This window comes from Inquilinus sp. CA228 (assembly GCF_052078665.1).
Lineage (GTDB): Bacteria > Pseudomonadota > Alphaproteobacteria > DSM-16000 > Inquilinaceae > Inquilinus.
The window spans coordinates 1-57,671 of the sequence record NZ_JBQJIK010000029.1 but is presented as its reverse complement, the minus strand read 5'-3'; the positions used below and the strand labels follow the sequence as shown (position 1 = coordinate 57,671).

The window sequence follows — 57,671 nt, the reverse complement described above, 5'->3', positions numbered from 1 at the left end:
TCGTGCTGACCGGCGGCTCGGGCAATGTCGGCCGGGTGCTGCGCCGGGCGCTGACGGGCCGCATCGCGGCGGTGCACATCCTCGATGTCGTCGACCCCAGCCCGCTGGCGGAGCATGAGAGCTGGAGTTCCATCGACATCACCGACCTGGCGGCGCTGACCGCGGCGGTCGAGGGCGCCGACGCCATCGTCCATTTCGCCGGCTATCCGAATGAGCGCGCGGCCGAGGACATGCTGCGGGTCAACGTGCTCGGCACCCACAATGTCTATGAGGCGGCGGCCCGCGCCGGCATCGGCCGCGTGGTGCTGGCGTCGAGCAACCATGTCACCGGCTTCTACCCGCGCGACGCCAGCGTCGGGGTCGAGGACCAGATGCGGCCGGACAGCCTCTACGGCCTCAGCAAATGCTGGGGCGAGCTGGAGGCCGGGGTGTATTTCGAGAAGGCCGGCATCCGCACCCTGGCGATCCGCATCGGCAATGCCGGCGAGCGGCCGTTCGACCCCCGCGGCCTGGCGGTATGGATCAGCCCGCGCGACCTGGCCCAGCTGGTGCTGATCGGCCTGGAGCATCCCGAGATCGACTGCACCACCGTCTACGGCGTCTCGGCCACCGACGCGGCGTGGTGGGACAATTCGGTGGCGACCGCGCTGGGCTACCGGCCGCAGGACCGCACGGTCGACTTCGCCGCGCCGGAGGCCTTCCAGCCCAAGGTCTCGCCCCTGCCCGAGGTGACCGACCACTTCCAGGGCGCCGGGTTCTGCGCGCTGGGTCACGACGGGGCCGTGCGCCGCCGCCGCGTCTGGCGGAACCGGAGCTGACGACCCCAAACCGGATGCCACCATGTGCCTGACGGATGTTCACAAGCCGGACCCGGCGCGGGCAATTTAGGCACCGGCGCCAGGCTGTCCCTGAGGACGCATCCGAGACGCATCTGTTCCCGCGGGAACAGCAGCGGGCGCCGGATTTCATCTGTAACGATTTCGGCCGGTTCTGAAATCCGCAATTAACGCGGCTGACGACACTTGGCTCCTGCAGCCGGTGGTTCCCACCGGCCCGGATCGGGGGCCCTCCCGGTCCGGCGACATCAGCACGAGCCGACCGGCGGGCCACTGCCGGACAGGCATCACCACGACCCGTCTGTTCCGTCACAGGAGCGCCCATCCCCACGGGCCTCTCCTGCGAGAGGGGAGAACCATGTCCGAACTCGCTTTCACCCGGAAGACCTCGATGGAGCGGCCGCAGCCGGCCCTGATCGTCGGCGGCCGCCAGGCCGCACCGCAACGGACGATGCCGAATCTGGCCTCGGTCGACTTGAATCTTCTGGTGGCGCTCGACGCGCTGCTGGAGCACCGCAACGTCACCCACGCCGCCCAGCATGTCGGCCAGAGCCAGCCGGCGATGAGCCGGGCGCTGTCCAGGCTGCGCGGCATGTTCAACGACGAGATCCTGGTCCGCACCTCGACCGGCCTGGCGCCGACGCCGCGCGGCGAGCGCCTTGCCACAGCGCTGCCGTCGGTGCTGGAGGCGATCCGCGAGATGGTGACGACCCGCAGCTTCGCCCCCGGGGAATGGCGGTCGAAGGCGACGATGGCGATGCCCGACCACCAGGCGCTGGTGCTGCTGCCGCGCCTGCTGCCGCGGCTGCGCGAGCGCGCGCCCCTGCTCGACGTCGTCACCGATCCGCTGCTGGCCGGCGCGCTGCGGCGGCTCGAGCTGGGCGAGATCGACCTCGCCGTCGGGCAGATCGGCGACACCCCGCCCGGCTATTTCCGGCGCAGCCTGTACTCCGACCGCTTTGCCTGCCTGCTGCGGCAGGACCATCCGGCCCTGGCGCAGGAATGGACCATCGAAAGCTTCTCGAGACTGCGCCATGCCGTGATCGCCTCGGGCTCCGAGGACGGCTTCGGCCAGGTCTATGACGGGCTCGCCAAGCTGAACCTGCCGGATCGCGACCCGATGCTGGTGCCCAACATGCTGACGGCGCCGGCGATGATCGCCGAGACCGACCTGGTGCTGACCGTGCCCCATCGCGTCGCCACCCGCATCGCCGCCATGATGCCGCTCGCGGTCGTCGAGCCGCCGCTGGAGCTGCCGCCCTACGAGGTGGCGCTGATCTGGCACGAGCGGCGCCATCGCGACCCGGACCACAGCTGGCTGCGCGGCGAGATCGCGGCCGCGGCGCTGGCGGCGGTGCAGGGCAGCCAGGCGATGGGGTCGGGCGACGCGTCGGCGTCCTGATCCTGCGGATCATGCCGGGCCGGGACGACCGGCCCGGCCGCCTCAGACGTGCTCGCTGTCCGCGGGCGCCAGGCACGAGGACAGGCTTTCCGCCAGCAGCCGCGACCGCAGCGGCTTCCGGAGGACCTTGAGGATCCCGGCCGCCTCGATCTCGGCGGCATCGAGGCCGCCGAAATGGCCGGTCATCAGCAGGATCGGCAGGCCGGGACGGAGGCGATGCACCTCGGCGGCCAGCGCGATCCCCGTCACCTCCGGCATCAGCGCGTCGGTCAGGACCAGGTCGAAGCGGTCGGGGTCGGCGCGGAAGGCGGCCAGGGCGGCGGCGCTGCTGTCGAAGCCGACCGGCTCGTAGCGCAGGGCGGCCAGCATCTCCTCCAGCAGCAGCACCAGCGGCGTCTCGTCATCGACCACGAGGATGGTCTCGCCGCGCCCCCACAAGGCCGATGCCTCGGCGATCTCCTCCTCATCCACCACCGGTTCCTCGGTCAGGGGCAGATAGGCCTCGAAGGTGCTGCCGGCGCCGGGCCGGCTCTCCACATTCATGGCGCCGCCCTGCCCGGTGACGATGCCGTACACCGTCGGCAGGCCGAGGCCGGTGCCGCTGCCCACCGCCTTGGTGGTGAAGAAGGGCTCGAAGATCCGCTTCATCACGGCCGCGTCGATGCCGTGGCCGAAATCGGTCACGCTGAGCCGCACATAGTCGCCGGCCCCCAGAGGCCCGTGCGACAGCACCGCGTCCGACGGGATGCGGGCCAGGTCGAGGCCGATCTCGATCCGGCCGTGCCCGGCCATGGCGTGCGAGGCGTTGGTGCAGAGATTCATGACGATCTGCTGCAGCTCGGTGACGTCGCCGAGGATCGCCGCGTCCCCGGCCGCGAATCGCCGATGCAGAGCGATCGACGGGGGCAGGGACGCGCGCAGCAACTCCAGCGCCTCGGCGACCACGGGTTCGGGGTGGATGGCGCGGTAGCGGCGTTCGCAGCGGCGGCTGAAGGCCAGGATCTGGTCGATCACCGACTGCGCCCGCGTCCCCGCGGTCATGATCTGCTTCACATATTGCTGGGTCGAACCGGTGCGCGTCAGCGTCGACAGCGCCAGCTCGCCGTATCCGAGGATGGCGCCCAGGATGTTGTTGAACTCATGGGCGATGCCGCCGGCCAGGGCGCCGAGCGATTCCAGCCGCTGCGACTGGGCCAGCTGGGTTTCCAGCGCCTCGCGCCGGACCTCGCCCCGCTCCCGCTCGATCGCGTTGGCGAAGCTTTCGGCCGCGGTGCGCAGCAGGGTGACGTCGGCCGCCGACCAGCGCTTCTCGGCCGTCACGCCCTCGAACATCAGCACGCCGGAGCGGCTGCCGGCCTTGCCCAGCGGGATCGACAGCCAGGAGCGGAGGCCGAGCAGCGCCAGGCGGTCCTTGATCGGCCCGTCCGGCAGCGCGACGACGGACGGAACATGGATCGTCCCGTCATCGACCGCGGCCGAGATCGGCCAATCAATCGCGAGATCGAGCAGCATCCGCCCGGTGTCGGCCGTGTTCGGGACCTGGGCCTGCGACCACGCGTACTCGCGGTCGCCGGGCGCCGTGTCGCCCCCCCAGACGAAGATATGGGCGCGGTCGAACAGCATATGCTCGGCCAGCCGCGCCAGGCCCTGTTCGATGCCGTCATCGAGGCTGGTCCTGGGCAGGTTGATGAAGTCGGTCGAGATCGTGGCGATCAGGTTTTCCAGGGCGAGGCGCTTCTCCAGCGCCCGCGCATTGGCCCGCAGCCGCAGGAACAGGTAGCAGACATAGGTCCCCAGGCCGACCGCCGCGGCGTAGAGCAGGAGGCGGAAATACAGGGCCCACGTCGCCGCCCTTCCATAGGCGGAGAAATAGGCCTGCTTGATCGTCTGCGCCTGCTCCGCGATCGGCGCGGCCTGCAGGCGGACGACCAGACCGTCGACGGTCGGCAGGGTGGCGAGGATCAGGTGCCCGTGCGTGACCAGGGCGTCGACGCCCGGGGCCGCGGCGGCCGGGACGGCCAGGTTGCGCAGCCGGTCGAGCGCGGCCGACAGCTCGGCCGCCATCTCGCTTCTGGGGTCGGCGGCGAACAGCAGCATGGCGCTGGCCAGGCTGCCGATCTCCGACTCCAGGACGGTCTGCCGCACACCCTCCGCCTGGTCGAGCTGCCGGGCCGTATGGTTGAAGAAGCTGAGCGAGTTCTGCAGCAGCGCGTTGCTGGATTTGAAGTCGTCGACCAGCCCTTCCTGGTCGTCGACCCCCGCGATCAGCTGCGCCGCGTCCTGGTCGATGGCGGTGCGCGCGTCGCCGTCGGCGATGTCGCCGGCGGTTTTCAGGCTGGCCGCCGCCTGCCGCAGCGCCGCCACGGACTGCACCAGGGGGTCGTAGGTGCGCAGCAGCCCGGTGCGGGACCGCAGCACGTCGCGCTGCAGCGCCGCGTTGTTGAGGTCGATCGAGCGCAGCGCGTCCAGCGTGCGCTCATGCTGCGCCGAGTCTGGCGTGGCGCCGTGGACCAGCAGATAGGTCAGCGCCAGCAGCAGGGCCAGCAGCGCGGCGCCCAGCGTCCTCATCGGGCCTCGGCGGCGGTGATCTGAGACAGCGGCCTGCCCTCGTATTCGCCGGTCAGCGTGCCCAGGAACTGGATGATCAGGTCGCGGTCTTCCTGCGGCATGGTGCGGCCGAGCTGGGCCTGGGCCATGATCGCCACCGCCGCGTCGAGCGTGTCGGCGCTGCCGTCGTGGAAATAGGGCGCGGTCAGCGCGACGTTGCGCAGGCTGGGCACGCGGAACACGCGGCGGTCCGCCTCGCGGCCGGTGATGGCGAAGCGGCCCTGATCGGCGACATCGTCATCCGAGCGGCCCGAGAAGGGGTCGGAGAAGATGCCGAACTTCTGGAACAGGTTGCCGCCGACGTTGCGGCCCTGGTGACAGGCGACGCAGCCATAGGCCTTGAACAGCTCGTAGCCGCGCTTCTCCTCCGCGGTGATGGCGGTGGCGTCGCCGCGCAGATAGCGGTCGAAGCGGGCGTTGGGCGTCGACAGCGACCGCTGGAAGGTGGCGAGCGCGTCGAGCACCGAGTCGCGGGTCGGTCCGTCGCCATAGGTCGATTCGAAGGCGCTGCGGGTGCCGGAATCCTTGTTCAGCTTCGCCAGCACGTCGGGCCAGCGGGCATTCATCAGCCGGGGCTCCAGCAGCACCGCCTCGTTATGCGCCTCCAGCACCCGGTGGTTGCCGCGCCAGTTCAGGCGGAAATCGCCGGCGACGTTGAACACGGTCGGCGTGTTGAACGGCTCCAGCTCTCCGTTGGCGCCGGTGGAATGGGCCAGGCCGTCGGCCCCGCCGCGATTGAACTCGTGGCAGGAGGCGCAGGAGCGGACATCGCCGCCGGACAGCCGGACATCCGAGAACAGCGCCTTGCCCAGCGCGACCTTCGCCGGGTCGAGGGTGCGGTCCGGCTCCACCGGCGCGATCGGCTCCTCCCGGGCGGGGTCGATGCCCTGCCCCAGCGCCGCGCCGAACACCAGCACCGCTAGGCCGGCGGCCACGCCCCACGCCAGGCCTCGCGAGACGGCGCGCATCACAGCGACTCCACGGCGGGGGCGAAGACATAGCCGATGCCGCGCTCGGTCCGGATCAGGGCCGGGTCGCTGGGATTGGCCTCGAGCTTGCGGCGCAGGCGCAGGACCAGCACGTCGACGCTGCGGTCGAACACCTCCGCGTCGTGCACCCTGCTGGTGACCAGCAGCTGCTCCCGGGTCATCACCCGCTGCGGCGACCGGACGAAAGCCGTCAGCAGGTTGAACTCGCCGGAGGTCAGGCTGATCTCGGCGCCGGCCGGGGAGGTCAGGCGCCGCCGGGCGACGTCGAGCTCCCACCCGTCGAAGCGGTAGCGGGCCCGGCTCTCCCGCCGGCGCGCCCGTTCCCCCGCCGATTCCAGGCGCCGGAGGACGGTCCGGATCCGGGCCACCAGCTCGCGCAAGGCCAGCGGTTTCGTCAGGTAGTCGTCGGCGCCGAGCTCGAGCCCGATGACCCGATCCATCTCCTCCAGCCGATGGCCGGTGATCAGGATCACGGGCGCGTCCGAATGCGTGCGCAGGCCCCGCATCAGATCCATCCCGTCCTCCTGCCCCAGCTTCAGGTCGAGGATGATCAGGTCGATGTCCTCCGTGCCCAGGATCCGCGTCATCGCCGCGCCGGATGCGGCCGGCCGGGCCTCGAAATCATGGCGATCGAGGTATTCACAGATCACGTCGCGCATCGCCGGATCGTCGTCGACCACGAGAATACGTTTCACCGCGTAACCTCGCCCGCGAGTTCGGTCAGATCTGTCTCCATGCGATTGAACATGGCGGTGAGCGGCAAAAGCATAGGAAATACCACCCCATCCGCCGAAGGCGCCATGCCGCCCGGAGACATACCACCATACCGACTGCGCATGAAGCGAAACTGCCCGGGGCCTGGCTAAGATGGCCCATGGCGAGCGCACAGGCGAAGCAGGAGGAACGGTTGCGGCGAGACCGAGCGGGCCGGACCAGCGGCAGCGCCCCTTCCCCGGAGCCGACGATCGGCAAGGCCCCTCAGGCCTGGTAGCCGCATGGTCGAGCATCGATACGACTGGGCGGCGAAAACCGATGCCGGCGCCGTCCGCCAGCATAATGAGGATGCGTTCCTCCTGCGGCCCGAGCAGGGCCTCTGGGCCATCGCCGACGGCATGGGCGGCCATCTGCGGGGCGATCACGCCAGCCGCACGGTCATGGACGCCCTGGCGCAGGGCCACACCCCGATCGAGGAGATCCGCGCCCGGCTCACCGCGGCCCACCGGGCGCTGCTGGCCGAGGCCGCCAGCCTCGGCGACGGCGCGGTGATCGGCGCGACGGTGGTCGTCCTGGTCGTGCGGGACGGCCGCTTCACCTGCCTGTGGGCGGGGGACAGCCGGCTGTACCGGCTGCGCGACGGGGTGCTGCGGCAGCTCACCCGCGATCATTCCTATGTCCAGCGCCTGATCGACAGCGGCAGCCTGACGCCCGAGCAGGGCCGCCGCCATCCCGGCGCCAATGTGATCACCCGCGCGGTCGGCGCCTCGGGGCCGCTCGAGCTCGACCTGGTGCAGGGCGACAGCCGGCCCGGCGACGTCTATCTGCTGTGCAGCGACGGCCTGAGCAATGTCGTCGCCGATGCCGAGATCGCGGATCGCCTGGCCGCCTTGCCCTGCGCGGAGGCGTCGGCCGCGCTGCTGGAGCTGGCGCTGGCGCGCGGCGCCCCCGACAACGTCACCCTCGTCGTCCTCGCCGATCTTGCGGACGCCTGATACCGGCGACCGTACCGTCCATCGCGCGGCATCTGCCGCTGTTTCGCCGGATCGATCCCGGGCCGGTCTCCGGGTTGCGGAGACCGGCCCGGCGAGGGTCTATGCCCCGGCCGCGGCAGTGGCACCCACCGATGCGATCCGCTCCAGACCGTTGCTGACGCCGGAGAGCCCCTCCCGCAGCGTCTCGCCGACGGCGCCCTGGCCGATGTCGAACGGCGGGTCATCGAGCAGATCGACGATGTTGTTGCCGTCGAGATAGCCGAGATTCGTCCGGACCGTGTCCGCCACCACCTCGATCGCCTTCGCCCTGGCCTCGCCCTCCTGCCCGATGATGGCCCCGAGCTGATCGGAGATCTCGCCGTCGATCTGCAGGAAGATGTCCTCGACATGCGCCCAGGTGCCGCCAAGGGCCTCCACCTTGACGATCTGGCCGACCTTGTGCCTCACCTCGTCCTTCTGCTTGATGGCGGCGTTGCGGTGCGCCTCCCACACCTCCCGGATGCTTACGACCAGGCTGGCGACGAGATCGTCCCCTTGGGCCGTCTCCGTCTTCTTGAAGCCGAGCAGGCCGGCCAGTTGGTCGTCCTTCTCGAACATCTGCTGCGTGACGGCAATCAGGCGCTGCACAGCCTTGCGCTTGCCGTCCGCATCGCCGTCCTCCTTGGGCCAACCCGACGCCACCATGCCCTCGATCCGGGTGCGGCTCGCCCGGTCCAGGTTATAGGGGAGAGGGCGCTGCTGGGCCCGCACCTTGGCCAGCTTGAACAGCTTCTCCGTCACCTCCTCCTGGGTGAGATCGTCGGTCGAGACGCTGTCGAGATCGATGCCGTCCACCAGGAGCTTCTCGCGGCCGGGCTTGTCCTGTTCGCCGTCGTCGGCCGCCGGAGTGTCGTCCACATATTGGAGATTCCGCAGATTCTCGGGGTAGGCCAGCATGATCAGCAACCGGCAGGTGAAGTTGTGCAGGGCCATCTCCCGCTCTTCCGGCGGCAGGGCGGCCAGCATGTCCTCGAGCCAGGCCGTGATCTTCTCGGTCAGCGGGCCTAGCTCGGCCTTCTGCCCCGCCCCGATCTGGCGGCTCAGGCTGATGGCGTGGCCGGCGATCGTCGCCGACGCGGCGGCGACGCCCTGCTTCAGCTCGTCCGAGAGGGGCTTGTCATCCCCTTCCTCGTCCTTGCTGTCCGACTCCTCCACGCCCTCCGTCAGATCCTCTTCGGGGACGTCTTCATCCCCGGCCTCGCTGGCCGTGGGCGTCAGGATCGGTGAGCCTTCCGAGTCCGAGTCCGAGTCCTTGCCGACCGGCGAGATGGGCTGTTCAGCGACGCTCGCCGGCTGATCGGCCTCGGCCTCCTCGGACGAGAACTTCTGTTGGTTCTCCGCCTCTGTCTGAGTAAAGAGGTTCTCCTGATCCTCCGGAAGATTGGTCTCCGTACCGATCGAATCATAGGGGACTTCTAGTCCAAATCCGCCTCTGAAATATTCCCTAAGGCCCTTGTGGAGCGACTGCGCACTGCCTTTCTTCAGCCTCACGTTCAGAATATTGTCCGGGCCCAGCCTCGCCAGACCAATCGCTATGAGTTTGTATTGATCCTTTTCTTTCTTTGTAGTGATCTTTTTCGGCTTTCCTTCATAGTCCATGATCTGCAGCTTTTTCGTCAGCCCGCTGAGTCCCGACGGCATGACAAGCGCAACCGACTGGCCCTCAAACCCGAGATGGGCCAGCGCGATGCAGCACTCGGCACCGTTGCGCTGCGTCTCCTCGATCCAGGCCACAGACTTCTTGGCCCGAGCCTTGTTATGCACATATGTGACCATGGCTCACCTCTCTAGAGCAAAACGGTTGAGAAACTCGGATACGGGACGGGTTGCGGCCCTCACTGGTCCCGGTCCCATTCGTCGTTTTCAGACCCGCCGCGGGCCGGCGGCCGGACGGACCAGCCGTGCCGCGCCCAACGGCCGTCGACCAGGGCCGGGAAACCGTCCGGCGCCACCAGGCCGGCGCTGACCGCCACGCCCGGCGGCACATGCCGGGCGCCGGTGGTCCACCACAGGCCCCCGCGCCCGGCCAGCGCCGCGACCGCGGCCGGCGCCGCCGAGGCGATCGGCAGATCGACCCAGGTGCCGACCCCGTTCTCGCGGATCGGGGACTGAGGGACCGAGGCCCCCCGGACGACCGACCAGGGCGGCAGGCCGCGGCCGAACTCGGCGAGATCGAAGCCCTCGCCCAGGGCATCGAGCGCCAAAGCCTCGGCGGCGGCGAACCAGGGGCCGCTGCCGGCCATCAGGCCGACCGGGTCGACCGGCCGCTCGATCTCCTGCCCCAGCATCAGCGGGAAGCAGCGCCCGACCGCGTCGACGCTCGGCATCAGCACGCCGATCAGCGTGAACCGGCCGCAGGCGCCGGCGGGCAGGATGAAGCGCCACAGCGGCGCGACGAAGAACAGGTCCGCCCAGTCGGCGCCGATCGCGGCCTCGCCGGCGGCGACGGACTGCTGCAGCCAGGCATCCCAGCGGCCGACGGTCTCGGGCCGCAGCCCGGCACCGACGAAATCGGCGCGGGCCGGCAGCTTGCCGTAGAAGCCGCAGGGCCGCTCGGCCGCGATCCCGGCCGGGATCCGGGCGCTCACAGATCCTGCGGGCATCGGAACTGCGACAGCAGCTTGCCGGACAGCGGGTTCATCACGCTGTCGGCCTGGAGGAGAAAGGTCGCCCAATGCGCGCCCGCCGCCAGCCGCAGCTGGAGCCGGTCGGAGCCGCCGAGGCGCCGCGAATCGGCCTGGTCCAGCAGGCGGAACAGGCCCCAGGCGCCGGTCCTGGACAGGGTCGCGTCCTGGTCGCCGGTGAAGGTGATCGAGGCGCCGCCGACGCCGCCGGTCGCCGGCCAGCGGAAATGCATCGCCGTCGACGCGCCGCGCCGGTGCTCCAGCCGCTGGCCGTCGATCTCGACCACCATCGTGTCGGTCGACGGGTCGGTCTCGGCGACGGTGAGCACGAAGCCGACCGAGGGCTGTGGCCCGGCGTCCTGGAACATGCTGTCGCGGATCGCCGCCGCGCGCTGGAACTGGGCCAGGGTGCCGCGGTCGAGCCGGAAGTCGACATTCCCGGTCGGCCGCACCTTCCACGACCCTTCGGACATGTCGACGAAGGGGGCCAGGTTCGCCGCGAAGAAGCTGTCGATCGCGCCGTTGCGGCCGAACAGCCGGGCGAAGTCGTTGAGCGGGACGTCCTGGGCGGAGCCGGGGCTGAACGGGTAGCGCCCCTCGGTCGCCCGCTGGCACAGCGCGCCGGGGCCGCTGGACCAGACGCTGGTCAGCTGGCGCTTGGCGCCGGTGATCGACAGGTCCGAGCTGGTCCGGCTGACGCCGAGGATCCATTGCCGGATCGGCTCCGGCAGGTTGGACGCGCCGGCCTCGATCTGGCGGATCGCGACCGCCGCCTGGTCGCCCTTCTGCAGCGAGCCCGCGCCGCCCAGCCCCTGCATCTCGCTGAGCGAGCGATACAGGCCGCCGAGGTCGCGGATGGCGCTGTCGATCGGCGCCTGGGCGTCGGCCTGGCTGTTCGGCGGCACGTCGACCAGCTGGTGCAGCGACTGGAAGTGATCGTTCAGGTAGCGCCGGGCGATTCCCTCGGGCGTGTCCGCCGCCGTCTGCGGCCGGAACAGCGCCTCCAGCTTGCTCGGCGGCACCTTGCCCGGCTGGGCGGCGCCGTCGCCGGCCGGCGCGGCGTCCGCGGGCGCCGGCGGCCGCTCCAGCTTGGTCTCCTGTGCCGCCGCGACCAGCAGCAGGCGGATCGGCGAGGTCGGCGCGGCCAGCGTGTTCAGGGTGCGCAGGGAGTCGTCGACCGTCCGCATCGGCCGGATGGCGATGTCGCCGATCATCTGGTCCCAGCGCAGCGCGAATTCCTGGGCGTAGAGCGCCGACGCCTCGCGCTGCAGCTTCAGGCTGGCGTCGCTGCCGGCCGGGGCCGTGGCCGCCTGCGGGTCCAGCACCCAGCCATCGGCGGCGACCGCGTCGGCCACCTGCGGCAGCTGCGGCAGGAAGACGTCGTAGAAGCCGGCGCTGGTGTAGATGCCGGGGATGCCGGCGCTGAGCGGCTGGCCGGACCGGCGGGTCAGCACGCCCTCGGCCACCGGCCCGGCATGGTCGGCCAGGCGCCAGCTCGGCTCCCGCCCCGCCTCCGGGCTGGCCACGACGGCGTCGAGCACCCGGCGGGCGAGCGAGACGCCCTGCAGCTTGGCGCGGGTCTTCTCGATCAGCTCGCCGTTCAGCCCGATGTTGGACAGCGGGCCTTCCAGCATGGCGTCGAGATGGCCGGCCAGCGCGCGGCGCAGCCCGGCATCGGCGTCGCCGGGGAACTGCACGCCCCAGTCGAGCGCCATCCAGCTGCGGACGACATCGGGCTGCAGCGGGCCCTGCTGCCCCAGCATCAGATAGACCTTCAGCGCCTCGTACAGGAACGGCGGATCGTCCTGACGCTCCGCCAGCACGGTCTCCAGCCGCAGGATCAGGCGCGGCAGCAGCAGGGTGTTGAGGGCGTGGCGGTAGGCCGCCCGCGTCTGCACCCCGAGCTTGTCGCTCTGGTCGAGGCCGAAGCCGGCGAGACGGTCGGGCCCGGCGTCGTCTTCGGCATAGCCGGTCGGGATCTCGCGCAGCTTCTGCAGCAGCGGCGCCACCGGCCGCAGATCGGCGCTGTCGACCCGGTCGAGCTTCAGGGTGTTGGCCTCCGCGGCATAGCTGCTGGCGGTCAGTTGCACGCTCTCGATCAGGTCGATATTCCGTTCGTAGCTGATCGTCCACAGGATGCCGGCCGCGGCCACCACCGCCGCGATTCCGGCGTAGAGGCCGTATTGCAGCCGCCGCCGGCGCCGTTCGGCGCGGGGGTCGGCATTGACCAGCCCGGCCTCGGCGAACACCACCTCGCGCAGCAGCCGGTTGATGAAGTAGCTGCGCTTCTGCCCGCCGAATGTGGGGCGCGGCGGCCGGGCAACGTCGAAGGTCCGCGACATCGCCTCGACCACGCGGTCCAGCGGCGTGCCGACCTGGGTTCCGCTGACGAAGTAGACGCCGCGGAGCATGATCGGCTCCTCGAAGGAATTCGGGGCGAAGGCCTCCTGCATGAACTGATGGGTCAGGTGCTTCAGGCTGGCGACCTGCTGCGGGAAGCCGAACACCAGGGCGCGGCGCTGGATGTCGCTCTCCTGCTGCATCCGCTCCAGCAGCCGCTCGCCGAGGCGGCCGACCAGCGCGTCGTATTCCGCCTCATAGCCCTCCATCGAGCCGCCCTCGCGCTCCGGCTCATGCGCGAAGGTGAAGCCCCAGACGGCCTCCCGCCCCTCGCGGCCGAGATCGTCGAAGAACTCGACGAAGCCGGCGAGCAGGTCGCTCTTGGTCAGCATCACATAGACCGGCAGCCGCAGGCCGAGCTCGCGGTAGAGCTCGAGCACGCGCTGGCGGATGCGGGCGGCATGGTCGAGGCGCGCCTCCTCGGAGGTCGAGGTCAGCTCGCTGATGCCGATCGCCACCAGCACGCCGTTCAGCGGCTGGCGCCGCCGATTGCGCTTGAGCAGCCGGAGGAAGCCCAGCCAAGCCGCCTTGTCCTGCTCGGCATCGCTGTCCTGGGTCATGTAGCGGCCGGCGGTGTCGATCAGCACCGCGTCGTCGGTGAACCACCAGTCGCAGTTGCGCGTGCCGCCGACCCCGCCGACCGCCTTGCGGCCGAACTTCTCCGCCAGCGGGAAGCTGAGCCCGGAATTGACGATCGCGGTGGTCTTGCCCGAACCCGGCGGGCCGATCATGACGTACCAGGGCAGCTGGTACAGCCAGCGCCGGCCGCTGGCCCCGGCGAAGCGGCGCCCCTTCAGCGTGCCCAGGGCCTCGCGGAAGCGGCCGGAGATCGTCTCCAGCTCCTTGCCCGCGGCGGCGGTGCCGTCCCGACCGCCGGTCCGCGAGGACTCCGCGGCGCCGCCCTCGTCCTTCTTCCCGGTCCCGATCCCGGTCAGCGCATTCGAGACCCGCGATTGGACGAGGCTCTGGAAATGCGACTGGATCAGGTAGGTCACGGTGTAGCCGACCGGGATCAGCATCGACGCCACGATCTGGCTGCTGATGTTGTCCAGCGGGGCGAAGCCCGCGATCGAGATCAGCGGCCCGAGTGTGAAGATCAGGGCACAGACGATCCCGGTGCCGAGGCCGACATAGAGCCATTTCGACCGGAGTGCGCTCTTGATGGACTGCATGGCCGTCCGTCCCCTCAACTATTCGTCGTCTTGTTGATGATGATTTCGGTCCGGCGATTCTGCTGGCGGCCCTCCGGCGTGTCGTTCGCCGCCACCGGCTCGGTGCTGCCCCGGCCCTCTTCCCGCACGCGCCCGGGCTCGTTCATCTTCGACGTGATGATCTCGGCGACCGATTTGGCGCGAGCGAGCGAGAGGTGATAGTTCGACGGGAAGGCCAGCGACCGGATCGGCGTGGCATCCGTGTGCCCGGTCAGCAGCACCGCGCCCGGCTGGTCGTTCAGCGCCTCGCCGATCCGCCGCAGCAGCGGCTCGAACTGGCTCTTCACCGTCGGGCTGGCGGAGTCGAACATGCCGGCGCCGCGGATGGTGACGACGATCTGCGCGGCATCCTCGGCCACCGTGACCAGCCCTTCGCGGATCTCGGGCTCGAGGAAGCGCCGCAGCCGGTCGCCGCGCATCACGATCACCGGCGGCGGCGGCGCCACCCGCGCCAGGCTGACCGCGCCGGTCGGCGGCAGGGCGGCAAGCTCGTCGAAGACCAGGTCGGAGCGGGCGTTCAGCGCGAACAGCAGCCCGGCATAGAGCAGCAGCAGCAGTGCTGTGCCGGCCGCCCCGACCACCCAGGCCGGGACGATGCTGCGCAGCAGCTTGCGGGCGGCGGCCACGCCCCGCCAGTGGGGGGAGATGTCGCGCTCGAACTCGCCGCGGGCCGCCCGGATCAGGCGGTAGACGTCCTCGCGCAGCACGCTGAGCTCGGAGGCGCCGCGGGACGCGATCCGGAACCGGCCCTCGAAGCCCAGGCTCATGCAGTAGTAGAGCAGCTCCAGCAGGTCGACATTGACGCCCGGGTCCTTCTTCAGCTGCGCCAGCAGGTCGAAGAACCGGTCGCCGCCCCAGGTCTCGCTGAACAGCGATCCGACCATGCTGCGCGTGGTCCAGACGCTGCGGCTGCCCCAGGGCGTGTTCAGGACGATGTCGTCGATGGTGGCGCAGAGCGCGTATTTGCTGGCCTTGATCGCCCGCGGCGCCAGGCCCAGCGGCGTGACCCGGCGCTCGAAGGCGTCGATCTCGCGCAGCACCCTCTGGCGCAGCCCCTCGACATCGGGATGGCTGCTGCTGTTCTTGAGCTGGGCGCAGAGGCCGAGCAGCGCCGCCGCGGCCGCGACCAGCGGGCCGAGCCGGTCGAGCGCCAGCGCCTCCCAGAACCGTTCGACCGACGAGGCCTGGGACGGCGGCGGGGGCACCAGGGTCAGCCGCCCGCCCGGATTGGGGCGGGCGGGACCGCGCGGCATCAGGACGGTTTCCTCAGTCGACATCGCCATCCTGCCCCTCTCCTTGCGGACGGCCGCTGCCGTCCGCGTCCCTGTGCTGCGGTCCCCGCCGGCCGGTGTCGCCGGCGCGATAGGCGCGCGCGAAATCGGCGCCGAAGATGCGGAGCGCGTCGTTCTCGAGGCCGGAGACCACGTCGTCGAAGATCCGGCGGTATTCGTCCCAGCCCCGGGCCTTCTTGGTGCCGGGCCAGTGCCAGCCGGCCTGCCCGACCGCCGTCTCGACCGAGGCCGGCGACAGGCGGTCGCAGACGCTGTGCAGGGCTTCCTGCAGCGCCGCGAGCATCGCGACCTCATGCGCCCGGATGTCGGAGAAGGCCTGCTCGACCGCGGCGTCGCCGCGGATGAAGCCCGGGATCTCGACGCAGAGGAGCGCGTGCATCGCCTCCTTCGCGTCGAGCGTGAACTTCAGCGGGTTGTTGCCGGAGCGCTCGATCATCGTGCGCTCGATGCCGAATTCCTGCTTGGCCAGCTGGCGGGCCGAGAGGATGCCGTGCAGCCCGGCGACGGAATGCAGCAGCATCCGCCCCGCCCGGTCCATCATGGTCGTGAGGTCGACCGCGCCGACATCCGCCGGCGACAGGCCGCAGGCGGCGAGGAAGGCGGCCACGGCGCGATCGGCGTCGCCGCCGGGGCCGGCAGCCGCCGGATCCGCCACCGGCCGGGGCGGCGGGGCAGGCTGCACCTCCGGCTCAGGCGGCGGGGCCTCGAGGATGTCGTCATCGTCCGGCGGGGTGATGATGTCGACCCGGGTGAAGGCAGGCGCAGGTTTTGCCGCCGGCGTCCCGCCGAGCTCCGCCATGATGTCCCAGTCGTCGGGGATCGCCTCGACGCCGGATCTCGGCTGCACGAAGACGACGGCATGCTCCGGCACATGATCCGCATAGGAGGCGGTCGGCTTGCGGACGGCCGACCAGTCGTCCGCCGGCGGGTCCCGCGGCGGGCCGGAGCCCGGTGCCGGCAGCATGTCGCCGTCGATCTCGCCGAGCAGCGGCTCCTCGCGCCGGCTGGTGATGCCGCCGCCGAGCGAGGGGCCCATCTGGACCGTGCCGAGGAAGCTCAGCTCCTCCGCCGGCGGCGCGGTGCGCTCTGGCTCGTCGGCTTCGACCGCGGCCGGCGTCGAACCCGGCGCCGCGATGACGTCGATCCGATAGCTGCCGATCTGGATGACGTCGCCGGCCTTGAGCGCCACCGGCACCTCGCGCGGCAGCGCCTCCGCCTCGTCGTTCAGGAAGGTGCCGTTGCGGCTGCGGTCGATCAGGACGAAGCGGCCCTCCGCCGGCTCGATCGAGCAGTGATGCTTGGAGATGGTCTGCTGCGCGTCGCGCAGGACCAGGCCGTTGTCGTCGGCCCGGCCGATGGTCAGCGCGGACTCCGCCTCGACCAGACCGTCGGATCCGACGGTCTCGGGCAGGCTGGACTCCGGGCTGTCTACGCGGAGGACGAGGGCCATGGGGGACACCTGGTCGGTTGCGGGTTGCTACTGGCCACGGATGGCCCAGAGCGCCATTTCGAGGTTCGGGAAGTCGCCGGCGACGTGCAGCGCCAGGCCGCCGGAATGGCGCATGTCCTTCCAGAACGGGCTCTGCTGATCGATCTCGAAATAGGTGACCCCGACATGGAAGGGGATCTGCCGCGGCGCCACCGGCAGCGGGTTGATGATGATTCCCGGCAGCGCGACGTTGACGAGCTCCTTGATCTTCTCGGCCGGGCCGATCTTGATCTGGGTCGGGAACTCGCGGCGCAGCCGGTCGACCTCGACATCGGCGCGGGCGGCCAGGACGAAGGTCGCGGTCGTGAACAGCGAGCGGTCGGCGACCTCGGCGATGTGGACGCCGTATTTGTGCTGCTTGAGCGGCACCGGCACCGCGGTCTGCTCCAGCACGGCGCTGAGCGACGCCCGGATCGACTGGATCACCGGCCGGAAGCTGAGCGCGAGGTCCTCGTGCTTGTAGCCGCCGAAGGCCGGCGGCCGCTTCTCGGTCCTGGCATAGGTCGCCAGCTCGCCGGCGAGCTGGACCATCAGGCCGTACAGCGCTTCCGGATGCACCACCGCGGCGCCGGAGAGGTGGGAGAAGTAGGGCTCGTAGCGGTTGATCGCCTGCAGCAGCAGGAAATCGGCGATCTCGGCCACGCCGCGCGTGCCCGATTGCGACACCCGGGCGGCCAGGGCCTCGCCGCGATGATGCAGCAGGCCGGTGATCTCGGTGATGTAGTTCGAAAGGGTGCGGGAGCCGGCGCAGTCCATTGTCGGCGGGATATGCGCGTCGTCGAGCACGACCTGCCGGTCGGCCCGGACCTCGACCAGCCGGGCGATCGGCAGGCAGGAGAAGCCGGCCCGGTCCGCCCCGTCCGGCAGCAGCTGGAAGCGCAGCCGCGCCACCTCGATCGAGGCGCCGTCGCGCTCGCCGGCATTGGTGTCGACCAGATCCTGGTCCGCCACCGCGAAGCGGATCGGCACGTCGGTCGCCGCGCGCCCGTCGGTCTCGACCGCCCCGGGCTGATACAGCGGCACGGCCAGGTGGATCAGCGAATCCCGCAGATGCTCCGGCACCTCATAGGGGGTTGGCTGGTCGGCGTCGTCGGGGATGCTGAACGGCGTGCCGTCCTCCATGACGCCGCGGGCCGTCTCGATCGCGATCTTGCCGAGGCTGAGCAGCTCGCGGTTGAGCCGCAGCTCGGTGACGCCCCAGCCATAGCCGCGCAAGGCGGCCGTGCGGCTGCGGACGAGCTTTTCGACATAGCGGTCGCTCTGCTGGAAATGCTGCGGCCGGAGGAACAGCCCTTCCGACCAGACGACCCTGTTGTCCCAAGACATCCTGCGCTCCGCTTCATCCGAGGCCGCCCGGGCGTGGGCCCGGGCCGGCGATCAGGGATGCGGACACTCTGAAGGTTTCATGCGTGTCCCCCGCATGCGCAGTTGATATCCGGTCATTCGGGATCGGGATGCGGCGAGCCTGTCGCAACATGCCCGCATATCAATCGCGCATGCAGTACGGCGCCGCGGCTTCGCTAGATTTCTGAAATCGAACGACCGCCCCTTCCCCCGGATCTTCTTGCCTTTACTGCCGGGACCCAGAGGTGGCGCAAACCGGAAAGCCGTAGTGACGGACATGGTCATGCTCGACGCAGATCATCTGCTGAAGCCGGTCGACGACAGCGACGCGTGCGGCGAGGCCCTCGATTACGATCTGGGGTTCCTCGAGCTCGAGATGGCGTCGCAGGGCAAGCCGGGCCAGCAGATCGGCGATGCCGTGGTGGCCGAGGAGCCCCCGGACTGGCGCGAGGTCTGGCGCCTGGGCCTGGACCTCGCCGGCCGCAGCAAGGACCTGCGCATCGGCGTGCTGCTGGCGCGCTCGGCCCTCAACCAATCCGGCTTCACCGGCCTGCGCGGGGGGCTCGAGCTGCTCGCCGGCTATGTCGAACAGTTCTGGCCGGACCTGCATCCGCGGCCGGATGCGGAGGATGGCGACGACCAGACCGTGCGCCTCAACACCCTGGCCAATCTCTGCGATCCGGCCGGGCTGATGGCGGAGATCCGCCTGGTTCCCCTGACCGCGTCGCGGCAGTTCGGGAACTTCACGCTGCGCGACTGCATCGAGGCGCAGCGGCCCGGCGAGATCGACCTCGCGGCGGTCGAGCGCGCCTTCGGCGACACCGATCCCGGCCAGCTCGACCGGGCCGGCGCCGATCTCGACGCCGCCCTGGCCGCCGCGATCCGCCTGGATGCCGGCATCAAGCAGCGCGTCGACATCACCGAGGCGGTCCGCCTCGATACGCTGATCGCCCTGCTGCGCCAGGCCAAGGAGCTGGTCGACGCCCACCGGCCCAGCGCCGCGCCGGCCGCAGCGGCGCCTGAGGGCGCGGCGGCCCCCGTTGCCCTGACCGGCGAGATCCGCGACCGCAACGACGTCATCGGCTCGCTCGACCGGATCTGCCGCTGGTACCGGGCGAACGAGCCGGCCAGCCCGGTGCCGGCCCTGCTGGAACGGGCGAAGCGGCTGGTCTCCAAGGACTTCATGGCTCTGCTCCTGGAGCTCGCGCCGGAGGGCGCCGCCCATTACCGCTCGATCGCCGGCCTGGCGGCCGACGAGAGCCCCTGACGACCGGAGCCGCCCCACACAAGGAGAATTGAAGAGATGGCAAAGGCCAGCAGTCAAAAATTCATCGCGCGCAACCGGGCGCCCCGGGTCCAGATCGAATACGACGTCGAGACCTACGGCTCGAACAAGAAGGTCCAGTTGCCCTTCGTCGTCGGCGTCATGTCCGACCTCGCCGGCAACCCGACCGAGGCGCTGCCCCCGGTGGCCGAACGCAAGATGATGGAGATCGACATCGACAATTTCGATGATCGGCTCCGGTCCCTGAAGCCGCGGGTGGCGCTGCGGGTGCCGAACCGGCTGACCGGCGAAGGCCAGCTCTCGGTCGACCTGACCTTCGAGAGCATGGACGATTTCTCGCCGGCGGCGGTGGCCCGCAAGGTCGACAGCCTGAACCGGCTGCTCGAGGCGCGGACGCAGCTGTCCAACCTCTTGACCTACATGGACGGCAAGAACGGCGCCGAGGAGCTGGTCGCCCGGCTGCTGGCCGACCCGGCGCTGCTCAGCGCCCTCGGCCACGCGCCCAAGCCCGAAGCCCCCCAGGATCAGCCCAAGGATCAGACGGACGCGCTTCCGTCCCCGGCCCCAGAGACGGAGGAGAACTGACCATGTCGTCCGCAGTCACCAGGTCCGCCGAGGCGCAGGCCGCCCCGGCCACCACGGTCGATCCCGGCGATTTCGCCAGCCTGCTGCAGCGCGAGTTCCGCACCCGCTCGGACCAGGCCCAGGAGGCGGTGGAGACCGCCGTCCGGACCCTGGCCGAGCAGGCCCTGCGCGACACCTCGGTGATCAGCGACGACGTCGTCGACACCATCCAGTCGATCATCGCGTCGATCGACGAGAAGCTGTCGGCGCAGATCAACGAGATCCTGCACCATGAGGAGTTCCAGGCGCTGGAATCGGCGTGGCGCGGCCTGCATCACCTGGTCTTCAACACCGAGACCGACGAAACGCTGAAGATCCGCGTCTTCCCGATCTCGAAGAAGGAGCTGTCCCGCAACCTGCGCAAGTACAAGGGCATCGCCTGGGACCAGAGCCCGCTGTTCAAGAAGATCTATGAGGAGGAGTACGGCCAGATCGGCGGCGAGCCCTATGGCTGCCTGATCGGCGACTATTACTTCGACCATACCCCGCCGGATGTCGAGCTGCTGTCGGCGGTGTCGCAGATCGCGGCGGCCAGCCACGCGCCGTTCATCTCGGCCGCCTCGCCGCATCTGCTGCAGATGGACTCGTGGCGCGAGCTGGCCAATCCGCGCGACATCACCAAGATCTTCCTGACGCCGGAGCATGCGGCCTGGCGATCGTTCCGCGACGGCGAGAACTCCCGCTACGTGGCGCTGACCATGCCGCGCACCCTGGGGCGCCTGCCCTACGGCGCCAAGATCAACCCGGTCGACGAGTTCGCCTTCGAGGAGGAGTCGGACGGCGGCGACAGCTCCAAGTATCTGTGGACCAACGCCGCTTACGCCATGGGCGTGAACATCACCCGATCGTTCAAGCTGTATGGCTGGCTGTCGCGGATCCGCGGCGTCGAATCCGGTGGCTTGGTCGAGGACCTGCCGGTCCACACCTTCCCGAGCGACGACGGCGGCGTCGACCTGAAATGCCCGACCGAGATCGCGATCAGCGACCGGCGCGAAGCCGAGCTGTCCAAGAACGGCATGCTGCCGCTGCTGCACCGCAAGAACACCGATCTCGGCGTCTTCATCGGCGCCCAGACCGTCAACAAGCCGATCAAGTACGAGGACCCGGACGCCTCGGCGAATGCCGAGCTGAGCGCCCGGCTGCCCTACATCTTCGCGACCTGCCGCTTCGCCCATTACCTGAAGTGCATGGTCCGCGACAAGATCGGCACGTTCAAGGAGCGGCACGAGGTCGAGGAGTGGCTCAACCAGTGGATCCAGGGCTACGTCCACCCCTCGCCTGAGCTGGGCAGCGAGGAGAGCAAGGCGCAGCAGCCGCTGTCCTCGGCCGAGGTCAAGGTCGAGGAGGTCGCGGACAACCCCGGCTACTACACCGCCCGGTTCTACCTGCGGCCGCATTACCAGCTCGAGGGCCTGACCATCTCGCTGCGGCTGGTGTCGCGCCTGCCGTCGGCCCGCAAGGCCTGACAGACCGTCCGCTCGATCGGCGGAAGGAGGTCGCATGCGGCACAGCTGATCGCCCCCGACAGACTCCAACCCATTCCAAACCACCAGATGAAGGAAGACGAACATGGCGTTCGACGCGGTCATGGTGTTCACAGCAGCGTCCAAGGACGGCATTCAGCCCAAGGGCGAATCCCTGATCCTGAAGGACGGCATCACCCTTGCCGATGAATGGAGCTTCTCGCTCGAGAACAAGCTCAACATCGGCCCGCACACCAGCGGCGCCGGATCCGGCAAGGCCGAGTTCGAGGTCTTCACCGTCAAGAAGCAGGTCGATACCGCCTCGCCCCACCTGTACGTGGCCTGCGGCCGCGGCGCCCATTTCAGCAATGTCGACCTGAAGCTGTTCAAGGCGACCGGCTCCGGCACCGGCACGTCCGGCACCAACCTGTTCCTGCACTGGACCTTCAACATGCTGGCCGTGGAGAAGGTCGAGTGGTCCTACGCCGAGGAGTCGCCGGAGGAGACGGTCACCTTCCGGTTCGGCGCCTGCAAGGTCATCTACTACAAGCAGAACGACAAGGGTGCCCTGACGAAGCAGGGCGAGGGCATCTGGAACCAGATCGCCAACAGCACCGACTTCACCAAGCTCGTCGCCTGACGGCGTCGCGACCGGCCGGTGCCCCGGCCGGTCGCTCTTCCCTCGTCCATCCCCACCCAGGTGAATCATGGCCAGAGCTGTCAAGCGGGACCTGGTCCAGCCGTCGCTTCTCGACCGGCTGACCGACGACCAGCCGCGCAGCGCGACCGAGGCGCAGGACCGGCGCAGCTTCTCGGTGCGCCAGCTGCGGGAGGTGATCCTGCGCGACATCTCGTGGCTCTTGAACACCAATCAGCTGGCCGCCACCGTGGACCTGCAGGCCTATCCCCATGTCGCCGCCAGCACGCTGAACTACGGCATCTGGCCGCTGGGCGGGCACATCCGCGAAGGCGTCGACGCCAGCGCCCTGCGGCAGGAGATCGTCGCCAGCCTGCACCGCTTCGAGCCGCGGCTGTTGCCCGACAGCCTGAGGGTCACGGCGATCGAGGACGGGCAGGACATCGGCTCGCTCCATTTCAGGATCGAGGCCGATCTCTGGGCGCATCCGGTGCCGCTGCGGATGGTGATGCGCACCGAGGTCGACCGCGAGCTCGATGTCGTCCGCGTCGTCGAGATGCGCGCGGAGGCCAGCTGATGGATCCCCGGCTGCTGCGCCTCTACAATGACGAGCTGGCCTATATGCGCGACATGGGCGCCGAGTTCGCGCGCTCCTTCCCCAAGGTCGCCGGCCGGCTCGGCATGGAGACGACCGAGGTCGCCGACCCCTATGTCGAGCGGCTGCTGGAAGGCTTCGCCTTCATGGCGGCGCGGGTGCAGTTGAAGCTGCAGTCGCGCTTCCCGGATTTCACCCAGCATCTGCTCGAGCTGGTCTATCCGCATTTCCTGCCGCCGGTGCCGTCGATGTCGATCGTCCGGTTCGAGCCGGACCCGGAGGCCGGGCGTCTGGAGAACGGCTACCTGGTGCCGCGCGGGACCAAGCTGTTGAGCCAGCTCGCGCCGGGTGCGGTCACCCATTGCGAGTTCCGCACTGCCCATGACGTCCAGCTGTGGCCGATCGTGGTCAGCGGGGTCGACTATTATGCGACGCCGGGGCAGCTCTCGGCCCTGCACCTGCCCGGCCGCCAGGCGGTGAAGGCGGCGCTGCGCCTGCGGCTGCGGACCACCAACGGGCTGCCCTTCAACAAGCTGGCGCTGAAGGCGCTGACGCTGCACCTGACCGGGCCCGGCGGCATCGGCGCGATCCTGGCCGAGCAGCTGGTCGCCGACACCCGCGCCATCGTCGCCCGGCCGCTGAGCCGGCCCGTGCCCTGGCAGGAGACGATCCCGCGGCAGGCGCTGCGGCAGGTCGGGCTGGAGCCGGGCTCGTCGCTGCTGCCCGAGGTGCCGCGATCCTTCGACGGCTACCGCCTGCTGCAGGAATACTTCGCCCTGGCCGACCGGACCCTGTTCGTCGAGCTCGGCGGGCTGGCCGATGCCGTGGCGCTGTCGACCACCGAGGAGCTCGAGATCGTGTTCGCGCTCGGCCGCGCCGAGCCGCGGCTGGAGCGCCATCTCGGGCCGCAGAACATCGCCCTGTTCGCGACCCCGGCGATCAACCTGTTCGAACGTCAGGCCGATCGGATCCATGTCAGCGACAAGCAATACGAGCACCATGTGGTGGTCGACCGGATCCGGCCGCTCGACATCGAGCTGCACTCGATCCTGGAGATGAGCGGCGAGGGCGAGAGCGGCGACGCGGCCCCGATGCCGTTCCTGCCCTTCTACAGCATCCATGAGCATGGCCGGCGCGAGCAGCATTCCAGCTATTACACGGTGCGGCGCGAGCAGCGCCTGCTGTCCGAGCACCAGCGCCTGCACGGCACCCGCACCGGCTATATCGGCAGCGAGACCTTCGTCTCGCTGGTCGACCGCCAGGCCGCCCCCTATTCGGCCGATCTGCGCCAACTGTCACTGCGCTGCCTGTGCTCGAACCGGGACCTGCCGCTACTGCTGCCGATCGGCCGGGGCGAGACCGACTTCACGCTCGAGATCGGCGCCCCGGTGACCAGCGTCCGGTGCCTGTCGCTGCCGAGCCGGCCGCGGCCGTCCTTCGCCAATGGCGACATCGCCTGGAAGCTGATCAGCCACCTGTCGCTGAACTACCTGTCGATCACCAATTCCGACCGGCCCGACCACCAGGGCGCCGAGGCGCTGCGCGAGCTGCTGCGCCTCTATGTCGATCCGGACGACGCCTCCGCCACACGGCAGATCGACGGCATCCGGGAGGTCCGGTCCAAGGCCGTGGTCCGGCGCCTGCCCGGCGGCGGGCAGGCCGCGGTGGCGCGCGGGATCGAGATCGGCGTCACCCTGGACGAGGCCGCCTTCGAAGGCGTCGGCACCTTCCCGCTGGCCTCGGTGCTGAACCTGTTCTTCGCCAAGTACGTCTCGATCAACGGCTTCACCGAGATGGTGCTGTCGACCCTGCAGCGCGGGGAGGTGATGCGATGGCCGCCGATGATCGGCCGCCGGGCGGTGGTCTGATGCCGGACGCCCTCAACAGCTTCTTCGGCGCGGTCGCGGCCGAGCCACACGACTTCGACGTCTTCCAGACGCTGCGGCGGATCGATGCCCTCAGCCCGGATCGCCCGCGGCTGGGGGAATCGAGCCGGCCGGGATCGGACCCGGTGCGGATCGGGCAGCAGCCGGCCCTGGCCTTCCCGACCCGGCCGATCGCGGGGCTGACCGAGCCCGAGGAGGAGGACGGCCCCGCCCGGCTCGCCACCTATGTCTTCGGGCTGTTCGGATCGAACGGCCCGCTGCCGCTGCACCTGACCGAATACGCCCAGATGCGGCAGCACAACGCCGGCGACGAGACGCTGGTCCGCTTCGCCGACATCTTCCATCACCGCATGGCCTCGCTGTTCTTCCGCGCCTGGGCGGAGAGCGAGCCGACGGTGAGCCACGACCGGCCGCAGCAGGACCGCTTTGCCCTGCAGCTCGGCGCCCTCGCCGGCCTCGGCATGGAGTCGCTGCAGGACCGGGACGCCATGCCCGACCTGGCCAAGGTCCATTTCACCGGGCGGCTCGCCTCGCACACCCGCAATGCCGAGGGGCTGGGCGCGATCCTGGCCAGCTTCTTCGCGGCGCCGGTCGAGATCCGCGAATTCGTGCCGAAATGGGTGCAGCTGCCGCGCGACGCGCTGTGCCTCCTCGGCCGCGACCCGGGCACCGGCACGCTGGGCAGCACCGCCACCGCCGGCGCCCGGATCCGGGTCTATCATCATCGGTTCCGCATCGTCATCGGCCCGCTGGAGCTGGCCCAGTACGAGCGGCTGCTGCCCGGCGCCCCCGGCCTCGACAAGATGGCCCAGACCGTCCGCAACTACCTCGGCGACGAGCTGGACTGGGAGGTCAACCTGGTCCTGCGCCGCGACGAGGTGCCGGCGGTCCGGCTGGGCCGCAGCGGCCGGCTGGGCTGGACCGGCTGGATGGGCAAGCGCAGATCGCGCCGCCACGCCGACGACCTGACGACGACCCCGCCCCGTCCCGGCCCGACGGACGCGGCAACCCCTGAAACAGCCTCGTGGAGTCCGTGATGACGGGCATCAGCCGCCGGAACCTGTTCAGCAAGCTGAACGCGCCCTGCTACGCCGCGATCGAGAGCGCCACGGCGTTCTGCAAGCTGCGCGGCAACGCCTATGTCGAGCTGGTCCACTGGCTGCACCAGTTGAACGAGGTCGCCGATTCCGATTTCGGGCGGATCCTGCGCAGCTTCGGCGTCGATCCGGGCATCCTCGCCCGCGACCTGACCCGGGCGCTCGACAAGCTGCCGCGGGGCGCCACCGCCGTCTCCGACCTGTCGCAGCATATCGAGGACGCGACCCAGGAGGCCTGGCTGGTCGCGACCCTGGCCTTCGGCGACGACCGCATCCGCTCCGGCCATCTGCTCTATGGCTGCCTGTCGAGCCGCCCGCTCAGCCAGGTCCTGCTCGCGATCTCGCCCGAATTCGGCAAGCTGGCGCTGGACCGGCTGCGCGACGGCTTCGAGGCCATCACCCGCGGCTCGCCCGAGGCCACGGCCGCGCAGGCGCCGCTGGAGACGGCGGACGGAACCTCGCCCTCGTCTGCGCCGGGCAGTCGCGGCGGCGCCCTGGCGCGCTACACCGTGGACCTGACCGCGAGCGCCAGGGCCGGCAAGCTCGACCCGGTGATCGGCCGCGACCCCGAGATCCGGCAGATCATCGACGTGCTGATGCGGCGGCGGCAGAACAACCCGATCCTGACCGGCGAGGCCGGCGTCGGCAAGACCGCCATCGTCGAGGGCCTGGCCCTGCGCATCGTCGCCGGCGAGGTGCCGGCGCCGCTGCGCGACGTCGCCCTGCACGCGCTCGATCTCGGCCTGCTGCAGGCCGGCGCCGGGGTGAAGGGCGAGTTCGAGCAGCGCCTGCGCGACGTCATCGCCGAGGTCCAGGCGGCGCCGCATCCGGTGATCATGTTCATCGACGAGGCGCACACGCTGATCGGCGCCGGCGGCCAGGAAGGCACCGGCGACGCCGCCAACATGCTGAAGCCCGCTTTGGCCCGCGGCACACTGCGGACCATCGGCGCCACCACCTGGGCCGAGTACAAGCGCTACATCGAGAAGGACCCGGCGCTGAGCCGGCGCTTCCAGGCCATCCCGGTGGCCGAGCCGGACGAGCCGAAGGCCGTCACCATGATGCGCCGCATGGTGCGGACGCTGGAGGCGCATCACGGCGTCGAGATCCTGGACGAGGCGGTGGAGGCCGCGGTGGCGCTGTCGCGGCGCTACATCCCCGCCCGCCAGCTGCCGGACAAGTCGCTGAGCCTGCTGGACACCGCCTGCGCCCGGGTCGCCGTCAGCCGCCACGCCCGCCCCGACCGGCTGGAGCATGAGCGGCAGCGGATCGACGCCCTGACGCTGGAGCTGGAGATGCTCGGCCGCGAGGAGGCCGATGGCGGCGATGTCGGCGAGCGCCGGGCGGAGGCGGAACAGGCGCTTGAAGAGGCGAAGCAGGAGGCGGCGCGGCTCGACGTCCGCTGGCAGGCCGAGCGCAGCCTGGTCGAGGAGATCCAGCGGGCCCGCGCCGCGCTGCGCGCCGACGGCGACGCCGATCCGGCCGAGCTGCGCCGGCTCGACGGCGAATGGCGCGAGATCCAGGAAGAGGCGCCGCTGGTGCTCGACCGGGTCGACCGCAACGCGGTGGCGGCCGTGGTGCAGGACTGGACCGGCATCCCGGTCGGCCGCCTGCTGAAGGACGAGGCCACCACCCTGCTGTCCCTCGCCGAGGCCCTGGGCCGGCGCGTCGTCGGCCAGGACCACGCCATGGAGGCGATCGCCCAGCGGGTGCAGACCAGCCGCGCCGGCCTGGACGATCCCGCCAAGCCGATCGGCGTCTTCCTGCTGTGCGGCCCGTCCGGCGTCGGCAAGACCGAGACGGCGCTGGCGCTGGCCGAGACCCTGCTGGGCGGCGAGAGCAACCTGATCACCATCAACATGAGCGAGTTCCAGGAGGCGCACACGGTCTCGTCGCTCAAGGGCGCCCCGCCCGGCTATGTCGGCTACGGTCAGGGCGGCGTGCTGACCGAGGCGGTGCGCCGACGGCCGCATGCGGTGATCCTGCTCGACGAGATCGAGAAGGCGCATCCGGACGTCCACGAGATCTTCTTCCAGGTCTTCGACAAGGGCGTGATGGAGGATGGCGAGGGCCGCAAGATCGACTTCCGCAACACGTTGATCCTGCTGACCTCGAATGTCGGCGGCGAGGCGATCGCCAGGCTGTGCGCCGCCGAGGCGCGGCCGGAGCCGGAGGTGCTGGAGAGCGCGCTGCACCGCCCGCTGCGCGAGGTCTTCCCGCCGGCCCTGCTGGGCCGCATGACGCTGGTGCCCTATTACGCGCTGAGCGACGGCATGCTGGACCGCATCGTGCGCCTGCGGCTGGAGCGCATCGCCGACCGGATGATGCAGGCGCACAAGGTGCCGCTGACCTGCGACGACGCCGTGGCCGAGCTGATTGCCCGGCGCGCCCGCCAGGTCGACAGCGGCGGGCGCATGGTCGACGCCATCCTGACCAGCACGCTGCTGCCGGCGGTCAGCCGGCACATCCTGGCCGAGCAGCGGGACGGCCGGTCGGTCGGCGCGCTGCACATCGGCGTCCGGGACGAGGCCTTCCACTACCAGTTCGACGGCGGCCTCCCGGCCGCATCCCTGCAGCCCAGCGACTAGGCGAGCCCGGCGGAACCATCATGCCCCTGTCGACGATCGAAAGCCTGCTGACGCACAACCGCTTCGCGGCGGTGACCTCGGCCGCATTCCAGCTGAACGAGGTCTATCTCCGGCGGCTCAGAGGCACCGAGCGACTGGGCGAGCCTTTCCTCTACGAGGTGACGCTCGCCAGCCCCGACCCGATCCAGACCTTCGCCAAGGTCCCCGGCCAGAGCCTGACCGTCGGCCTCAAGCTCAAGGGCACGGCGACGCGCTACTTCCACGGCATCGTCACCCGGTTCCAGTATCTCGGCCTGGACGACACCGAGCGCCTCAACTACGTGGCGGAGGTGCGGCCCTGGCTGTCGCTGCTCGACTATCGTCGCAACAGCCGGATCTTCCAGAACAAGACCAGCCTCGAGATCATCACCCAGATTTTCCGGGAGCATAAAGGCAACTTCAAGGGCCGGCCCACCGGGCGGCTTCCGCGACGCCCCTATTGCGTCCAGTACGACGAGACCGACCTGGCTTTCGTCAGCCGGCTGATGGAGCAGGACGGCATCTACTATTACTTCGAGCATACGGAGAACCGGCACGATCTGGTGCTGGTCGACGACGCCTCGAGCCACAAGGCCTGCACGCCGCAGGTGGTGGAGACCCACCACAACCTGCGGCCGGCCCGGAACCTGCACCAGGAGGACCTGATCCTGCGCTGGGAGGAGGTGGTGTCGATGCAGCCGGACAAGGTCGTCCTCAACGACTACGACCACGAGCAGCCGAGGGCGAATCTCGAGGCCGTGGCACGAGTCCCGTCCGTGAAGGTCGGCGGCATCCCGCCACGCAAGACCCTGGCCGGCGGCGCCTCCCGGCGTCCCGGCGGCGCGCCGGTCGCGCCGGTGACAGCGGTGAAGACGACGACGGCCGTGGGCGCCTCGCCGATGCAGGAGACCTTCCTCTATCCGGGCCGCTACATCGAGAAGAAGGACGGCGATTTCTACGCCGCGATCCGGGCCGAGGAGCTGGGCTGCAACGCCTATCGGGCGCGGGTCGAGAGCACGGCGCGGCAGATCACGACCGGATCGATCTTCACGGCGGCGAACCCGTTCTACTACGGCGACGTCGATTCCCGCCCCAAGCCCACCGAGAAGTTTCTGGCGGTGGGCAACGAGTTCACAGTCGTCGGCGAGGTCGGAGAGGTCGGCGGTGCCGGGGAGAACGCCGTCGACGCGAAGGGCGACCGCTTCCTCTACCGCAGCATGGTCGAGATCATTCCCGCGACCACCCAGTACCGCCCGCAGCGCCGCACGCCGGCGCCGGTGATCCAGGGGCCGCAGACCGCCGTCGTCGTCGGCCCCAAGGCCGACACGATCACCACCGACAAGCTCGGCCGCATCAAGGTCCAGTTCTTCTGGGACCGCGAGGGCAACAAGGACGACAACAGCTCCTGCTGGATCCGGGTGGCCCAGAGCTGGGCCGGCAAGGGCTTCGGCGGCCTGATCATCCCGCGGATCGGCCAGGAGGTCGTGGTCGACTTCATCCACGGCAACCCGGACTGGCCGCTGGTGACCGGGGTCGTCTACAACGCCACCAACGATCCGCCCGAGACCCTGCCGGCGGGCAAGACGCGCTCGACCTTCCGGACCCACACCGACCGTGGCGCGGTCAATGCCTATAACGAGCTGCGCTTCGAGGACAAGCGGGGGCAGGAGGAGGTCTATCTCAAGGCGCAGAAAGACCACAATGTCGAGGTCGGCGACGTCTATTCCATCGACGTCAAGACGCAGTACGTCCTGACCTCGTCCCCCACCGCGATGGCGCCGGGGCAGGCCGCGGCGACGCCCGGAACCAGCCGCATCGAGGTCACCCCCGACAAGATCCGCTTCGTGGTGACGGGGGTGACCGGCCCGCAGATCATCGAGATCAGCGCCACCGGCATCGCCATGATCGGCACCACGATCGGCATGATGGCCAGGCCCCCCCGTGCCGGCGCCATCGTCTCGATGCCGCCGGCGCTTCCGGCCCCGCCCACCCCGGCGCTGATCCAGGCCCTGACCGCGGCGGGGCTGCCGCCGCCCGTCCCCGAATTGCCGACGCCGCCGTCGTCGCCGAAGCTGGCGCCGGTGTGACCGCGGGCCGTGAATACCCCCCGCCGCCTGGCCCGCATCGCGGGCTGCATCCTGGCCGCGGCCCTGCTGGCCGGCCTGGCGGCGATCCACGTCTCGAACCATCGCGTCGCCGACCGGGCGCGCGCCGCGATCGAGACTGCGCAGGCGGCGACGCCCGCCCCTGACGCGGCACCGGACGAGCCAGCGGCGGCGCTGCCCGCCCTCGATGCGCTGGCCGCCTCGCCCCTGGCGGACCTCGCCCCCCTGCCCTGGTGGCGGCGGCTGAGCCTGAACGCCGCGCCGCTGGAGGACCTCGCCGCCGCGACCGCCGGGCTCGACCGCGAGCTGCTGCGGGATGCGTTCCTGCGCCGCCTGGCGCAGCGAATCCTGGCCCGCATCGACCGGCCGGACGTCGCCTCGGACCTCGCCTTCGACGGGCTGAAGGCGGCGCTGGCCATCGGCGGCACCGGCCCGCGGCAGGACGGGTTGATCCGGCTCTGGGCGTCGACCGACTGGTCGCTGACCGCCTCGGATCAGATGCGCCAGGCCCTGCTCGTGCAGCTCGACCGCGCCCTCGCCGCCGAACCGCGCCTCGCCCCGTCGCTGGACATGGCGGTGGTGGAGCGGATCCGCGACCGCCTGCGCGGCGAGCCGCTGTCGGCCCGGGCCTATGCGGCAATCCGCACTTCGGACGCGGCCCAGAGCCTGCCGCCGTTCCGCGCCGACCTCGTGCTCGGGGCGGACAGCTGGGCGGTGCGGCGCCGGTCGGGCGCCTCGCTCGCCGCGCCGATCCCCGGACTGCTCACCGCCGACGGCTTCCACCGGGTGGTCGTGCCGGCGCTGATGGATCTCTCCGCCTCCCTGGGCTCCGACGACTGGGTGCTCGGCGCGGCACCGTCGGCCGGCGGCGACCTGACGGCGTCGGTGCTGGCGCTCTATCTCGACGATGCGGCCCGCGCCTGGGACGGGCTGCAGGACGAGCTCGAACTGACCCCTGCCGCCGATCCGGAGACGGCGACGCGCCTCCTCGCCGCGCTGACCCGATCGCCCGGGCCGCTGCTGCGCCTCGCCGTCGCCGCCCGCCGGGCGACGCTGTTCGACCGCGGCCGGGGCGACGACGCGGCCCTCGCGGCCCTGGCCCGGAAGCTCGGAGGCCTGCGGCTGTGGACCGCCATCGACCGCCGCTATGCCTGGCTCGACGGCGTGGAGCTGCAGGGCGCCCCGCTGCTCGACGACGCCATCCGCCGCTTCGTCGACACCGCCGGCAGCATGCCGGCCGATGCCGCGGCGCCCGCCGCGGCTCTCGACTGATGCCGCGGGATCTCGTCGAGGCCGCGCCATCCGGCACCGTCGCCGGCACTGCCGGTGCCGCGTGCCTCTGCCGCCCCGAGCTCGGACTCTGGGCCGTGGTCGCGGCCGGGGGGGATCCGCGATCCCGCCGCGGCGCTCGAGGCCTGGTCGAGGCTCTCGCCGCGCTCGATGGCGCGGCTGACGAAGCGCTGCTGGCGCGCATCGTGCGGCGGAAGACCGACGTTTCGGCGGCGATCGCGCTGCTGCGGCCGCCGCATCTGCTGTGCCTGCGGCTGGGCGGCGGCAGCGCCCATCGCCTGGGCCGCGCCGGCCTCGCCCCCATCGCCACGAAGGCGCATGCCGAGCCGGTCCGCATCCGGCTCGACGCCGACGATCGCATCATCCTCGCCGCCCCGGCCATCGCCGACATCGTCGACGGGACCGCGCTGCTGCTCGAAAGGCTGCCGCCGGACGCCGCCGCCCGGCTGCTGGTGCAGCGCGCCGAGGCGGCCGGCCGGCACGGCAGCGGAGCGGTGGTGCTGGCGCTGCCCGACCGGCTGCCGACACCGGCGCAACCGGCGGAGATCCCTGCGCCGGCCCATCCCCGACCGCCGTCCCGCATCCGGCCCGTAGCCGTCAGCGCCGCGGCGGCCCTCGCTTTGTCCTTCACCGCCGTGCTCGGCCTCGCCGTCTTCCGGGATGCCTCCGAACCGACGCCGCAGCGCGAGGTCGCGCAGACGCCATCCCAGGACAGCGGGCAGGCCGCGACGGACGAGGCCGATCTGGCCGCGGCCGACCGCCGCTTCGCCCCGACCGCGCGGGCGCTCGACCGCACATTGCGGCAGCTCGGCCTGCCGCCGGTCGCGGGGGATCACGCCGCCGCGATCCGCCCGTTCTCTTCCGCCGCGATCGACGCGCAGGCCCGGGCGCTGGCCGCCCGCCTGCCCGGCTTGCCCCTCGCGGTGCCGCTGCGCGTGCCCCTGCGGCTGTCCAGCCCCTTCGGCCTGCGGGTCCATCCGGTGACCGGCGTTCCCACCCTGCATGCCGGGCTGGACCTGGTGGCGCCGGCGGGAACCCCGATCTACGCCACCGCCGACGGCCGCGTGCTGCGGGCCGGGCCGGCCGGCGGCTATGGCAACATGGTGGAGATCCAGCACGCCGACGGCCTGGTCACGCGCTACGGGCACATGCAGTCGATCGCGGTCGAGGCGGGGCAGGAGGTGACGGCGGCCACGGTGATCGGGCAGCTCGGCTCGACCGGCGTGTCGACCGGCCCGCACCTGCATTACGAGATCCGGCGCGCGGAGGAGGCGGTCGACCCGATGCCCTTCCTGCAGGCCGGGCAGGCGCTGAAGTCGATGCTCGCCGCCGTCGTCCGGAACTGAAAGGGCGGCCCGAATCCGGGCCGCCCTCCATCCTTCTCCAGAACCGAGCCGAGGCTCAGCTTGCCCCGGGTGCCGGACCGGCCGGAGGGGCGGCGGGCGCGGCGATGGGAAGGGCCTGCGCCGGCTCGAACACGCCGGTCCCGCCCACCTCGGACGGCTGCGCTTCACCGGTCTGGGTCGCCGGAACCGGCTGCCCGTCGCCGATGGTGTTGACCAGGCCGGAGACCGAGACGATCAGGCCGCTGAGATCGTTGATCGTCGACGCCTGCTCGGTCCAGCCGGCGGTCTGGTCGCCGGTGGAGATCCGGGCGCGGACCATGCCGCGCCGGACCTGGTTTTCCGCCTGCCGCAGCGCCGCATACTGCGCCTGGGTGCCGTTCTGGCCGAGATTGGCCCTGGCCTCGATCACCAGCTTCTTCAGGTAGCTGAGCCGCTGCTGCATCGTGTCCATCGCGCGGTCGAGCGTGACCCGCGACGACTGCGCCTTGCGGGCGATGACCTCGATCGGCAGCGTGGTGACGGCGACGGGCGTCGCCGGCACGCTGCCCGCGGCCTCGGGCCCCTTGCCGAAGCGGGAGAACGGCTTCGCGTCCGGCAGGCGGTCGGCGCAGGCGGCGCAGAGCAAGCCCAGACCGAGCACGATCATCGGCGACTTGAACGGAGACATCGGCAGCGCCTTCTCGAAGGTTGCGGCATGGGGGTCGCAGAAGCCCTGCATCCTGATCCCGGCATGGCCGCAGCAGAGCATGCGGAAATGACATGATCGTATCCGGGCGAAAGGCCGATCAATTCTGGCCCGCTTCCAGATAACGACGCATATTTCTGGAGAACAGCCCCGAACTGGAGGCAATTATGCCAATCGCAAAACACGCCTTTGCGGTTCTTTTCTTCCTGTTATTGACGACACCGGCCTCGATCGCCCAGCAGACCGCACCCGCTGCGGCGACACCGCCAGACCCGACCGCCCGGCCGTACTACCTGGCCGCCACCCTGACCGGAGCGTTCCGGACCGATCCCCTGCCGATCGGAGTCCTGGCCGGCGGGCGCGCTTCGGTCGTCGGCCTGGCCGGCGACTGCGTCGGCAACATCACGCCGGAACGCCCCGATGCCACCATCGATCTCGAGGACGTCCACGGCCCGGTGAATTTCTACGTGGCGGCGGGCACGGACACCGCCCTGGTGGTCCACACGCCCGCGGGACAGTGGCTGTGCACCGACGACAGTGAGGCGGGGGGCGTCAACCCGGCCATGACCCTGACCTCTCCCGGAAATGGCCGCTACGCCGTCTGGGTCGCGTCGGTCGAGGCGCCCGACCGGCCGGTGCCGGCCGTCCTGGTCGTCAGTGAGTTTCCGCCGGTCTGGTAGCCGAGGCCATGACCACCGACCCGATCCGTGCCGCCGAGGCGCCGTCGGCCGAGGAGACGCGCCTCGTCGCCCCGGCCGCACCGAGCGCCTCGGCCGCACCGAGCGTGCCGACCGCGCCGAGCGCCTCGGCCGCGCCGAACGACCCGGCCGCGGCGGCCGAAGCCGGCCCGTCGCTGGCGCCGGGCACGGTGGTCCTGCACACCTACCGCATCACCCGGCTGATCGGCCGCGGCGGCATGGGCGAGATCTACCAGGCCGAGCATTGCGACCAGCGGACGCTGCACGCGATCAAGATCATCCGGCCCGACCTGGTCGGCGACGAGTCGATCGTCAACCTGTTCCTGCGCGAGGCCGAGGCCCTGCGCAAGATCCGGCACGCGGCGATCGTCAGCTATGACGGGCTGTTCCGCGACGCCACCGGCCGGCTGCACCTGGTGATGGAGTATGTCGACGGCCCGTCGCTGCGCGACCGGCTGCGCCAAGGCCCGCTGGCACTGCACGAGATCGCGCAGCTGCGCGACCGGCTGGCCGCCGGGCTGGCCGAGGCGCATGACAAGGGCATCTATCACCGCGATCTGTCGCCCGACAACGTGATCCTCGAGCACGGCCGGCTGGAGCAGGCGAAGCTGATCGATTTCGGCATCGCCCGCTTCGCCGACCCCAGCATGCGGACCCTGGTGGGCAGCCGCTTCGCCGGCAAGCTCTCCTGGGCGTCGCCGGAGCAGATTGGCCTGTTCGGCGCCCAGGTCGACGGGCGGTCCGACATCTACAGCCTGGGCCTCGTCCTCGCCGCCGCCGCGCGCGGCCGGCCGCTGGAGATGGGCAAGACCATGATGGCCACGGTCGAGGCCCGCAAGACCACCCCCGACCTGGACGGCGTGCCGCCCGGCCTCACCACCCAGATCACCCGCATGCTGGCTCCCGATCCGCGCGACCGGCCGCAATCGATGCGCAGCCTGGTCGACGAGCCGGAGCCCGGCCGGTCCCGCTGGACCGCGCTGCTGCGGTCGCGGCCGGTCCAGGGCGCCGCCCTGCTGCTGGCCGTGGCAGCCGTTGGAGGCGGATGGTGGTGGTCCAGTTCGGACACGCCACCGGCGGCGCCCGCGCCGGCACCGCCGATGTCGGCATCACCGGTCGCGGCGCCGCCGGCAGCCGCGGCGCAGGAGCTCGACCGCCGGCAGCTGCCGCGGATCCTGGCGCTGGCGCCGGCCGAGATCTTCGCCGCCGGCCAGCGCTTCCTGACCGAGCAGCGCGATGCCGACACGGCGCTGGTGCTGTGGGAGGAGGCGTCGCGGCGCGGCAGCGGCGATGCCGCCTTCGGCCTCGCGCAGTTCTACGACCCGCAGGCCCGGAGCACCGGCCCGAACCCGTTCAGCGCCCCCAACCCCGCCAAGGCGCGGGAGTTCTACGCCTTGGCCCTGCAGCGCGGCATCGGCATCGCCCGCGCCCGGCTGCAGGCCCTCGACAACGCGGAATCAACGCGATGACGACACCCGCCTTCCGGCTCCGCCTCGCCGCCCTGCTGGCCCTGGCCTGGCTGGCCGCCTTCGGCACCCCGGCCTTCGCCCAGGATCCGGCGCCTCCAGCCGGCGCCCGCAAGCCGCTGCTGATGGAAGGCACGACCAGCCTGTGGCAGCGAGTCCTGACCCGTCCCGGCGCGCGGCCGTCCCAGGCCCTGGGCGGGCCGCCGGCCGAGGCCGAGATCCCGCCGCTGACCATGGTCTTCGTCTATGCCCGGACGGCAGGCGAGGGTGGCAACTGGCTCGAGGTCGGGGCCACCACCGGCGGCCAGACGCTGGGCTGGCTTCCCGAGGCCGAGGCGATCGACTGGAAGCAGACCCTGGTGGTCAACTTCACCAACCCGGTCAACCGCGACCGCGCCCTGTTCTTCAAGGATTCCGCGCCGCTGCTGTCGATCATGGAGGCCCCGGATGCCGACGCGCAGGCTGGCACGCTGCGCCAGGCCGCCGTTTCCGGGACGCTGCCGCCGGACAGCCCGATCGCGGCGCTCGAGCCTTCGACCTGGGTCGATCCGGCCAAGGACTTCTACCTGCTGCCGATCCTGAACTGGACCGACGGCTATTTCGCCAAGGGCTTCCCCGGCCTGGCCCTGCAGGTGGCGGCGACCTCGCTGCAGGAATCGGCCGATCCGCCGCCGCAGGCGACCGACCCGGGCAGCGCGGCGCAGGTGATGGCCGGCTACCGCGCCGGCGTCGTCTTCGTCGTCGACACCACCGTGTCGATGGATCCCTATGTGGCGCGGACGCGCGAGACCATCCGCAGCCTGATCGAGAAGCTGCATGCCGAGGAGGGCGACAGGCTGAGCCTCGGCCTGGTCGGGTTCCGCGACGTGCTCGAGGACGGCCGTCCGGACGAATACGTCGCCAAGGTCTTCGCCACCCTGTCCGACGGACTCGACCCGAAGGGCTTCCTCGACCGCTTCGACACGGCCAAGGTCTCGCACGCCGACAACCGCGACTTCCGCGAGGATTCCTTCGCCGGGGTCAAGGCCGCGCTGGACGACATCGACTGGACCGGCGTGGCCGGGCGGCTGATCGTCCTGATCACCGATGCCAGCCCGCGCCGGGCCAACGACCCCTATTCCGCCACCCATCTCGACCCCGACCAGTTGCGGCTGCTGGCCCAGTCGAAGGGCGCCGCGGTGCTGGTCATCCACCTGAAGACCGCGGCCGGCAAGGACGACCACGCCGCCGCCGAGGAGGCCTATCAGCCGCTGTCCGACTATCCCAATGTCGGCAGCCTGTACTTCCCGATCGAGCGGGGCGATCTCGGCACCTTCGGGTCGGTGATCGACCGGATTGCCGGGATCATGCTCGGCCAGATGCAGTCGGCCGCGGACGGCCAGGTGGCGGCCGCGGCGGATGCGCCTGCCGCCGCCCCTGCCGACACCAAGGCCGACGATCCGAGCCGGGAGGCGCTGGCCCGCACCGGCCTGGTCGGGCGCGCCATGCAGCTCGCCTATCTCGGCCAGAAGGAAGGCGGTCAGGTCCCCCGCCTGTTCTCGTCCTGGATCTCGGACCGCGACATCGCCAACCCGGCCCGCAAGGCGCTCGACGTGCGCGTCCTGATCACCAAGAACCAGCTGTCGGACCTGCAGACGACGCTCGGCGCCATCGTCGATGCCGGCGAGGCGACGCGGGTGGCGCCGAACGACTTCTTCCGCCAGCTGCGCAGCGCCGCCGCCACCATGGCCCGGCGGCCGGAGGGCGTCGGCCGGGAGGAGGCGCGGCACCTGGCCGATCTCGGCCTGATCGGCGAATACCTCGAGGGCCTGCCCTATCGCAGCCGGATCATGGAGCTGACCGAGGACGACTGGCTGTCCTGGAGCTTCGGCCAGCAGCGCCAGTTCCTGGACGACCTGCAGGCCAAGGTGACCCTGTACCAGCAGATCTACGACAACACCGACCTGTGGATCGCGCTCGACGGGCAGCGCAGCGGCGGCGACGCGGTCTATCCGATGCCGCTCGATGCGCTGCCATGATCGGCCCCGCCCCCGTCTACACGCTGCGCAACGTGGTGCTGCGGCGCGGCACCCGCAAAGCCGGGTTCGAGCTGAATGTCAGCAACCTGGTGGTGCCGCGCAGCGAGATCCTGTTCCTCAACGGCCAGTCCGGCTCCGGCAAGTCGACCCTGCTCGACCTGCTGGCGGGAACGCTGGCGCCGGACCGGGCGGAGACCTTCGAGCTGGCGGCGCTCGGCCGCTCGCCGCTGGATCTCGCCGCGTTGTGGCGCCGGCGGCGGCAGGATGCGCTCGCGGCCGTCCGGGCCAGCAGCATCGGCTATGTGCTGCAGACCGGCGGCCTGCTGCCCTATCTCTCGGTGGTCGAGAACATCGCCCTGACCGCCCGCCTGGCCGGGCGCTACGATTCCGGCCATGTCCACGAGCTGGCCGACCGGCTGGGCCTCAGCCGGCTGCTCGGCCTCAGGCCGGACCGGCTGTCGGTCGGCGAGCGGCAGCGGGTCGCCATCGCCCGCGCCCTGGCCCATCGGCCGGACGTCCTGCTGGCCGACGAACCCACCGCCTCGCTCGATCCGCCGACGGCCGACCGGGTCTTCGCCCTGCTGGTCGAGACGGTCGAGCGCTTCCGGACCACCGCCGTCATCGCCTCGCATGACTGGTCGCGCACGCAGGCCAGCGGGCGGCGGATCATCGGCCATGCCCTGCGCCGTGAGGACGACGTCGTGCGCGCCTATTTCTGGACCTGAGCCGATGACCGGACGCATTGCCATGGCGGCACGCCTCGCCACCCGGGATTTCGGCCATGACTGGCGCATCGCCCTGTGCCAGGTGCTCGGGCTGGCGGCCGTCCTGGCCCCGCTCCTGGTCCTGTTCGGGCTGCGCTTCGGCCTGATCGACACCCTGGCCCAGCGGCTGATCGAGGATCCCCGCAACCGCGAGATCGTCCCCGCCGGCAGCGGCCGCTTCGTCGACGCCTTCTTCACCGAGCTCGCCGCCCGGCCGGACGTCGCCTTCGTCACCCCGGCGACCCGGGCGATCGCCGCCAGCGTCACCCGGCTGCGCAGCGAGGCGGGCGGCCGCACCCTGTCCGGCACGCCGCTGCTGCCGACCGGGCCGGGCGACCCGATGCTCGGCGCGGCCGAGCCCCCATCCGGCGCCGCGGTGGTGCTGACCCGCCGGCTGGCCGAGTCCCTGGGCGTCGCCCAGGGCGGCCGGCTGGTGGCCGAGATCACCCGCCAGCGCGACGGCGTGCTGGAGGCGCAGCGCATCCCGCTCACCGTCTCCGGCATCACCGACCAGCCGGTCTCGCCGGGCGAGGCGATACTGGCGTCGCTCGACCTCCTGGTCGCCACCGAGGACTGGCGGGACGGCTTCGCCGTCGACGACCGGGGCTGGCCCGGGGCGCCGCGGCCGCAGGCCGAGCGCAACTTCGCCCGGTTCCGCCTCTATGCCCGCTCGATCTACGACGTGGCCGGGCTGGAGGAGGCGTTCCGGCGCCAGGACATCGCGGTCCGCACGGCATCGGCCGACATCGCCCAGATGCAGTCGCTCGACCGCAATCTCGGCATCGCCTTCTGGCTGATCGCCGGCTGCGGCGGCTTCGGCTACCTGATCTCGCTGGCGGCCGGGCTGCGCAGCCATGTCGAGCGCAAGCGGCGCGACCTCGCCCTGCTGCGGCTGATCGGCCTGCCGACCCGCGCCCTGGTCGCCTTCCCGGTCACCCAGGCCGTCCTGATCGCGCTGCTCGGCCTGGTCCTCGGTGGCGTGGTGTTCCAGGGGGCCGCCACCGTGCTCAACACCGTGTTCGCCACCGGCCTCCTGCCCGGCGAGCGCATCTGCCGGCTGCTGCCCATCCACCTCGCCGTGGCCGCGGCGGCGACGATGGCGGCGGCGCTGCTGTCGGCCAGCTGGGGCGGCCTGCTGGCGGCCCGCATCGAAGTCTCCAAGGAGTTGCGCGATGGCTGAGCGCCCGGTCATGCGCTTCTGGGGACTGCTGATCGGCGTGGCGCTGCTGTCCGCCGCGCGCCCGGCCATCGCCGACGATGCCCCCTGGCCGGCGGAGGCCTACAACCCCGCCCCGGCGGAGGGCGACGTGGTGCTGCCGATGCCCTGCGGCGGCGCCATGGCGTTCCGCCGCGTCGCCTTGCCCTCGACCGGGGTGCTCGACGACGTCCGGGTCCAGTTCGGCGACGCCCAGCCCGAGCTCGGCTTCTTCAGCGACCGGCGGTTCGACGTGATCGCCGGCGCTTTCGGCGACCCCACCGTCCCCGGCACCCGCTATTTCCTGATCGGCAAATACGAGGTCACGCGCGCCCAGTGGGCCGTGCTGTCCGGCGATGCCTGCCCGAATCCGGGGATGCGGCAGCGCGTGCCGCAGACCGAGATCTCCTGGTTCGACGTGGTCGGCTTCGCCAACCGCTATTCGCAGTGGCTGCTGGCCCATGCCCGCGACGCGCTGCCGGCGGAATCGGGCACGCCCGGCTTCCTGCGCCTGCCGACCGAGGACGAGTGGGAATACGCCGCCCGCGGCGGCATGGCCGTGTCCTCCGAGAATTTCCTGGCGGCCCGGTTCCCGATGCCGGAGGGCGCCGCCGACTACGTCTGGTACCAGGGCACCGGCTCGGCCGAGGGCCGGCTGCACCCCGTCGGGCTGCTCAAGCCCAACCCGCTCGGCCTGTACGACATCCTCGGCAATGCCGCGGAGATGATGCTCGAATCCTTCCGGCTGAACCGGCGCGGCCGGCTGCACGGCCAGGCCGGCGGCTTCATCGCGCGCGGCGGCGACTACAACACGCCGCTGAGCCAGATCCGGACCGGGATGCGGGTCGAGATGCCCTATTACGCCGCCGGCGCCGCCACGGCCACGGAAAGCCGGCAGCTGGGCTTCCGCCTGGTGGTCGCGGCGCCGGTGGTGACCTCGCCCGAGAAGCTGGACGAGATCGAAAAGGCCTGGGAGGCGATGCCGTCCTCCGGCGAGGCCCCGTCGACCGCGCGCCGCGAGGACGCCGCGCTCGGCACCCTCGACCGCCTCGCCGACGAGGCAGGCGACGAGACGGTCCGCGCCCAGCTGCGCGACGCCGGCCGGTCGATCCGCGAGGCGCTGGTCGACCGCAACGACGCGCGGGACCGGACCGTCCGGCTGCTGATCAATGTCGGCGCCCTGCTCGGCAACAAGCTGCGCGTCGACCATCAGCGGCTGCTGGCGGTGCAGAGGGCGATCGAGGGCGTGGCCCGGCCGGCGCTGCGGCAGCTGCAAGGTCGGCGCCAGGATCCGCAGATCCGCAAGGCCATCACCGACGCCACCGCGCGGATCGGGGAGATGGAGGATCAGCGGGACGGGCTGGAGGACACCGTCAAGACCTCCCGCGAGACCTATGTCGACACCGTGCTCAGCACCGGCAGCGACTATTCGGACGAGGTCATCGCCGCCCAGCTGCCGGCGCTGAAGGCCGAGCTGCACGCCCGCGGCTCCGACGCGCTGCTGCCCTATGTCGACCTGTTCGTTCAGCACATGCGGCGGATGCGCGACAACAGCGCCGCCGACCCGCAGAGCCTGATCGACGACCTGACCCGGTGAGGCGGCGACCGATCGGTGGCCGCCGCCTCCACCGCCTTCAGGCGTCGATGACGACGGTCCCCCGGGGCCGGCCGATGCAGGCCAGGAAATAGCCGTCCGCGATCTCCGGATCGGACAGGGCGACTTGGCCGTCCATGCTCACGGTGCCGCTCAGCTTCCTCATCCGGCAGGTGCCGCAGACGCCGGAGCGGCAGGAACTCTGGACCGGGATCGCATGGCGGTCGGCGGCGTCGAGGATGGACTCGTCCGCGCCGCAGTCGATCGTCCGGTTGCTGTCGCGGAAGACCAGCCTGGCCTCGACGGGCGCGGCGGCGACCGCGGCCGTCGAGGCCGCAGCGGTTGCCTTCGGCACCAACAGGGCGGGGGCGGAGGCCGGCGCGCCGCCGAAGCTCTCCTCGTGGTAGCGGGCCATGGGGAAGCCCCACGCCTGCAGCAGCGTCCTGATCATCGCCATGTAGCCGCCGGGACCGCAGACGAAGACCTCGCGCTCCAGGACATCCGGCGCCAGGAGCCGCAGCAGCGCCTCGCTGAAATGGCCGGTCGGGCCGTTCCAGGACTGCCCCGGGGACACCCGCGCCGGCACGACGGCGAGGCGCAGGGCATCGCCCAGCCGCGAGCTGATATGCTGCAGCTCCTGCCCGAAGATCACGTCGTCCGGCGTCCGGACATTGTTGATCAGCACGATGTCGGCGGCGCAGCCGGTGTCGGCGAGCCATCGCAGCATCGACATCGCCGGCGTGATGCCGCTGCCGCCGGCGATCAACAGCAGCCTGGCAGCCGGCCGGTCGACGCAGGTGAAGCGGCCGTGCGGGCCGATCAGCTCGAGCTCGAACCCCGGCGCCATGGTGTCGTGCAGCCAGTTCGAGGCCCGACCCTTGGGCACGCGCTTGACCGTGATCGACAGGGTGTAGGGCCGCGACGGCGAGGACGAGATCGTGTAGCTGCGGCGCAGGGTCCGGCCGTCGACCGGCAGCTCCAGCGTGACGAACTGGCCCGGCTTGTAGCTGAACAGGCGGGGCGGGTCGGCGGCCAGGGTGAAGGTCTTGGTGTCCCGCGTCTCGTCGATGCTGGCGATGCAGCGAACCTTGACTCGGCCGCCCTGCCAGACCGGCGCCTCGCCGATCGCCAGCCGGGCCGCGGGCCAGGGCTCGCCGCCCGGCATCGGCTCCGGTTTCGACTCGATCTCGGCCTCGCGCGGCGCGGCCGCCGCGGCGGGCATCGGGTGCGCCATCAGGGCCTCGAGCTCCTGCCGGGCGCCGGTCCGCCCCCGCGATTCGCCGATGGCGAACCTGACGCCGGCCCGTGAGGGTCCCCGGCTAACGCGCTGCACGAAGTCGGCGAGGGACGCCTTCAGCGCGTTCGCCCGCTCGCTGCCGAAATCCCGGTCGAACCGGGCCAGTTGGCGGGCGATCGCATCGCGGTCCGGCGACAGCGTTCCGGCCTCGTAGTCGGCCCAGGTCGCCGTGTAGTTGAACCGCAGCGTCGTCAGCGCCCGGCACATATCCTCGCTGTCGGTCCAGTGCAGATCGTTCATCAGCGTCTGGAAACGCTGCACCTCCTGCGGCGTGATGTCCTTTTCGCTATCGGAGACGTAGATAAAGACCAGGAACACGAGAACCGCCAGATCGACTCCCTGTTCTTCGGTTCTGATGTTTTCGGTCAGCGTATCCATGCGCATGGGCCTCCAAGTCTGGTCGGTTCTTGGTCTGGTTGGATCCGGCGATCAGCTGGCGTAGCGGAGGGACGGCACGAGATCCGCCACCGGCGGCGGCTGATCGGCCTCATCCGGCGCCGCCGCCAGCAGGTCGGGCCGCCGGATGGTCATGACGATGGCGAAGTCACTGACGATCTCGTGTGTGCCATCGCCCGGATCGATCAGATCGCCGGCCTCGAACAGGCGCTCGGACGTGCGGATCGATCCGAACTGAAGGAAGCGCATATCGCCCGACCCGGCCGCCGCAGGCAGCCCATCGCCGGCCCGGAAGCGCCCGACCCGGCAGTCGTGGACGATCTCGGCAAGGGCGGAGAGGCCCAGCGACCGCAGGGCCGTGCTGCGGGCCAGCGCCACCAGCCGCAGCGCCGGATCGAAGGACCGCAGGCAGCGGCTTTCTGCGGCGTCCTGCCAGTCGATCCGCAGGCTGGGTCCGGCGCCCGGCCCGAAGGTCAGGAGAGCGTCGCGGCGAAGCACGAAGGATTCGCCGTTGCAGGCGACGCCGTCGACGAAGATCCCGGCGCCGTCGAGCCGCAGGATGCGGACCTCGCCATGGGCCGAGGACAGCGCCAGATGGTACGGCCACATCACCGGGCTGGGGATGGTGATGTCGTTGCCCGGGCCGCGGCCCACGGTGATCACGGGCTGCGCGTGCGTCGAGCGGCTTTGCGTGCCGTCGGGCAGCGCGACCACGGCGTGGATCAGCGGCTCGGACGCGCCGGCGTCCGCAGCGGCGGCGCCGGTCAGGATGTCCACGGTCTGCCGCAGCAGCCAATGGCCGTCGGCCTTCCCGACCTCCGCGAGCCGGCGCGCGGCGCGGCGCGCCAGGGCCTCGTCGACATAGCTGAATGCGGTCAGCGTCAGGGCGCGGACGACCGGCGCCTCGTGCTCCAGCAGCAGGTCCAGGCTGGCGGTGCGGTCGAGGCCGGCGACGATGACCTCGCGGAACGACCGCCGCGGCAGCTCCGCCGGCCGTTCGCCGCCGATGTCGGGCGCCGCGGCCTGGCCCTGCAGGATGGCGATGATCTCTTCGCCGAGCGCCTCCCCCCAGCGGACCGCCTCCTGCCCGGCGATCGGGCAGGACAGCGCGTCGATCACGCCGTCGCCCGCCAGGGCGGCCAGATCCTGCGCATACCATCGGCCGAGCCTGCCGTCGCCGAAGGCATGCAGGCAGGACAGGCCGGCCTCGCACAACGCCCCGAGCCGGTCCGCATCGGCCGCCAGCAGCAGCTCGTTCAGCGTCCGGGCGAAGCGTTCGGGGAGGCTGGAGCCCTGCAGGCAGAAATACGCCCCCTGCAGCCTCGCCAGGGCATCGAGGATCGACTCCATCTGCCGGGCCAGCATGCCGCCCGGCGCGGTGAGCTCCGCCATCACGTCCCGATGCTCGGCATCGGTGATCTGCAGGCTGGTGCGGAGGGTCCTGATCGTCGACTGCATGCCCGGATCGGTCCGGATCGTGTCCAGCGTCCGGCCGGCCGCGACATGGGCGACCAGATACCGGCCGATGATCTGGTGATAATTGGCGACGCAGGCCATCCGCTCCTCGGTGGTGGTCCGGACGCCGTCGAGAACCGCCGCCTCGGAGATCTCCGGCTCCTCCAGCAGCCGCAGATGGTCCTCGTCGCTGATCTCCATCTGCTGCCGCACGTCGTGCAGCAGCTCGGCCGACGACACCACCCCGGTCTTGCCGCCGGTGATGGCGTCGTCCAGCAGGTTGCGGTAGGCCTCGAGCTTCTGGTCGTGCGGCAGCTCCGGCAGCACCTTCGCCAGGATATAGATCTCGTCGGGCTTGAGGTCGCCGACCGATCGGCCGTCCAGGTATCGGGTGAAGTCGATCTTCAATTTTTTCAATTGATTGAGCAAATTTGACGAGATCTTCTCACGCTCATACTTGAACGCCGAGCGGCTGAGCGACTGCCATAGCCACATGGTGCTGAGCGAGACGATCAGGATGTCGACGAAATGGATCGCGGCCGGGGGCAGCATCAGCAGGCTGGGCCGGCCGCCATGCAGGTAGAAGATGTTGATCGACAGATAGGCGCTGACGCTCAGGCAGTGGTTGACGATCTCCGCTTCGGGGATGGCCTTGCCGCCGCGGCTCCGCACCCAGCGATAGGCCCGCTCCAGCCCGGTGCCCAGGGCCAGCGCCGCCAGGACGGCGGCCGCCATGACCAGCGGCACGGCGACCAGCTTGGGAATCGGGATCGCCTGGCCGGCGAGATACAGGCCCGGATCGAGGAGCCGGCCGAGCGCCCCGGCCTCGTGGCTCCAGATCCCCGAAAGGTAATAGTCCCAGCTTCCGGCATAGAGGTAGAAGTACCAGTAGAAGCCGATGATCAGCCCGTTGAACATGTAGTAGATGCGCCGCCGGGCCGGATCGAGGATCGAGCTCCAATAGGATTGTTCGAGATCGATGTCGCCGCAATTGGCGGCGCAGCCGACGCAGGCGCTGCGGTCGCCGCCGGGCGAGCTGCTGCGGCACATCGATTGCGGCACGGCCGGGCGCAGCAGGTGCGGCGCGCTCTCCAGCAGCCCGCGCGGCTCGGTGTAGATCTTCTGGACGATGTTCGCCGGGCAGAAGTAGTTGCACCAGGACTTGCCGCCCCAGAGGAAGCCGACGAGGAACGCCGCGGCCAGCACCAGGAGCAGCGCCGCCGCCAGAGCGTAACGATCGCTGTTGATGAACAGGATCCGCGCATTCAGCCCGGCGAACAGGATGCCGAACTGGACGTACCAGGCATTGCGGTCGAGCCAGCCGCCGCGCGGGATCAGGGCCAGCGTGCGCTCGAGCTTGCCGGTCCGCCGCCGCACCACCGTGCGCTGCCGCTGCCAGCCCAGATAGCGCGGCAGCTGGGACATCAGCGACAGCGGGCAGATGCGCCGCCAGGCCTCGTGCCCGAACACCATCAGGAACAGCGGGATCAGCGGGACGACGATGGTCCAGAACACCCGGGCCCCGACCTGGTAGGGCTCGCTGGCCAGCATGCCGTCCTGGACCGTGACCGAGGTGCCGGCATGGGTCCAGCCGATCGAGACCGGATCCCAGAACAGGGAGGCGATGAGCCCGGCCCATCCGGTCAGCAGCACGCCCCGTACGACGAGCATCTTGCGTTCGGCGGTCCGCGCGAGCATGTCAGGGCTCCCCCATGGTTGCGGCTCAGCAACGACCGGCCGGGACGCTCAAGTCCTGGCCGGTGGTGCGCGACGCTCGGGACTGGTGTCTGCACTCTGTTCCCAGAGGCCCGCGGTTCCTGACGGTACCGCAGCGGCGGAGGCTCTCCGTCCATCGCCGCGATGATACGGCCATAACCAGATCGCATAGTGCGGGGATCTTCTTCCGGCGGACACTAATTCCAGCCACGAACCCACGTCGTGGCCACTAATCCGTCAGGGCGGCAGAAGATGAAGTGCGATCTCGACCTTCGGCACCGGGGCGCAACAGGGCAGGCTTCGGCCCCGACCATCGGGCGGCAGCTCCTGATCGCCGCCGTGCCGGCCCTGGCCCTGGCGCTTCTGGGGCCAGCCCTGGTCGAGGCGCAGACGCCGGAACCGATCGCGCCGATCCCGTTCCAGCTGGAGCTGGACCAGCGCAAGGTCGATCTGGGCGAGGCCCTGTTCCACGACGTCCGGCTGTCCAAGGACAACGAGAACGCCTGCTCGTCCTGCCATGACCTCGACAATGGCGGCGACGACGGGCTGGCCAAGTCGAAGGGGCTCGGCGGCAAGGGCGGGAAGCGGAACACGCTGACGATCTTCAACTCGACGCTGAACTTCCGCATGATGTGGGACGGCCGGTTCGCGTCGTCGGAGCAGCAGGTCGAGGCCGCGATCCACGATCCGACCGTGATGGGCGAGACCTGGCCGGCCATCATCGACAAGCTGGCGCAGGACCAGGCCCTGAAGGAGGCCTTCGCCGGCCTCTATCCCCAGGGGATGCAGCCGCAGACCATCACCGATGCGATCGTCGTCTACGAACGGTCCCTGACCACGCCCAATGCGCGGTTCGACAAGTTCCTGCGCGGCGACAAGACGGCGCTCGGCCCCGACGAGCTCGAAGGCTACCGCCTGTTCAAGACCTATGGCTGCGCCTCCTGCCACCAGGGGGTAAATGTCGGCGGCAACATGTTCCAGGTGTTCGGGGTGCTTGGCATGCCCGGGGACTACTTCCGGTCGCACGGCTCGCCCGACAACCCTGATTTCGGCCTCTACAACACCACCAAGGTCGAGGAGGACCGGTTCGTGTTCCGTGTCCCCAGCCTGCGCAACGTCGCGCTGACGGCGCCCTATTTCAACGACGGCTCGGCCGCGACGCTCACCGAAGCCGTCGATGCCATGGCGAAATACCAGCTCGGCCGCCAGATCCCGCCTCGCGACAACGCGCTGATCGTGGCGTTCCTGCGGAGCCTGACCGGCGAATACAAGGGGCGCCCTCTCGACGTCCGCCCTTCGCAGTGAATTTGCCCACCGCAATCGAAAAGACGGTGACGGAGATCATGTCATGATCGTCAGATCCAGGATCGTCTGCATAGGCTCCATCGCCGTTCTTCTCACGGTTCTGGCCGCTCTTCTGGCGATGCTGCGCACGCCGGACACCCGGCCGGCGGAGCTCCTGGCCAGCCTCGCCGAGATGAAGCAGATCGACGCCCTCTGGAGCGCCGACGTCCTCAGCCTGGAGCTGGGCCTGAACCCCAACTACGACTCCGTGGCCGCACCCGTCGGCAAGCTGGCCGAGCATTATCGGACGATCGAGACGCTGATCGCGGGCGACCCGGCGGAGACCCAGGATCTGTCGTCCTCGCTCGCCGCGTACCGCTCGGCGATGGACGACAAGATCCGCATCGTCGAGCGGATCAAGGCGCAGTACTCGATCATCAGCAACTCCTCGCGCCTGTTGCCGATCGCCGCGGCGGACCTGTTCACCGAGCTTGAGGGCAGCGCGGACAAGCCTGCGCCCAGCCCGTCGATCGCCGATCTGCTGACTCGCATCGTCATCGATGTGGCGAGCTACATCGTCACCCCCAGCGAGCAGCTGCGGCAGGTCATCGACGACCAGATGACCGCCTTGCGCGAGGCCGCCGGCCGGACATCGCCCGAGGCGGCGACCAAGGCGGACACGCTCCTGGCCCATATGGCGGTCATCCTCCGTCAGAAGCAGCTCGGCACCAAGCTGATCGTCGACCTCACGGCCGTGCCGACCGCCCAGGCCATCGACCGCCTGCAGCGCGACGCCCAGGCCCTGGAGGCCGACCAGAACCGGTACCGGTCGCTGCTCCGCGACCTGATGCTGGTGTGCTCCTTCCTGCTCGCCCTGGCGATCGCCTGGGCCGCCTATCTGCTGCGCCGGCACTACAGACGGCTCAACCAGGACAATTCGGCGCTGCAGCAGGCCAATGAGGACGTGCAGTCGCAGCTGATCCAGTCGTCGAAACTGTCCGCCATGGGCCAGATGGTGGCGGGCATCACCCACGAGATCAACACGCCGCTGGCCTATGTGAAGGCGGTGTTCTGCCTGATCCGGGATCAGATGGCCGAAATGCAGGCGGGCAGGACGGCCACCCTCGGCGCCGTTGCGGAGCTGCGGCCGGCCGCGGCTGAAGGACTGCCCGACGATCAGCTCGGCGAGCTCAACATGCTGATCGACGAAGGGCTGCACGGCCTCGACGAGATCACCAACCTGATCATCACGATGAAGAACTTCTCGCGCCTCGACAAAGGTCGCCTCGAATATATCGACATCGAGGAAGCCCTGGACGGCGCAGCCCTGATCGCCCGGTCCGAAGTCAAATACATCGCGGATACCGTCAAGGACTACGGGAAGATCCCCAAGATCCATGCGTCGGCGACGCAGCTGAAGCAGGTGTTCCTGAACCTCATCAACAACGCCGCCCACGCCATGGCCGATCAGCCCAAACGCGGCAAGCTGACCCTGCGCACGCGGGCGGAGTCCGATGACATGATCCGGATCGAGATCGAGGACAGCGGGACCGGCATCCCGCCGGAGGCCCTGCCCAAGATCTTCGATCCGTTCTTCACCACCAAGGATGTCGGCAAGGGGACCGGCATGGGGCTGTCGATCTGCTACCGGATCATCCAGACCCATGGCGGCACCATCTTCGCCAGGTCCGAGGTCGGCGTCGGGACCATCTTCACCATCATCCTGCCGCATCGCGCCAAGGCCGACCTCGAGCACCGGCTCGAGCAGGCCGCCGCGTGAGACAGCTTCTGCCGCCCGCCCCGCCCAACACCCCTCCCATGACGCTTCGCAGGTATGAAGGAGAGCGAGATGACTGACAGGCCCAGCCTGCTCTTCGTGGATGACGAAGAGCGCATCGTGAAGCTGCTCAAGGTGATGTTCCGGTCCAGCTACGACGTCCACACCGCGACCGGCGGGCGGGAAGCCCTCGCGATTCTCGAGCAGCATCACATCGACGTGATCGTCTCCGACCAGCGCATGCCGGAGATGGTCGGGATCGAGCTGCTGTCGCAGGTCTGCAAGCGGTGGCCCAACACGGTGCGCATCCTGCTCACCGGCTACAGCGATCTGGTCGCCATCATCGGCGCGGTCAACGAGGGCGAGGTCTTCCGCTTCCTCAACAAGCCGTGGAACCAGGACGAGCTGCGCCAGGTGATCGCCGAGGCGGTCGAGATCGCGCGCGCCGCCCCGGTGGCCGCCGAAGAGGCCGAGGCGGTCCTTACGCCTCCCCTCGGCATCGCCACCAAGCTGCTGGCGATCGACGGCCTGGCCAGCGATCGCCAGGAAATGCTCGAGATGTTCACCCGCGACTACAGCATCCTGACGGCCTCCACCGTCGAGGAGGCGCTGGAGATCCTGGAGCAGGAGGAGATCGGCGTCATCGTCACCAACAGCGAGGTCGGCGGCGTCGATGTCACCGACATGCTGGCGCAGATCGCCCGGATCGATCCCTCGATCACCGTGGTGGCGACGACCTCCTCCCCCGACGCCGACACCATCGTCAAGCTGATCAACCAGGGGCAGATCTACCGCTTCGCCATCAAGCCCCTCAGCCCCAATGTCTTCCGCTTGGCGGTCAGCGCCGCCATCCGCGAGCATCGCCGGCGCCTGGTCGATCCGAGATTCGCCCGACAGCCGGTGCCGAGGCAGGTCGAGGCCGTCACATCGGAGGGCGGCGGCCTGCTCGACAACATCGTCCGCAGCCTGGGCCGCTTCACCAAGGTCAGCTAGATCGGGATGAGTTCAGGCTGGATCGGATGACCCTGACGAGATCGGACCCCATCTCGTTGTTAACACATTGTGCTCTTGTATTAATCTGCGATCGTGTTCATGCTACGTTCTATGGACACCGCGCAGACCGATTCGATCTCGGAAGCCCCGGCCGCGGAGGAGCGGGCGGCGCGGCATCTGCGCATGCTCGCCCGGGCGGCCGAGATCCAGATGGAGATCATGGAGGCCACCCGCACCGAGGCGGTCGAGGCGCCGCAGCCCGGCGTCGACTATTGCCGGCGGATCGATGTGATCGCGAAGTCGCTGCGGCTGACGCTGCTGCTGGAGGACAAGTTCGCCAATCATCGCGGCGAGCGGCGCAAGGCCGCGGCGAAGCGCGAGGCCGCCCAGGAGGACTGGCACGACCTGCGGGTGAAGCTGGCGATGCTGGCGGCGGCCTACGAATCGTCCGAAGACCCCGAGGAGGTCGAGCGCCGCGCCGCCGAGGTGTGCGAGCGGGTCGAGCAGCCGGAGGTGGCGGAGCTGATCAAAGCCAGCCGGGCCGAGGTCGCGGTGGCGGCCCTGTGCCGGCGCTGGGGCTTCCCGCCGGATGTGGAGCGCTGGCTCGAAATGGCCGATAAGGGCATGGAGAATCTGGGCTTCATCCCGCCGCAGGACGGTGAGGACGACGAGGATCCGCCCAAGCTCCGCCCGGCCGGCGCCAGCCGCCGCAAGCCGCCGGACACAGGGTGACCGCCGGCGAATTCATCCGCTTCACCAACCTTCAGCATTCGCGAACGCAGCCTTCCACACTCCCCCTCCCCTTGCGGGAGGGGGTTGGGGGAGGGGTCTGCGCGCGTCCGCGCGCGAATGCGCAGAGGACAGGCCGTCATGGTCGAAGCGTCAGAGTTCAGGCCGGCCTTGATGGTGAAAACCCCCTCCCCCTGCCCCCTCCCGCGAGGGGAGGGGGAGAGTAGAAGGGATGGATTGGCTCGAACGACGGTATTCTGAAAAGGTCCCGCCCTGCGGGAGAGGTCGGAGGCGCTTGCGCCTCCGGGTACTGGTAGCCTGAGATGGAGCCGATTTGAAATCGGTTCCCTCCCACCGACAGCACTTCAAACTCTGTGGACGGCCAGCGATCATGGAGGGAAGGTCGCGGTACCTTATGTCGGCAACGGCCGGATCCTGGCCCGGGCCGACGGCCGCTGCGCCGGCCACTGCCTGCTGGTCGTCGGCTATGATGACGGCCTCGGCGCCGTGCTGCTGCGCAACAGCTTCATCTGGATGGCCTACGCCACCTTCCAGGCCCTGGCCCAGGGCAGTGTGTTCTTCATCGACGAGGGCTGATCTTCTCTGACGAAGCACCACAGGAGCATGTCATGGCACTCGGATCCTTCTTCGTCCTGCCCGGCTGAAGGCCCGGCTTTCCCGCTCGGACATCGGCTCTCCTTCTTCGGGAACCGTCCTCATTTTCTTTGTTTCACCAATGGGTTACACTCAAAACCCATCTGCGACGATGCCCGGCCATGCCGGGATTAAATATTGCTCATCTCGCGATCGGTGATGGATCGGTCATGCATCGGTGACGGGATCGCGAGATCGACCGTGTTAAGTCGCCACCGACATGCCACGGGATGCGGCCGATGGACGGCTGTGACATCCCAGACTTGTGAGACTGGGAGAAATTCGATGATCCACCTGAAAATCGCCAGCGCGGCCGTCCTCGCCGCCGCCCTGCTTGCCGGCCCTGCCTTTGCCGACCCGACCGAGACCGCCAATGCCGCCGGCAAGGATGCGAGCTGGCTGCTCATCCAGACCGCGCAGAAGGTGCAGTTCGACGGCAAGACCTTGACGCTGAGCGGCATCAACCCGTCGGTGGTGATGTTCACCGACCGTCCGGCGCGTGTGGCCGAAGCGATCCCGACCGCCACGGTCATCAAGGACTGGGGTATCAAAGGCAAGAACAGCTTTGTCGCCGATCCGCCCAATGCGGTCCTGACCAGTATCGTCGACGGCAAGCTGCAGACTTCCACGGTGGAACTGACCAAGCCGACGCTCGACGGCACCACCTTGACCTATCAGGCCAAGGTCCTGGAGGGCACGCCGCCGGCGTCTGGAGGTACCAGTTCGCTATTCATTGACCAATTTTGCGTAACTTGCATCGCCCACTGATTCTAAACCGTCCTGGGACTCGGCCATCTGCCACCCGCGTTATCCGAATCCTTGCTGAGAGGCAGAAGTCAGTTGTCCCGCATCCGAAACCGGCTCCCATCCGGGCGATGCAGGACCTTCGAAACGAGAGGACATCATGAGGAAAATCTGTAGCGCGGTGCTGCTTGGCGCAGTGCTTCTGTCCAGCCCTGCCTTTGCCGACCCGACCGAGACCGCCGCGGCCGCCGGCAAGGATGCGAGCTGGCTGTTCATCCAGACCGCCCAGAAGGTGCAGTTCGACGGCAAGACCCTGACGCTGAGCGGCGTCAGCCCGTCCGTGGTGATGTTCACCGACCGCCCGGCGCGAGCTGCCGAGGCGATCCCGACCGCCACGTTCATCAAGGACTGGGGCATCAAAGGCAAGAACAGCTTTGTGGCCGATCCACCCAACGCCGGCCTGACCAGCATCGTCGATGGCAAGCTGCAGACGGCCACGGTGGAGCTCAAACAACCGAGCCTCGACGGTACGACCCTGACCTTTCAGGCGCGCGTTCTCGAAGGCACGCTGCCGGCGTCCGCCGGCACGACTTCTGTCTTCATCGATAGTGCTCAGTGCGTTGGCAAGTGGCCCAACCATTGTTGAGGCAATTGAGATGCTCAGCTGACTTCCCCCCTCGTTTATCGCGATGGGGGTTCGAGTGACCCACCCTTACCATTGCGCCTCCAATCGGCGCTCCAAGGAGAGAGATCATAATGTTCGTGAAGCTCACGGCCGCCCTGCTGAGTGCGGCGCTTCTATCGAGCCCGGCCTTTGCCGATCCGGTCGAGACCGCCGAGGCGGCCGGCAAGGATGCGAGCTGGCTGTTCATCCAGACCGCCCAGAAGGTCCAGTTCGACGGCAAGACCCTGACGCTGAGCGGCGTCAGCCCGTCCGTGGTGATGTTCACCGACCGCCCGGCGCGTGCTGCCGAGGCGATCCCGACCGATACGTTCATCAAGGACTGGGGCATCAAAGGCAAGAACAGCTTTGTGGCCGATCCGCCCAACGCCGGGCTGACCAGCATCGTCGACGGCAAGCTGCAGACTGCCACGGTGGAGCTCAAACAGCCGAAGCTCGATGGCACAACCCTGACCTTTCAGGCGCGCGTTCTCGAAGGCACGCTGCCGGCGTCCGCCGGCAGGACTTCAGTGTTTATCGATAGTATCGATATAAGTTGCGAGACGGATCCTCATAAGTGCGTACATTAAGTTGCGTAATGGAATCCTGGGTGCGGGAAAGGGAGCTGAAATCCTTACAATATCCACCTCCAACCCATGTCCTCGGGAGAGAGACCATGATGCTCTTGAAGTCCACGGGTGCAGCCGTCCTCACCTTCGCCCTGCTTGCCGGCCCGGCCTTTGCCGACCCGACCGAGACCGTCAAGGCGGCCGGCAAGGATGCGAGCTGGCTGTTCATCCAGACTGCCCAGAGGTCCACCTTCGATGGCAAGACCTTGACGCTGAGCGGCGTCAGCCCGTCGGTGGTGATGTTCACCGACCGCCCGGCGCGAGCGGCCGAGGCAATCCCCACCGCTACGTTCATCAAGGACTGGGGCATCAAGGGTGCAAACAGCTTTGTCGCCGATCCGCCGAATGCGGGCCTGACCAGTATCGTCGACGGCAAGCTGCAGACTGCCGCGGTGGAACTGACCAAGCCGACGCTCGACGGCACCACCTTGACCTATCAGGCCAAGGTTCTGGAGGGCACCCCGCCAGCGTCGGGTGGCACCACGTCCGTGTTTGTCGACACCTGCCACCCGCATTGGCCGGATCCTTGCTGAGAGGCGGAAGCCTGTTGTCCCGCATGCGAAGCCGGCTCACATTCGGGCGATGCGGAATCTCGAAACGAGAAGAAATATGGTCAGGAGTCCAAGTGATGCGGCGGACTGACCATCGCGCGGTGCGGTGCCGGAGAGCAGGGGCGTTACTGCTCTTGCTCCCGCTCTGCGGATGTGCGGGCATCGGCCCGACCACGCTCTATCGGGACCATCTCGATTACGCCAAGGCGATCACCGACGCGCAGAAAGAACAGACGCTCATGAACGTGGTGCGTCTGCGCTATGCGGATGTCCCGGCCTTTCTGTCGATCAATCAGGTCGTCGCGAGCCGTTCGCTGCAAAGAACAGGGACTGTAGGCGCCACCGGCTATCCAGACTTCAGTGCCGGGACCTTCGGCGCGCTGACCGGCAGTGTCCAGTACAACGACAATCCGACCATCACCTTCTCGCCCGTCAGCGGCCCGCAGTTCGCCGGATCATTCGTTCGCCCCCTTGCGCCGAGCGAGCTGTTCCCGCTGGCCCAGAACGGCCTGCCCATCGACGTTCTGCTCCGTCTTGGCGTCCAATCGATCGGCCGCCTCGAGAATGCCGGCCGGCCCGAGATCACCACTGCCGCCCAGGGAGCCCAGACGACAGGCTCTCCGGCCTTTTTCAGGCTGCTCGCCGGGCTGCGAACGCTGCAGGACAGCGGCGGCCTCAGCTTCCGCTTCACTGGCGGCAAGGACGGCGCTCATGTCTATCTCTTGATTTCCAACGGTTCCGATCCAGCCCTGGCGGCCGAGATGCGCTCCCTGCTCGGCATGGGGACAGACGAGGCCGAGATCGTATACGGCCGCACGGCGTCCCGCCCCAACCAGGTCGCGATGCTGACGCGATCGTTCATTGGCGTGCTGGCCCATGTCAGCGGCCAGATCGATGTTCCCGATGCCGACGTCGAAGCCCACCGGACGCTGGCTTCGATCGGCCATGCCGGCGGCGAGCAGAGGCCGAGCATCGTGGTGCGGACGGGGCAGACCAAACCGGCCGATGCGTTTGCCGCGATTCCTTACCGGGATCGATGGTTCTGGATCGCGGATACGGATTTCGAGTCGAAGGTCGCCTTCAGCATCGTGCAGCTCCTGATGGCGATCGCTCAAGGCGAAGTCGACAAAGCGGCCGCGCCCGTCCTGACGATTTCGGCCGGAGGCAATTGAGCGAGCCGGGGTCGTGCAAGCCGCCGGCAGTCAATGGAAGCCACCGCAGCGGCGTGCAATTCCACCCGTGAGCGAGCGATTGAACCCGCTCTCGCTTGACCAAACGCGGGCGCGCGGTCGCTTGTGCCAAAGCACCCGCCCCGTCATGCCAAAGCGCGCGCCCGGCTACATCACCGTCGGCCGGTTGCCGGTCCACGGCCTCGGCCGGACGCTTACGGATCGGATGACGGGATCGGACCCCATCTCGTTGTTAACACATTGTGCTCTTGTATTAATCTGCGATCACGTTCATGCTACGTTCTATGGACACCGCGCAGACCGATTCGATTTCGGAAGCCCCGGCCGCTCCCCAGGAGGAGCGGACGGCGCGGCATCTGCGCATGCTCGCCCGGGCGGCCGAGATCCAGATGGAGATCATGGAGGCCACCCGCACCGAGGCGGTCGAGGCGCCGCAGCCCGGCGTCGACTATTGCCGGCGGATCGACGTCATCGCGAAGTCGCTGCGGCTGACGCTGCTGCTGGAGGACAAGTTCGCCAATCATCGCGACGATCGTCGTAAGGGCACGGCGAAGCGCGAGGCGGCGCAGGAGGACCGGCACGCGCTGCGGGTGAAGCTGGCGATGCTGGCGGCGGCCTACGAAGTGTCCGGGGACCAGGAGGAGGTCGACCGCCGTGCCACCGAGGTGTGCGAGCGGGTCGAGCGGCCGGAGGTGGCGGAGCTGATCGAAGCCAGCCGGGCCGAGGTCGCGGTGGCGGCGTTGTGCCGGCGCTGGGGCTATCCGGTGCGGGTGGAGCGCTGGCTGGAGATGGCCGACGAGGCCATGGAGAAGCTGGGCTTCCTGCCGTCGGAGGACGGCGAGGACGATCCACCCGAGGCTCCGCCCAAACCTCGCCCGGCCTCCGCCCGCAAGCCCAGGCCGCCCGACACCGGGTAAGGTAGGTTGGGTTCGCTTTGGGCGAACCCAACACCCGGCCGCCATCGCGGCCCCCGATCCTGTTGGGTTCGCTGCCGCGAACCCAACCTACGAAATCCGGTTCCTTTTGCCTCTCCCGCCCTGCGGGAGAGGTCGGAGGCGCTTGCGCCTCCGGGTGAGGGCCCTGAGGCCCCGCTTTCACCCGCCGGCGCCAAAGACGCTCGACATCCTTGCCCGGATGCCCCGACCTCACTTCATTCCGCTCTCGCTGCCCGGGTGCGATCGGGGTCAGGCGCCTCGTCGCGACGCCGCGATCGTCCGTCCGAGGCGCTGCGCCAAGAGCGAGCCCGGGGAGCCCAGCGCCGTGGCGATGCTCATGTGGTTCTCGCCCGGGATGGTCGCGAAGCTGCTCGCGACGTCCGCCGCGGCCAGGCGCTCGGCGAAGGCCCGGCCCTGGGCCAGGAAGGGCGGCGTCTCCTCGGCGCCGACCACGACATCCACCACCGGCCCCGGCACCGGCGCGGCCGTCAGCGGCGACCAGGCCGCCACCTCCTCCGCCGTCAGCCCGATCTCCGGCTGCAGGAAGCTGCGGGTGATCGGGTCCAGGTCGTAGAGGCCGCTGACCAGCAGCAGGGACCGAACCGGGACGGCCGGTGCCGGCCCCTCCCCCGCCCCGCGGCAAGCCAGGAAGCTGGCGAGATGGGCGCCGGCGGAGGCGCCGCTGGCGCTGAGCGCCGCCGGGTCGCCGCCCCAGCGTCCGGCCTTTTCGGCCAGCCAGGCCACCGCCCGGCGCACCTGGCCGACCAGCGTCGCCATCCGCGCCTTCGGCATCAGCGAATAGTCGATGATCGCGGCGATCGCGCCATGGCCGGTGACGGCATCGGCGACGAAAGCATAGTCGAGCTTGGAGAAGGCGCGCCAATAGCCGCCATGGACGAAGACATGGACCGGGAACGGCCCCTGTCCCTCCGGCGGCAGATAGAGGTCGAGCTTCTCGTCCGGATGGTCGCCATAGGCCAGGTCGCGCACACCGCGCAGCGACTGCCGGGTGCGCTCGCTGGCCCGGCGATAGGCGGCGAGATGGGTTTCGAACTCCGGCACATGGGCGCGGATCATGAAGGGGTCGGTCATGGCAGGGCGGCCTGGGTGACGGGAGGGGGATCGTTCGAAAGGACGGGCGCAGCGGTGTCCGGCAGGTCGAGAGCCTCCAGCGCCGCCCGGGCCGCCGGCAGGTCGCCGGCCGGCACGCGCAGCAGCAGCACGGCGCGGACCTGGCCGTCGACGCCGCGGATCGGCCGCGCCGCCTCGCCGAGATCGGGGCCGGCCTCGCCGATGAGGGTGGCGACGCGCTGGCCGCCTTCGGCCCGGATCGCCGCCACCAGCTCGGGCAGCGTCAGCGAGGC

44 protein-coding genes (1 of these 44 running past the window's edge) are annotated in these 57,671 nt (G+C 69.9%); 30 read left to right on the top strand and 14 right to left on the bottom strand.

Translation table 11 applies throughout. From position 1 onward, the window contains the following. Together ACTOWL_RS16300 and ACTOWL_RS16295 are read left to right on the top strand one after the other, a co-directional pair. Window positions 1-818 carry the 3' portion of an NAD-dependent epimerase/dehydratase family protein gene (locus ACTOWL_RS16300; RefSeq protein WP_441322302.1) on the top strand. Its footprint begins 76 nt before the window's first position, so 818 of the gene's 894 nt are visible here — the last part of the coding sequence; its start codon lies off the left edge, out of view; the stop codon is at window positions 816-818. A gap of 376 nt (window positions 819-1,194) precedes the next feature. Next, the gene (locus ACTOWL_RS16295; RefSeq protein ID WP_441322301.1) at window positions 1,195-2,238 is read left to right on the top strand and encodes a LysR family transcriptional regulator; all 1,044 of its coding nucleotides are present in this window, start codon (window positions 1,195-1,197) and stop codon (window positions 2,236-2,238) included. A 42-nt stretch (window positions 2,239-2,280) separates the two neighbouring features. Here the strand turns inward: ACTOWL_RS16295 and ACTOWL_RS16290 are convergent, their stop codons facing one another. From ACTOWL_RS16290 to ACTOWL_RS16280, 3 genes are read right to left on the bottom strand one after another with little or no spacing between them, the layout of a single operon-like run. Continuing rightward, window positions 2,281-4,806: a two-component system VirA-like sensor kinase gene (locus tag ACTOWL_RS16290; RefSeq protein ID WP_441322300.1), complete on the bottom strand. Its 2,526-nt coding sequence runs from the start codon at window positions 4,804-4,806 to the stop codon at window positions 2,281-2,283. After that, a complete protein-coding gene (locus ACTOWL_RS16285; RefSeq protein WP_441322299.1) occupies window positions 4,803-5,813 on the bottom strand; it encodes a cytochrome-c peroxidase in 1,011 nt (336 codons plus the stop codon). The genes ACTOWL_RS16290 and ACTOWL_RS16285 overlap by 4 nt, the downstream gene beginning before the upstream one ends. Beyond that, on the bottom strand, window positions 5,813-6,529 hold the full coding sequence (locus ACTOWL_RS16280; protein ID WP_441322298.1) for a response regulator: 717 nt from the start codon (window positions 6,527-6,529) through the stop codon (window positions 5,813-5,815). Before ACTOWL_RS16280 ends, ACTOWL_RS16285 begins: the two co-directional genes overlap by 1 nt. 300 nt (window positions 6,530-6,829) lie before the next feature. Here ACTOWL_RS16280 and ACTOWL_RS16275 point away from each other — a divergent pair, with 300 nt between their 5' ends. Further along, window positions 6,830-7,543: a PP2C family protein-serine/threonine phosphatase gene (locus tag ACTOWL_RS16275; protein ID WP_441322297.1), complete on the top strand. Its 714-nt coding sequence runs from the start codon at window positions 6,830-6,832 to the stop codon at window positions 7,541-7,543. Between the two features lie 99 nt (window positions 7,544-7,642). Here ACTOWL_RS16275 and ACTOWL_RS16270 read toward each other — a convergent pair whose 3' ends face one another. Genes ACTOWL_RS16270 through tssK form a run of 6 tightly spaced genes read right to left on the bottom strand, consistent with a single transcriptional unit; the run spans window position 7,643 to window position 17,924 of the window. Continuing rightward, a complete protein-coding gene (locus ACTOWL_RS16270) occupies window positions 7,643-9,358 on the bottom strand; it encodes a hypothetical protein (protein ID WP_441322296.1) in 1,716 nt (571 codons plus the stop codon). Window positions 9,359-9,417: 59 nt separating this feature from the next. Continuing rightward, complete coding sequence (tagF, locus tag ACTOWL_RS16265) at window positions 9,418-10,170, bottom strand: type VI secretion system-associated protein TagF (RefSeq protein ID WP_441322295.1); 753 nt, start codon at window positions 10,168-10,170, stop codon at window positions 9,418-9,420. Further along, window positions 10,167-13,778 carry a type VI secretion system membrane subunit TssM gene (tssM, locus tag ACTOWL_RS16260; protein ID WP_441322294.1) on the bottom strand — a complete coding sequence of 1,204 codons (3,612 nt, stop codon included), beginning with the start codon at window positions 13,776-13,778 and terminating at the stop codon, window positions 10,167-10,169. Before tssM ends, tagF begins: the two co-directional genes overlap by 4 nt. 14 nt (window positions 13,779-13,792) lie before the next feature. Next, window positions 13,793-15,100 carry a type IVB secretion system protein IcmH/DotU gene (gene icmH, locus ACTOWL_RS16255; RefSeq protein WP_441322293.1) on the bottom strand — a complete coding sequence of 436 codons (1,308 nt, stop codon included), beginning with the start codon at window positions 15,098-15,100 and terminating at the stop codon, window positions 13,793-13,795. Further along, window positions 15,084-16,559 (bottom strand): type VI secretion system-associated FHA domain protein TagH, encoded by a 1,476-nt coding sequence (gene tagH, locus ACTOWL_RS16250; protein WP_441322292.1) that lies wholly within the window; start codon window positions 16,557-16,559, stop codon window positions 15,084-15,086. The genes icmH and tagH overlap by 17 nt, the downstream gene beginning before the upstream one ends. 27 nt (window positions 16,560-16,586) lie before the next feature. Next, the gene (tssK, locus tag ACTOWL_RS16245; RefSeq protein WP_441322291.1) at window positions 16,587-17,924 is read right to left on the bottom strand and encodes a type VI secretion system baseplate subunit TssK; all 1,338 of its coding nucleotides are present in this window, start codon (window positions 17,922-17,924) and stop codon (window positions 16,587-16,589) included. A 301-nt stretch (window positions 17,925-18,225) separates the two neighbouring features. Here tssK and tssA point away from each other — a divergent pair, with 301 nt between their 5' ends. The 11 genes from tssA to ACTOWL_RS16190 all read left to right on the top strand — a co-directional run bounded on the left by tssA (window position 18,226) and on the right by ACTOWL_RS16190 (window position 32,876). Beyond that, window positions 18,226-19,209 carry a type VI secretion system protein TssA gene (tssA, locus tag ACTOWL_RS16240; RefSeq protein WP_441322290.1) on the top strand — a complete coding sequence of 328 codons (984 nt, stop codon included), beginning with the start codon at window positions 18,226-18,228 and terminating at the stop codon, window positions 19,207-19,209. Window positions 19,210-19,245: 36 nt separating this feature from the next. Further along, window positions 19,246-19,812 (top strand): type VI secretion system contractile sheath small subunit, encoded by a 567-nt coding sequence (gene tssB / locus ACTOWL_RS16235; protein WP_441322289.1) that lies wholly within the window; start codon window positions 19,246-19,248, stop codon window positions 19,810-19,812. Window positions 19,813-19,814: 2 nt separating this feature from the next. Then, on the top strand, window positions 19,815-21,317 hold the full coding sequence (gene tssC / locus ACTOWL_RS16230) for a type VI secretion system contractile sheath large subunit (protein ID WP_441322288.1): 1,503 nt from the start codon (window positions 19,815-19,817) through the stop codon (window positions 21,315-21,317). A gap of 103 nt (window positions 21,318-21,420) precedes the next feature. Continuing rightward, window positions 21,421-21,954, top strand: coding sequence for a type VI secretion system tube protein Hcp (locus ACTOWL_RS16225; protein WP_441322287.1), 534 nt, complete (start codon window positions 21,421-21,423; stop codon window positions 21,952-21,954). Window positions 21,955-22,021: 67 nt separating this feature from the next. Then, a complete protein-coding gene (gene tssE / locus ACTOWL_RS16220) occupies window positions 22,022-22,528 on the top strand; it encodes a type VI secretion system baseplate subunit TssE (protein ID WP_441322286.1) in 507 nt (168 codons plus the stop codon). Further along, window positions 22,528-24,414 (top strand): type VI secretion system baseplate subunit TssF, encoded by a 1,887-nt coding sequence (gene tssF, locus ACTOWL_RS16215; protein WP_441322285.1) that lies wholly within the window; start codon window positions 22,528-22,530, stop codon window positions 24,412-24,414. The genes tssE and tssF overlap by 1 nt, the downstream gene beginning before the upstream one ends. Next, complete coding sequence (gene tssG / locus ACTOWL_RS16210) at window positions 24,378-25,469, top strand: type VI secretion system baseplate subunit TssG (protein WP_441322284.1); 1,092 nt, start codon at window positions 24,378-24,380, stop codon at window positions 25,467-25,469. The genes tssF and tssG overlap by 37 nt, the downstream gene beginning before the upstream one ends. Then, window positions 25,469-28,117, top strand: coding sequence for a type VI secretion system ATPase TssH (tssH, locus tag ACTOWL_RS16205; RefSeq protein WP_441322283.1), 2,649 nt, complete (start codon window positions 25,469-25,471; stop codon window positions 28,115-28,117). The genes tssG and tssH overlap by 1 nt, the downstream gene beginning before the upstream one ends. Before the next feature lie 20 nt (window positions 28,118-28,137). Next, window positions 28,138-30,222: a type VI secretion system Vgr family protein gene (locus tag ACTOWL_RS16200; protein ID WP_441322282.1), complete on the top strand. Its 2,085-nt coding sequence runs from the start codon at window positions 28,138-28,140 to the stop codon at window positions 30,220-30,222. A gap of 9 nt (window positions 30,223-30,231) precedes the next feature. After that, window positions 30,232-31,512: an ImcF-related family protein gene (locus ACTOWL_RS16195; protein ID WP_441322281.1), complete on the top strand. Its 1,281-nt coding sequence runs from the start codon at window positions 30,232-30,234 to the stop codon at window positions 31,510-31,512. Next, entirely contained in the window at window positions 31,512-32,876 is a 1,365-nt protein-coding gene (locus ACTOWL_RS16190; protein WP_441322280.1) for a peptidoglycan DD-metalloendopeptidase family protein, read from the top strand. Before ACTOWL_RS16195 ends, ACTOWL_RS16190 begins: the two co-directional genes overlap by 1 nt. 55 nt (window positions 32,877-32,931) lie before the next feature. Here ACTOWL_RS16190 and ACTOWL_RS16185 read toward each other — a convergent pair whose 3' ends face one another. Next, on the bottom strand, window positions 32,932-33,543 hold the full coding sequence (locus tag ACTOWL_RS16185) for a hypothetical protein (protein ID WP_441322279.1): 612 nt from the start codon (window positions 33,541-33,543) through the stop codon (window positions 32,932-32,934). A 185-nt stretch (window positions 33,544-33,728) separates the two neighbouring features. On the opposite strand from ACTOWL_RS16185, the gene ACTOWL_RS16180 reads away from it, so the two are divergent. Genes ACTOWL_RS16180 through ACTOWL_RS16155 form a run of 6 tightly spaced genes read left to right on the top strand, consistent with a single transcriptional unit; the run spans window position 33,729 to window position 41,299 of the window. Beyond that, entirely contained in the window at window positions 33,729-34,241 is a 513-nt protein-coding gene (locus tag ACTOWL_RS16180; RefSeq protein ID WP_441322278.1) for a hypothetical protein, read from the top strand. 8 nt (window positions 34,242-34,249) lie between these two features. Next, window positions 34,250-35,728, top strand: coding sequence for a protein kinase domain-containing protein (locus ACTOWL_RS16175; RefSeq protein ID WP_441322277.1), 1,479 nt, complete (start codon window positions 34,250-34,252; stop codon window positions 35,726-35,728). Next, a complete protein-coding gene (locus ACTOWL_RS16170; RefSeq protein ID WP_441322276.1) occupies window positions 35,725-37,743 on the top strand; it encodes a vWA domain-containing protein in 2,019 nt (672 codons plus the stop codon). Before ACTOWL_RS16175 ends, ACTOWL_RS16170 begins: the two co-directional genes overlap by 4 nt. Next, window positions 37,740-38,468 carry an ABC transporter ATP-binding protein gene (locus ACTOWL_RS16165; protein ID WP_441322275.1) on the top strand — a complete coding sequence of 243 codons (729 nt, stop codon included), beginning with the start codon at window positions 37,740-37,742 and terminating at the stop codon, window positions 38,466-38,468. Before ACTOWL_RS16170 ends, ACTOWL_RS16165 begins: the two co-directional genes overlap by 4 nt. A gap of 4 nt (window positions 38,469-38,472) precedes the next feature. Beyond that, window positions 38,473-39,687 (top strand): FtsX-like permease family protein, encoded by a 1,215-nt coding sequence (locus tag ACTOWL_RS16160; protein WP_441322274.1) that lies wholly within the window; start codon window positions 38,473-38,475, stop codon window positions 39,685-39,687. Then, a complete protein-coding gene (locus ACTOWL_RS16155) occupies window positions 39,680-41,299 on the top strand; it encodes a formylglycine-generating enzyme family protein (protein WP_441322273.1) in 1,620 nt (539 codons plus the stop codon). The genes ACTOWL_RS16160 and ACTOWL_RS16155 overlap by 8 nt, the downstream gene beginning before the upstream one ends. A 37-nt stretch (window positions 41,300-41,336) precedes the next feature. On the opposite strand, the gene ACTOWL_RS16150 is transcribed toward ACTOWL_RS16155, so the two are convergent. Both ACTOWL_RS16150 and ACTOWL_RS16145 read right to left on the bottom strand, forming a co-directional pair. Then, a complete protein-coding gene (locus ACTOWL_RS16150) occupies window positions 41,337-42,911 on the bottom strand; it encodes a 2Fe-2S iron-sulfur cluster-binding protein (protein ID WP_441322272.1) in 1,575 nt (524 codons plus the stop codon). 111 nt (window positions 42,912-43,022) lie between these two features. Beyond that, on the bottom strand, window positions 43,023-46,142 hold the full coding sequence (locus ACTOWL_RS16145) for an FHA domain-containing protein (protein ID WP_441322271.1): 3,120 nt from the start codon (window positions 46,140-46,142) through the stop codon (window positions 43,023-43,025). Between the two features lie 270 nt (window positions 46,143-46,412). Between ACTOWL_RS16145 and ACTOWL_RS16140 the strand changes: the two genes are divergently transcribed. The 10 genes from ACTOWL_RS16140 (at window position 46,413) to ACTOWL_RS16095 (ending at window position 56,289) form a co-directional block, all read left to right on the top strand. Then, window positions 46,413-47,465 carry a cytochrome-c peroxidase gene (locus ACTOWL_RS16140; RefSeq protein WP_441322270.1) on the top strand — a complete coding sequence of 351 codons (1,053 nt, stop codon included), beginning with the start codon at window positions 46,413-46,415 and terminating at the stop codon, window positions 47,463-47,465. Between the two features lie 43 nt (window positions 47,466-47,508). Beyond that, complete coding sequence (locus ACTOWL_RS16135) at window positions 47,509-49,224, top strand: DAHL domain-containing protein (protein ID WP_441322269.1); 1,716 nt, start codon at window positions 47,509-47,511, stop codon at window positions 49,222-49,224. Window positions 49,225-49,293: 69 nt separating this feature from the next. Further along, the gene (locus tag ACTOWL_RS16130) at window positions 49,294-50,214 is read left to right on the top strand and encodes a response regulator (protein ID WP_441322268.1); all 921 of its coding nucleotides are present in this window, start codon (window positions 49,294-49,296) and stop codon (window positions 50,212-50,214) included. 99 nt (window positions 50,215-50,313) lie between these two features. After that, window positions 50,314-50,946 carry a hypothetical protein gene (locus tag ACTOWL_RS16125; protein WP_441322267.1) on the top strand — a complete coding sequence of 211 codons (633 nt, stop codon included), beginning with the start codon at window positions 50,314-50,316 and terminating at the stop codon, window positions 50,944-50,946. A 936-nt stretch (window positions 50,947-51,882) separates the two neighbouring features. Then, complete coding sequence (locus ACTOWL_RS16120; RefSeq protein WP_441322266.1) at window positions 51,883-52,365, top strand: hypothetical protein; 483 nt, start codon at window positions 51,883-51,885, stop codon at window positions 52,363-52,365. A gap of 136 nt (window positions 52,366-52,501) precedes the next feature. Further along, window positions 52,502-52,987 (top strand): hypothetical protein, encoded by a 486-nt coding sequence (locus tag ACTOWL_RS16115; protein ID WP_441322265.1) that lies wholly within the window; start codon window positions 52,502-52,504, stop codon window positions 52,985-52,987. A gap of 110 nt (window positions 52,988-53,097) precedes the next feature. Beyond that, on the top strand, window positions 53,098-53,592 hold the full coding sequence (locus ACTOWL_RS16110; RefSeq protein ID WP_441322264.1) for a hypothetical protein: 495 nt from the start codon (window positions 53,098-53,100) through the stop codon (window positions 53,590-53,592). 86 nt (window positions 53,593-53,678) lie between these two features. Beyond that, window positions 53,679-54,164, top strand: a complete 486-nt coding sequence (locus ACTOWL_RS16105; RefSeq protein WP_441322263.1) for a hypothetical protein — start codon at window positions 53,679-53,681, stop codon at window positions 54,162-54,164. A gap of 95 nt (window positions 54,165-54,259) precedes the next feature. Beyond that, window positions 54,260-55,354: a hypothetical protein gene (locus tag ACTOWL_RS16100; protein ID WP_441322262.1), complete on the top strand. Its 1,095-nt coding sequence runs from the start codon at window positions 54,260-54,262 to the stop codon at window positions 55,352-55,354. 290 nt (window positions 55,355-55,644) lie between these two features. After that, on the top strand, window positions 55,645-56,289 hold the full coding sequence (locus ACTOWL_RS16095; RefSeq protein WP_441322261.1) for a hypothetical protein: 645 nt from the start codon (window positions 55,645-55,647) through the stop codon (window positions 56,287-56,289). Between the two features lie 267 nt (window positions 56,290-56,556). On the opposite strand, the gene ACTOWL_RS16090 is transcribed toward ACTOWL_RS16095, so the two are convergent. Both ACTOWL_RS16090 and ACTOWL_RS16085 read right to left on the bottom strand, forming a co-directional pair. Beyond that, complete coding sequence (locus tag ACTOWL_RS16090) at window positions 56,557-57,399, bottom strand: alpha/beta hydrolase (protein ID WP_441322260.1); 843 nt, start codon at window positions 57,397-57,399, stop codon at window positions 56,557-56,559. Further along, window positions 57,396-57,671, bottom strand: a 276-nt coding sequence (locus ACTOWL_RS16085) for a hypothetical protein (RefSeq protein ID WP_441322259.1), incomplete at its 5' end; no start/stop codon positions are given. The genes ACTOWL_RS16085 and ACTOWL_RS16090, both read right to left, overlap by 4 nt.

What these genes read in the sequence shown, in the direction of transcription:
- ACTOWL_RS16295 (WP_441322301.1), top strand. Translation starts at nt 1,195, where the DNA reads ATGTCCGAACTCGCTTTCACCCGGAAGACCTCGATGGAGCGGCCGCAG.
- ACTOWL_RS16290 (WP_441322300.1), bottom strand. Translation starts at nt 4,806, where the DNA reads ATGAGGACGCTGGGCGCCGCGCTGCTGGCCCTGCTGCTGGCGCTGACC.
- ACTOWL_RS16285 (WP_441322299.1), bottom strand. Translation starts at nt 5,813, where the DNA reads ATGCGCGCCGTCTCGCGAGGCCTGGCGTGGGGCGTGGCCGCCGGCCTA.
- ACTOWL_RS16275 (WP_441322297.1), top strand. Translation starts at nt 6,830, where the DNA reads ATGGTCGAGCATCGATACGACTGGGCGGCGAAAACCGATGCCGGCGCC.
- ACTOWL_RS16270 (WP_441322296.1), bottom strand. Translation starts at nt 9,358, where the DNA reads ATGGTCACATATGTGCATAACAAGGCTCGGGCCAAGAAGTCTGTGGCC.
- tssM (WP_441322294.1), bottom strand. Translation starts at nt 13,778, where the DNA reads ATGCAGTCCATCAAGAGCGCACTCCGGTCGAAATGGCTCTATGTCGGC.
- icmH (WP_441322293.1), bottom strand. Translation starts at nt 15,100, where the DNA reads ATGGCGATGTCGACTGAGGAAACCGTCCTGATGCCGCGCGGTCCCGCC.
- tagH (WP_441322292.1), bottom strand. Translation starts at nt 16,559, where the DNA reads ATGGCCCTCGTCCTCCGCGTAGACAGCCCGGAGTCCAGCCTGCCCGAG.
- tssK (WP_441322291.1), bottom strand. Translation starts at nt 17,924, where the DNA reads ATGTCTTGGGACAACAGGGTCGTCTGGTCGGAAGGGCTGTTCCTCCGG.
- tssA (WP_441322290.1), top strand. Translation starts at nt 18,226, where the DNA reads ATGCTCGACGCAGATCATCTGCTGAAGCCGGTCGACGACAGCGACGCG.
- tssB (WP_441322289.1), top strand. Translation starts at nt 19,246, where the DNA reads ATGGCAAAGGCCAGCAGTCAAAAATTCATCGCGCGCAACCGGGCGCCC.
- tssC (WP_441322288.1), top strand. Translation starts at nt 19,815, where the DNA reads ATGTCGTCCGCAGTCACCAGGTCCGCCGAGGCGCAGGCCGCCCCGGCC.
- ACTOWL_RS16225 (WP_441322287.1), top strand. Translation starts at nt 21,421, where the DNA reads ATGGCGTTCGACGCGGTCATGGTGTTCACAGCAGCGTCCAAGGACGGC.
- tssE (WP_441322286.1), top strand. Translation starts at nt 22,022, where the DNA reads ATGGCCAGAGCTGTCAAGCGGGACCTGGTCCAGCCGTCGCTTCTCGAC.
- tssF (WP_441322285.1), top strand. Translation starts at nt 22,528, where the DNA reads ATGGATCCCCGGCTGCTGCGCCTCTACAATGACGAGCTGGCCTATATG.
- tssG (WP_441322284.1), top strand. Translation starts at nt 24,378, where the DNA reads ATGGCCGCCGATGATCGGCCGCCGGGCGGTGGTCTGATGCCGGACGCC.
- tssH (WP_441322283.1), top strand. Translation starts at nt 25,469, where the DNA reads ATGACGGGCATCAGCCGCCGGAACCTGTTCAGCAAGCTGAACGCGCCC.
- ACTOWL_RS16200 (WP_441322282.1), top strand. Translation starts at nt 28,138, where the DNA reads ATGCCCCTGTCGACGATCGAAAGCCTGCTGACGCACAACCGCTTCGCG.
- ACTOWL_RS16190 (WP_441322280.1), top strand. Translation starts at nt 31,512, where the DNA reads ATGCCGCGGGATCTCGTCGAGGCCGCGCCATCCGGCACCGTCGCCGGC.
- ACTOWL_RS16185 (WP_441322279.1), bottom strand. Translation starts at nt 33,543, where the DNA reads ATGTCTCCGTTCAAGTCGCCGATGATCGTGCTCGGTCTGGGCTTGCTC.
- ACTOWL_RS16180 (WP_441322278.1), top strand. Translation starts at nt 33,729, where the DNA reads ATGCCAATCGCAAAACACGCCTTTGCGGTTCTTTTCTTCCTGTTATTG.
- ACTOWL_RS16175 (WP_441322277.1), top strand. Translation starts at nt 34,250, where the DNA reads ATGACCACCGACCCGATCCGTGCCGCCGAGGCGCCGTCGGCCGAGGAG.
- ACTOWL_RS16170 (WP_441322276.1), top strand. Translation starts at nt 35,725, where the DNA reads ATGACGACACCCGCCTTCCGGCTCCGCCTCGCCGCCCTGCTGGCCCTG.
- ACTOWL_RS16165 (WP_441322275.1), top strand. Translation starts at nt 37,740, where the DNA reads ATGATCGGCCCCGCCCCCGTCTACACGCTGCGCAACGTGGTGCTGCGG.
- ACTOWL_RS16160 (WP_441322274.1), top strand. Translation starts at nt 38,473, where the DNA reads ATGACCGGACGCATTGCCATGGCGGCACGCCTCGCCACCCGGGATTTC.
- ACTOWL_RS16155 (WP_441322273.1), top strand. Translation starts at nt 39,680, where the DNA reads ATGGCTGAGCGCCCGGTCATGCGCTTCTGGGGACTGCTGATCGGCGTG.
- ACTOWL_RS16145 (WP_441322271.1), bottom strand. Translation starts at nt 46,142, where the DNA reads ATGCTCGCGCGGACCGCCGAACGCAAGATGCTCGTCGTACGGGGCGTG.
- ACTOWL_RS16140 (WP_441322270.1), top strand. Translation starts at nt 46,413, where the DNA reads ATGAAGTGCGATCTCGACCTTCGGCACCGGGGCGCAACAGGGCAGGCT.
- ACTOWL_RS16135 (WP_441322269.1), top strand. Translation starts at nt 47,509, where the DNA reads ATGATCGTCAGATCCAGGATCGTCTGCATAGGCTCCATCGCCGTTCTT.
- ACTOWL_RS16130 (WP_441322268.1), top strand. Translation starts at nt 49,294, where the DNA reads ATGACTGACAGGCCCAGCCTGCTCTTCGTGGATGACGAAGAGCGCATC.
- ACTOWL_RS16125 (WP_441322267.1), top strand. Translation starts at nt 50,314, where the DNA reads ATGCTACGTTCTATGGACACCGCGCAGACCGATTCGATCTCGGAAGCC.
- ACTOWL_RS16120 (WP_441322266.1), top strand. Translation starts at nt 51,883, where the DNA reads ATGATCCACCTGAAAATCGCCAGCGCGGCCGTCCTCGCCGCCGCCCTG.
- ACTOWL_RS16115 (WP_441322265.1), top strand. Translation starts at nt 52,502, where the DNA reads ATGAGGAAAATCTGTAGCGCGGTGCTGCTTGGCGCAGTGCTTCTGTCC.
- ACTOWL_RS16110 (WP_441322264.1), top strand. Translation starts at nt 53,098, where the DNA reads ATGTTCGTGAAGCTCACGGCCGCCCTGCTGAGTGCGGCGCTTCTATCG.
- ACTOWL_RS16105 (WP_441322263.1), top strand. Translation starts at nt 53,679, where the DNA reads ATGATGCTCTTGAAGTCCACGGGTGCAGCCGTCCTCACCTTCGCCCTG.
- ACTOWL_RS16100 (WP_441322262.1), top strand. Translation starts at nt 54,260, where the DNA reads ATGCGGCGGACTGACCATCGCGCGGTGCGGTGCCGGAGAGCAGGGGCG.
- ACTOWL_RS16095 (WP_441322261.1), top strand. Translation starts at nt 55,645, where the DNA reads ATGCTACGTTCTATGGACACCGCGCAGACCGATTCGATTTCGGAAGCC.
- ACTOWL_RS16090 (WP_441322260.1), bottom strand. Translation starts at nt 57,399, where the DNA reads ATGACCGACCCCTTCATGATCCGCGCCCATGTGCCGGAGTTCGAAACC.